At 73.2% G+C, this 56,615-nt stretch carries 48 protein-coding genes and 1 pseudogene (1 of these 49 only partly in view); 28 read left to right on the forward strand and 21 right to left on the reverse strand.

What is annotated here, in order from left to right; all coding sequences use genetic code 11:
• Positions 1–68: 68 nt before the first annotated feature.
• Positions 69–980 (reverse strand): hypothetical protein, encoded by a 912-nt coding sequence (locus GA0070216_RS14195; protein ID WP_141723096.1) that lies wholly within the window; start codon positions 978–980, stop codon positions 69–71.
• A gap of 164 nt (positions 981–1,144) precedes the next feature.
• On the opposite strand from GA0070216_RS14195, the gene GA0070216_RS14200 reads away from it, so the two are divergent.
• Positions 1,145–1,873 (forward strand): Clp protease N-terminal domain-containing protein, encoded by a 729-nt coding sequence (locus GA0070216_RS14200; RefSeq protein WP_091245448.1) that lies wholly within the window; start codon positions 1,145–1,147, stop codon positions 1,871–1,873.
• Positions 1,874–1,989: 116 nt separating this feature from the next.
• Here the strand turns inward: GA0070216_RS14200 and GA0070216_RS14205 are convergent, their stop codons facing one another.
• Both GA0070216_RS14205 and GA0070216_RS14210 read right to left on the reverse strand, forming a co-directional pair.
• Entirely contained in the window at positions 1,990–2,508 is a 519-nt protein-coding gene (locus GA0070216_RS14205) for a hypothetical protein (protein WP_091245451.1), read from the reverse strand.
• Positions 2,509–2,612: 104 nt separating this feature from the next.
• Entirely contained in the window at positions 2,613–2,807 is a 195-nt protein-coding gene (locus GA0070216_RS14210; protein WP_245722500.1) for a DNA repair protein, read from the reverse strand.
• Positions 2,808–3,010: 203 nt separating this feature from the next.
• On the opposite strand from GA0070216_RS14210, the gene GA0070216_RS14215 reads away from it, so the two are divergent.
• Together GA0070216_RS14215 and GA0070216_RS14220 are read left to right on the forward strand one after the other, a co-directional pair.
• Entirely contained in the window at positions 3,011–3,673 is a 663-nt protein-coding gene (locus tag GA0070216_RS14215; protein WP_091245454.1) for a GNAT family N-acetyltransferase, read from the forward strand.
• Between the two features lie 374 nt (positions 3,674–4,047).
• Positions 4,048–4,410: an STAS domain-containing protein gene (locus GA0070216_RS14220; RefSeq protein ID WP_091245457.1), complete on the forward strand. Its 363-nt coding sequence runs from the start codon at positions 4,048–4,050 to the stop codon at positions 4,408–4,410.
• A 30-nt stretch (positions 4,411–4,440) separates the two neighbouring features.
• Here the strand turns inward: GA0070216_RS14220 and GA0070216_RS14225 are convergent, their stop codons facing one another.
• Positions 4,441–5,907: a glycoside hydrolase family 3 N-terminal domain-containing protein gene (locus GA0070216_RS14225; RefSeq protein WP_091245460.1), complete on the reverse strand. Its 1,467-nt coding sequence runs from the start codon at positions 5,905–5,907 to the stop codon at positions 4,441–4,443.
• A 219-nt stretch (positions 5,908–6,126) separates the two neighbouring features.
• On the opposite strand from GA0070216_RS14225, the gene GA0070216_RS14230 reads away from it, so the two are divergent.
• Complete coding sequence (locus GA0070216_RS14230) at positions 6,127–7,302, forward strand: ROK family transcriptional regulator (RefSeq protein ID WP_091245463.1); 1,176 nt, start codon at positions 6,127–6,129, stop codon at positions 7,300–7,302.
• Between the two features lie 208 nt (positions 7,303–7,510).
• On the opposite strand, the gene GA0070216_RS14235 is transcribed toward GA0070216_RS14230, so the two are convergent.
• The 4 genes from GA0070216_RS14235 to GA0070216_RS14250 all read right to left on the reverse strand — a co-directional run bounded on the left by GA0070216_RS14235 (position 7,511) and on the right by GA0070216_RS14250 (position 14,737).
• Positions 7,511–10,234 carry a hypothetical protein gene (locus GA0070216_RS14235; RefSeq protein ID WP_091245468.1) on the reverse strand — a complete coding sequence of 908 codons (2,724 nt, stop codon included), beginning with the start codon at positions 10,232–10,234 and terminating at the stop codon, positions 7,511–7,513.
• 109 nt (positions 10,235–10,343) lie between these two features.
• Positions 10,344–11,933, reverse strand: a complete 1,590-nt coding sequence (locus GA0070216_RS14240; RefSeq protein WP_281190422.1) for a S8 family peptidase — start codon at positions 11,931–11,933, stop codon at positions 10,344–10,346.
• A gap of 762 nt (positions 11,934–12,695) precedes the next feature.
• Positions 12,696–13,709 carry an ABC transporter permease subunit gene (locus GA0070216_RS14245; protein ID WP_091245470.1) on the reverse strand — a complete coding sequence of 338 codons (1,014 nt, stop codon included), beginning with the start codon at positions 13,707–13,709 and terminating at the stop codon, positions 12,696–12,698.
• The gene (locus GA0070216_RS14250; protein WP_091245472.1) at positions 13,706–14,737 is read right to left on the reverse strand and encodes an ABC transporter ATP-binding protein; all 1,032 of its coding nucleotides are present in this window, start codon (positions 14,735–14,737) and stop codon (positions 13,706–13,708) included. Before GA0070216_RS14250 ends, GA0070216_RS14245 begins: the two co-directional genes overlap by 4 nt.
• A gap of 132 nt (positions 14,738–14,869) precedes the next feature.
• Between GA0070216_RS14250 and GA0070216_RS14255 the strand changes: the two genes are divergently transcribed.
• Both GA0070216_RS14255 and GA0070216_RS14260 read left to right on the forward strand, forming a co-directional pair.
• Entirely contained in the window at positions 14,870–15,700 is an 831-nt protein-coding gene (locus tag GA0070216_RS14255; protein WP_245722502.1) for an ABC transporter ATP-binding protein, read from the forward strand.
• Positions 15,701–15,779: 79 nt separating this feature from the next.
• Positions 15,780–16,673 (forward strand): ribokinase, encoded by an 894-nt coding sequence (locus tag GA0070216_RS14260; RefSeq protein ID WP_091246200.1) that lies wholly within the window; start codon positions 15,780–15,782, stop codon positions 16,671–16,673.
• A 165-nt stretch (positions 16,674–16,838) separates the two neighbouring features.
• Here the strand turns inward: GA0070216_RS14260 and GA0070216_RS14265 are convergent, their stop codons facing one another.
• The gene (locus GA0070216_RS14265) at positions 16,839–17,609 is read right to left on the reverse strand and encodes a hypothetical protein (RefSeq protein WP_091245479.1); all 771 of its coding nucleotides are present in this window, start codon (positions 17,607–17,609) and stop codon (positions 16,839–16,841) included.
• Positions 17,610–17,747: 138 nt separating this feature from the next.
• On the opposite strand from GA0070216_RS14265, the gene GA0070216_RS35485 reads away from it, so the two are divergent.
• A complete protein-coding gene (locus tag GA0070216_RS35485; RefSeq protein ID WP_245722503.1) occupies positions 17,748–18,611 on the forward strand; it encodes an alpha/beta hydrolase in 864 nt (287 codons plus the stop codon).
• A gap of 799 nt (positions 18,612–19,410) precedes the next feature.
• Here GA0070216_RS35485 and GA0070216_RS36105 read toward each other — a convergent pair.
• The 3 genes from GA0070216_RS36105 to GA0070216_RS14285 form a co-directional block, all read right to left on the reverse strand.
• Positions 19,411–19,782 carry a DoxX family protein gene (locus tag GA0070216_RS36105; RefSeq protein ID WP_091245482.1) on the reverse strand — a complete coding sequence of 124 codons (372 nt, stop codon included), beginning with the start codon at positions 19,780–19,782 and terminating at the stop codon, positions 19,411–19,413.
• Complete coding sequence (locus GA0070216_RS14280) at positions 19,779–20,261, reverse strand: DUF6232 family protein (RefSeq protein ID WP_091245495.1); 483 nt, start codon at positions 20,259–20,261, stop codon at positions 19,779–19,781. The genes GA0070216_RS36105 and GA0070216_RS14280 overlap by 4 nt, the downstream gene beginning before the upstream one ends.
• 121 nt (positions 20,262–20,382) lie before the next feature.
• Complete coding sequence (locus tag GA0070216_RS14285) at positions 20,383–20,970, reverse strand: DUF6232 family protein (RefSeq protein WP_245722504.1); 588 nt, start codon at positions 20,968–20,970, stop codon at positions 20,383–20,385.
• Between the two features lie 101 nt (positions 20,971–21,071).
• On the opposite strand from GA0070216_RS14285, the gene GA0070216_RS14290 reads away from it, so the two are divergent.
• The 4 genes from GA0070216_RS14290 to GA0070216_RS14305 all read left to right on the forward strand — a co-directional run bounded on the left by GA0070216_RS14290 (position 21,072) and on the right by GA0070216_RS14305 (position 25,526).
• Entirely contained in the window at positions 21,072–21,845 is a 774-nt protein-coding gene (locus GA0070216_RS14290) for an enoyl-CoA hydratase-related protein (protein WP_091245497.1), read from the forward strand.
• Between the two features lie 106 nt (positions 21,846–21,951).
• Positions 21,952–23,574 (forward strand): acetolactate synthase, encoded by a 1,623-nt coding sequence (locus tag GA0070216_RS14295; RefSeq protein WP_091245499.1) that lies wholly within the window; start codon positions 21,952–21,954, stop codon positions 23,572–23,574.
• A 150-nt stretch (positions 23,575–23,724) separates the two neighbouring features.
• Positions 23,725–24,711 (forward strand): ATP-binding cassette domain-containing protein, encoded by a 987-nt coding sequence (locus GA0070216_RS14300; protein ID WP_091245501.1) that lies wholly within the window; start codon positions 23,725–23,727, stop codon positions 24,709–24,711.
• Positions 24,708–25,526 carry an ABC transporter permease gene (locus GA0070216_RS14305; RefSeq protein ID WP_091245503.1) on the forward strand — a complete coding sequence of 273 codons (819 nt, stop codon included), beginning with the start codon at positions 24,708–24,710 and terminating at the stop codon, positions 25,524–25,526. Before GA0070216_RS14300 ends, GA0070216_RS14305 begins: the two co-directional genes overlap by 4 nt.
• A 373-nt stretch (positions 25,527–25,899) precedes the next feature.
• On the opposite strand, the pseudogene GA0070216_RS14310 reads toward GA0070216_RS14305, so the two are convergent.
• The 3 genes and pseudogenes from GA0070216_RS14310 to GA0070216_RS14320 all read right to left on the reverse strand — a co-directional run.
• Positions 25,900–26,289: pseudogene (locus GA0070216_RS14310) on the reverse strand (PLD nuclease N-terminal domain-containing protein); the annotation flags it as partial.
• A gap of 27 nt (positions 26,290–26,316) precedes the next feature.
• Entirely contained in the window at positions 26,317–26,649 is a 333-nt protein-coding gene (locus GA0070216_RS14315) for a DUF202 domain-containing protein (RefSeq protein ID WP_141723097.1), read from the reverse strand.
• A complete protein-coding gene (locus GA0070216_RS14320) occupies positions 26,646–27,068 on the reverse strand; it encodes a YidH family protein (protein ID WP_176738967.1) in 423 nt (140 codons plus the stop codon). Before GA0070216_RS14320 ends, GA0070216_RS14315 begins: the two co-directional genes overlap by 4 nt.
• Positions 27,069–27,079: 11 nt before the next feature.
• Here GA0070216_RS14320 and GA0070216_RS14325 point away from each other — a divergent pair, with 11 nt between their 5' ends.
• From GA0070216_RS14325 to GA0070216_RS14340, 4 genes are all read left to right on the forward strand, one after another.
• On the forward strand, positions 27,080–27,877 hold the full coding sequence (locus GA0070216_RS14325; protein ID WP_091245508.1) for a GNAT family N-acetyltransferase: 798 nt from the start codon (positions 27,080–27,082) through the stop codon (positions 27,875–27,877).
• Positions 27,878–27,879: 2 nt separating this feature from the next.
• On the forward strand, positions 27,880–28,296 hold the full coding sequence (locus GA0070216_RS14330; protein WP_091245510.1) for a hypothetical protein: 417 nt from the start codon (positions 27,880–27,882) through the stop codon (positions 28,294–28,296).
• A gap of 210 nt (positions 28,297–28,506) precedes the next feature.
• Positions 28,507–29,286: an electron transfer flavoprotein subunit beta/FixA family protein gene (locus tag GA0070216_RS14335; protein ID WP_091245512.1), complete on the forward strand. Its 780-nt coding sequence runs from the start codon at positions 28,507–28,509 to the stop codon at positions 29,284–29,286.
• A gap of 11 nt (positions 29,287–29,297) precedes the next feature.
• Positions 29,298–30,257, forward strand: coding sequence for an electron transfer flavoprotein subunit alpha/FixB family protein (locus GA0070216_RS14340; protein WP_091245514.1), 960 nt, complete (start codon positions 29,298–29,300; stop codon positions 30,255–30,257).
• A 260-nt stretch (positions 30,258–30,517) separates the two neighbouring features.
• Here GA0070216_RS14340 and GA0070216_RS14345 read toward each other — a convergent pair whose 3' ends face one another.
• Both GA0070216_RS14345 and GA0070216_RS14350 read right to left on the reverse strand, forming a co-directional pair.
• Positions 30,518–31,396, reverse strand: coding sequence for an anti-sigma factor (locus tag GA0070216_RS14345; RefSeq protein ID WP_091245516.1), 879 nt, complete (start codon positions 31,394–31,396; stop codon positions 30,518–30,520).
• Positions 31,350–31,955, reverse strand: a complete 606-nt coding sequence (locus GA0070216_RS14350; RefSeq protein ID WP_091245518.1) for an RNA polymerase sigma factor — start codon at positions 31,953–31,955, stop codon at positions 31,350–31,352. Before GA0070216_RS14350 ends, GA0070216_RS14345 begins: the two co-directional genes overlap by 47 nt.
• 251 nt (positions 31,956–32,206) lie before the next feature.
• On the opposite strand from GA0070216_RS14350, the gene GA0070216_RS14355 reads away from it, so the two are divergent.
• The 7 genes from GA0070216_RS14355 to GA0070216_RS14385 all read left to right on the forward strand — a co-directional run bounded on the left by GA0070216_RS14355 (position 32,207) and on the right by GA0070216_RS14385 (position 39,170).
• Positions 32,207–33,037, forward strand: a complete 831-nt coding sequence (locus GA0070216_RS14355; protein ID WP_091245520.1) for a DUF4397 domain-containing protein — start codon at positions 32,207–32,209, stop codon at positions 33,035–33,037.
• Positions 33,034–33,702 (forward strand): class F sortase, encoded by a 669-nt coding sequence (locus GA0070216_RS14360; RefSeq protein WP_091245522.1) that lies wholly within the window; start codon positions 33,034–33,036, stop codon positions 33,700–33,702. The genes GA0070216_RS14355 and GA0070216_RS14360 overlap by 4 nt, the downstream gene beginning before the upstream one ends.
• Positions 33,703–33,883: 181 nt before the next feature.
• On the forward strand, positions 33,884–35,059 hold the full coding sequence (locus tag GA0070216_RS14365) for a cysteine desulfurase family protein (RefSeq protein ID WP_091245524.1): 1,176 nt from the start codon (positions 33,884–33,886) through the stop codon (positions 35,057–35,059).
• Between the two features lie 404 nt (positions 35,060–35,463).
• A complete protein-coding gene (mnmA, locus tag GA0070216_RS14370; RefSeq protein WP_218108208.1) occupies positions 35,464–36,537 on the forward strand; it encodes a tRNA 2-thiouridine(34) synthase MnmA in 1,074 nt (357 codons plus the stop codon).
• A 57-nt stretch (positions 36,538–36,594) separates the two neighbouring features.
• Complete coding sequence (locus tag GA0070216_RS14375; RefSeq protein WP_091245528.1) at positions 36,595–37,602, forward strand: methionine synthase; 1,008 nt, start codon at positions 36,595–36,597, stop codon at positions 37,600–37,602.
• A gap of 35 nt (positions 37,603–37,637) precedes the next feature.
• Positions 37,638–38,006, forward strand: coding sequence for a VOC family protein (locus tag GA0070216_RS14380; protein WP_176738975.1), 369 nt, complete (start codon positions 37,638–37,640; stop codon positions 38,004–38,006).
• 150 nt (positions 38,007–38,156) lie between these two features.
• On the forward strand, positions 38,157–39,170 hold the full coding sequence (locus GA0070216_RS14385; RefSeq protein ID WP_091245533.1) for an ADP-ribosylglycohydrolase family protein: 1,014 nt from the start codon (positions 38,157–38,159) through the stop codon (positions 39,168–39,170).
• A 296-nt stretch (positions 39,171–39,466) separates the two neighbouring features.
• On the opposite strand, the gene GA0070216_RS14390 is transcribed toward GA0070216_RS14385, so the two are convergent.
• Positions 39,467–39,979 carry a type II toxin-antitoxin system PemK/MazF family toxin gene (locus GA0070216_RS14390; protein ID WP_091245536.1) on the reverse strand — a complete coding sequence of 171 codons (513 nt, stop codon included), beginning with the start codon at positions 39,977–39,979 and terminating at the stop codon, positions 39,467–39,469.
• A gap of 161 nt (positions 39,980–40,140) precedes the next feature.
• On the opposite strand from GA0070216_RS14390, the gene ligA reads away from it, so the two are divergent.
• From ligA to GA0070216_RS14420, 6 genes are all read left to right on the forward strand, one after another.
• Entirely contained in the window at positions 40,141–42,297 is a 2,157-nt protein-coding gene (gene ligA, locus GA0070216_RS14395; RefSeq protein ID WP_425413155.1) for an NAD-dependent DNA ligase LigA, read from the forward strand.
• A gap of 191 nt (positions 42,298–42,488) precedes the next feature.
• Entirely contained in the window at positions 42,489–44,873 is a 2,385-nt protein-coding gene (locus tag GA0070216_RS14400; protein ID WP_091245540.1) for a putative bifunctional diguanylate cyclase/phosphodiesterase, read from the forward strand.
• Between the two features lie 146 nt (positions 44,874–45,019).
• On the forward strand, positions 45,020–45,325 hold the full coding sequence (gatC, locus tag GA0070216_RS14405) for an Asp-tRNA(Asn)/Glu-tRNA(Gln) amidotransferase subunit GatC (protein ID WP_067307096.1): 306 nt from the start codon (positions 45,020–45,022) through the stop codon (positions 45,323–45,325).
• Between the two features lie 76 nt (positions 45,326–45,401).
• Complete coding sequence (gatA, locus tag GA0070216_RS14410) at positions 45,402–46,877, forward strand: Asp-tRNA(Asn)/Glu-tRNA(Gln) amidotransferase subunit GatA (protein ID WP_091245542.1); 1,476 nt, start codon at positions 45,402–45,404, stop codon at positions 46,875–46,877.
• A 13-nt stretch (positions 46,878–46,890) separates the two neighbouring features.
• Entirely contained in the window at positions 46,891–48,390 is a 1,500-nt protein-coding gene (gene gatB, locus GA0070216_RS14415) for an Asp-tRNA(Asn)/Glu-tRNA(Gln) amidotransferase subunit GatB (RefSeq protein ID WP_091245544.1), read from the forward strand.
• Between the two features lie 156 nt (positions 48,391–48,546).
• Positions 48,547–50,904 carry a transketolase-like TK C-terminal-containing protein gene (locus tag GA0070216_RS14420; protein WP_091245546.1) on the forward strand — a complete coding sequence of 786 codons (2,358 nt, stop codon included), beginning with the start codon at positions 48,547–48,549 and terminating at the stop codon, positions 50,902–50,904.
• 1,020 nt (positions 50,905–51,924) lie between these two features.
• Here the strand turns inward: GA0070216_RS14420 and GA0070216_RS14425 are convergent.
• The 3 genes from GA0070216_RS14425 to GA0070216_RS14435 all read right to left on the reverse strand — a co-directional run.
• Entirely contained in the window at positions 51,925–53,559 is a 1,635-nt protein-coding gene (locus GA0070216_RS14425; RefSeq protein ID WP_091245548.1) for a metallophosphoesterase, read from the reverse strand.
• A gap of 101 nt (positions 53,560–53,660) precedes the next feature.
• Positions 53,661–54,824, reverse strand: a complete 1,164-nt coding sequence (locus GA0070216_RS14430) for a PQQ-dependent sugar dehydrogenase (RefSeq protein WP_091245551.1) — start codon at positions 54,822–54,824, stop codon at positions 53,661–53,663.
• Between the two features lie 70 nt (positions 54,825–54,894).
• Positions 54,895–56,615 carry the 3' portion of a GAF domain-containing SpoIIE family protein phosphatase gene (locus GA0070216_RS14435; RefSeq protein ID WP_091245553.1) on the reverse strand. The gene runs 85 nt beyond the window's last position, so 1,721 of the gene's 1,806 nt are visible here — the last part of the coding sequence; its start codon lies beyond the right edge, outside the window; it ends in the stop codon at positions 54,895–54,897.

Genomic DNA, 56,615 nt, shown 5'->3' on the forward strand with positions numbered 1-56,615 from the left:
CGTCGGCGCAATGGTGGACCGACGGGTGCGGCGGCCCGCCCGGAGTGGACGGGCCGCCGCACCGGGGATCAGGTGATCGAGGCGAGCAGGAAGGTGGCGGAGCAGGTGACCCCGCCGTTGTTGGTGTAGTAGGCGAGGTACTGCCGCTGGACGGTGCCGTTGGAGTTCACCACCTGCTGGTAGTAGCTGCTGGTGACGCCGAACTGGCAGGTGCCGGTGGACACGGCGGGGTTGAGGCCGGGCAGGTAGACCAGCGTCGTCGGGTTGGCGTTGTTCCACACCGATCCGCTGGAGGCCGACGGCGCGAGCGTGCCGGCGGACCAGGTGGTCGAGGTGGAGGTGCTGCCCAGTAGGGCGCTGCCGGCGCAGGTGATGGTGCCGACGTTCTTGACGGTGAAGTAGAACTTCCGCTCACCGTTGGTCTGCCGGGCGTACCAGGAACTGGTCACCTCGAGCTGGCAGGGGGTGGCGCTGGTGGCACCGCTGGGAGCGACCCCGGGCAGGTAGGCGACGTTGGTCGGGTTGTTGTTCCAGACCGAGGTGACCGAACTGCCGGGGGCGAGGCCGCCGAGCGCCCAGGTGGCCCCGGAACTCAGCGAGCTGAGCATGACCTGGGTGCCGCAGGCGATGGCACCGGTGTTGCGGATCGTCCAGTTGAACCGGCGCTCGCCACTGTAGAGCTGGGTGTACCAGCTCCTGGTCACCTGGAACTGGCACGGCTGGCTGGTGCTGGCCCCGGTCGGGGAGAGCCCCACCTGGTAGACGGCGCCGGCGGGGTTGTTGTTCCACTGCCAGTTCTGGGTGGCGCCCGCGGCGAGGGTGCCCGAGTACCAGGAGGCGACGAGGGTGGTCTTGGCGGCGCGGTCAGGGGCCGACCGGCCGGCGTCGGGGGCGGCCGACGCGGCCGTGGCGCCCAGGGCGGTGGTGAGGAGCAGCGCGGTGGTGGCGAGCGCGGCGAGGCGTTTCATCGTTCCGGGCATGGGGGTACGGAACCTCCTCCGGTCACAGAGACCGATATCGATAAGTGGCAGCCTTGATGCTGCGCTAGGAGTTCGCCGGATCACCGAGAGTGTCGGGATGTACTCACTCGGGGTTTCGTCAACTTCTAGTTGACGGTGCGCGTCCGTCAACCTATGGTTGACGCATGACGGAATCCACTCCACTCCCACACCCGGTCCGCCTCGACGAGCTGATCCAGGCCATCAAGAAGGCCCGCCCGGACGCCCTCGACCAGCTCACCGACGCGGTGGTCGTCGCCGATCACCTCGGTGACCTCGCCGACCACCTGATCGGCCACTTCGTCGACCAGGCCCGCCGCTCCGGCGCCTCCTGGACGGAGATCGGCAACAGCATGGGGGTGAGCAAGCAGGCTGCCCAGAAGCGCTCCGCGACGAAGGCCGAGGCGGCGGCGACGCTGGACCCCAACGCCGGGTTCAGCCGCTTCACCCCGCGGGCCCGCAACGTGGTGATCGCCTCGCAGGAGGAGGCCCGAGGCGCCGGCAACGCGGAGATCCGGCCGGAGCATCTGGTGCTCGGCCTGCTCGCCGAACCGGACGGCCTCGCGGCCAAGGCCCTGGTCGCCGAGGGGCTGAGCCCGGCGGCCGTCCGGGAGGCGGTCACGGCGGCGCTGCCCGCGCCGACCGACCAGGTCCCCGACCTGATCCCGTACGACGCGCAGGGCAAGAAAGCCCTCGAACTCACCTTCCGGGAAGCGTTGCGGCTCGGGCACAACTACATCGGCACCGAGCACATCCTGCTGGCGCTGTTGGAGTGGGAGGACGGCACCGGCGTGCTGTCCGGGCTGGGCCTGACCAAGGACGGGGTCGAGTCTCAGATGGCCGCCGCGCTCGCCGGCTTCGCCGCCGGGAAGTAGCGCACCGACCGGCGCTGCGGTGGCCACCACCACGACGCGCGCCGAGCCCACCGGAGCGGGTGGTACTTCCGGCGGTGGCCGGGCGCGGCACCGGGGCGCGCCCGGCCACCGCCGGCTCAGTCGGCGGCGGGGAAGCCGTACCGCAGCGCGTGCTCCGGGTCGGCCGGGTCGATCTGCCGGACGCCGGCGTCGGCGAGGCGCTTGTTGACCTCGTCGAGCTGCTCGCGCACCAGCCGGGCCTCCTCCTCGGTGACCCGGCCCCGGTGCGGCTTCCCGGCGTGGTCGAGGGTGCCGTAGTCGATCTTTTCGGGGCTCTTGCGGGCCTTCGGCGGGCGGACCCGCTCGGCCGTCCGCAACAGCTGTGCCATCGGCGTGTCGGTCGCCATCGCGTCGAACTCGCTGGCGGTGAGCACCACCCGGCGAGGTTCTCCGCCGGCGTGCCGGTCGTGGATCTCGACCACCGCCACGTCGAGCGCGGCGTCGTCGATGCCCTCCACCTCGGTCACGGTGGCGTCCAACTGCACGGGCCCGGCCACCAGATCGGGGTGCTCCAGCACGACGACCCTGACCACCTCGTCGTCGGGACGCAGCACGGTGCCGCTGAAGTCGGAGACGTGGATCGTCTTCTTGCCCATGCGCTGCGCTTCTCCTGTCGCTGGCCGGAATCGACCACAGGACGCTACCCGACAGGTGTGCGAACGCCCCGGCCGGACACCCCGGCCGGTCGGTGGTCGGTTTCTCAGCGGGCGGTGAGGCCGCGTCGGATGGAGGAGCCGGCGGGGAGGGTGTCGAGTTCGCTCCAGGAGAGTCGGGCGTCGACACCGCGACCGCACCGGGCCTCCCGGTACCGCGGCTGGGCCGGGAACCGGCCGGCCGCCTCCGCCGTACCCCAGAATCGCGTGTTGTCCGGCTGGTACCGGTCATTCGGCTGCATAGGCATGACCATTACCGTCCCAAAGAAAGGTGTCCATGTATGGAAATAGATATGACGGGCGGTCGATGGACCGGGTTCCGGTGAGGCAGGTCACGGTCTGGTGCTCCGCTACCCGGGACGCGACACCGGCAACCGGGCGTCGGCCGGGACGGGGCGGCGTACCGTGGATCATGGAAGCGGCCATCAGGTGAGAGGGGCGGGCGGTGCTGGACCGGCGGTTGTACCTGCACCTGGCGACCTGGCTCGGGCAGTGGCCCGCCGGACCCGGCCGGCACGTGGTCGGCTCCTGGCGGCGGGCGCGCCCGGCCTGGGACGGCCGCCTCCGCCCGGCCGTCGCGGTCCGGGTCGACGGCAGTGAGGTGCTCTCCGTGCCGCCGCGACAGGTCGAGGCCGTCCGGGCGCTCGTCGAAGGACCACGGTCCGCGCTGTACGAGGCGCTGCCGGCGGCGGTCGGTCAGCCCGGTTGGGTGGTCCACGACGACGTCTTCCGGTGGTGTCTCGCGCCGGCGGCGCTGCCCGACGTGGGCGGCTGGACCACCCCCACCGATCCGGCCTTTCCACCCTGGCTGCACCTGTTCGACTCCGAGGTGCTCGTGGTCCGGGACGCCGACGGCGGCTACCTGGCCGGCGTCGGGATCAAGCGACACGACGCGTACGGGCACGAACTGGCGGTCGGGACGGTGCCGGCGGCGCGCGGCCGGGGGTTGGCCCGCCGGCTCGTCGCGCAGGCCGCCCGCCGGGTGCTCGACGAGGGCGCGGTGCCGACCTACCGGCACGACCCCGCGAACGCCGGTTCCGCCCGGGTCGCCGAGGCGGCCGGATTCCCGGACCGGGGCTGGTCGTCGTGCGGCGTCTACCCGCCCTGACCGGCCCGGGTGGCCCTCCGGGTGGCGCGCGGACCGTGGATCCCGGGCCGGATCCACGGTCCGCAACCTGCCCCAGGTCCCACCGTGACCGGCATCACCGGCCGACCCTCGGCGCTGGTTACGCTATGTACTTTTCTGTACACCAGGCAAGGGCGTCCGGCGCGTTGCCATTGTCCGGTACTGGACTTGAGCTGCGAAGAGAGGATTCCGGCACCTTTCGACTCCCGGTAACGCACAGTGGTCGACCGGGGTGTCGCCAATGCCCCGGCGGCGGCCCGGCCGAGCGATGTCAGGACCCACCGGTATGGTCGGGCGTCGCACCGAGGGTCGGCGCGCACGGTCAGCGGTGACCGGTTGACCAGGAGTGGACGGATATGCAGTTGCCGACGCCGGGCGAGGGGTCCGGCCGGGTGGTGCTGGCACCGGTGGGGGACCTGGACATCGCCACCGTCCCCGGGCTGGAACGCACTCTCGACGAGGCACTCGGCCGGGTCGGCCTGTTGGAGATCGTCGTCGACCTCTCCGCCGTCACCTTCCTCGACTCCACGGCGGTGGCCGCGTTGCTGCGCGGGGCGGCCGAGGCGGTCGGCCGGGGAGCCACCCTGCGTCTGATCGACCCGCAACCGGTGGTGTCCCGGGTGCTGCGGATCACTGCGGTCGGGCGGCTGCTCGGCCTTCCCGACGACCACGGAGACCGGCCCCCCGGCGTCGCCGACCCGGCCCCCTGGCGTCGCTGACCCGGCCGGGCCCGGTGCGGGCGTCGTGCTTCAGTCGGTCAGGCCGAGTGCCTCGGCCGCCGCGCGGCCGTTGGCGTGGCTCGCCCCGTAGGTCGTGACGAAGGCCCGCACCCCCTCCGGTCGCCACCGCCCCGGCCAGCCCATCTCCACCACCGTCACCGAATGCGTCGCGGCCAGCGCCCCGACCAGGGCGGGACCGCCGGGCAGTCGGTGCAGGTGCCGCCCGACCAGCACGATCGGCCGACCGGCGGCGAGCCGCCCCACCGCGGCCGGATCGGCCTCGGTGGCGATCACCCGGACCTGCGCGACATCGGACAGGTGGGGACCCAGCCCCCAGGGCACCCGGCCCTCGGCGATGGTGGCGGCGGCGTACACCTGCACCACGAGCGGCCGTCCCAGCCCGGTCAGGTCGCCCTCGACCCGGACGGCCCGGCGGGCGGCCTGGTACCCGAGACCGGCCGGGACGGGGGCGGGCGGGACGGGCAGGTCGCGCGGGAGGGCGTCCAGGGTCCAGGCGGCGAGCGCGGCGGCCCGGCCGGCGGCCTGCTCCACCCGGGCCCGGTCCAGCCGGCCGTCGCCGATCGCCCCGATGATCTCGGCCACCACCCGCTCGACCAGCGCGGCGTCGACCTTCGCGCCCACGCAGAGCAGGTCCGCCCCGGCGGCCAGCGCCCGTACGGCGGCCGACCCGACCCCACCGGCGGCGACGGCCGCGCCCTTCATCTCCAACGCGTCGGTGATCACCGCGCCGGTGAAGCCGTACTCGCCGCGCAGCAGGTCGACCAGGACGGCCCGGCTGAAGGTGGCCGGCCCGTCCCCGGTCAGCGCCGGCACCCGGATGTGCGCCGTCATGACCGCCTGCACGCCCGCGTCGACCACCGCCGCGAAGGGCGGCAGGTCACGGGCCCGCAGCAGCGCCGCGTCGGCGTCCACGGTGGGCAACTCGTGGTGGGAGTCGGCGATGGTGGCGCCGTGGCCCGGGAAGTGCTTGGCGCAGGCCGCCACCCCGACGGATTGGAGGCCCGTCACCGCCGCGGCCGAGTGCGCGGCCACCCGGGCCGGGTCGGCGCCGAACGCGCGGGTGCCGATCACCGGGTTGTCGTCGGCGGTGTTGACGTCGACCGTGGGGGCCAGATCGACGGTGACGCCGACGGCGGCCAGTTCGGCGCCGATGGCCGCGTAGATCCGGTGGGTGAGGGTGGTGTCGTCGACCGCGCCGAGCGCCGCGTTGCCCGGGTACGGGCTGCCGGTGGCGTGCGCCAGCCGGGTGACGTCGCCGCCCTCCTCGTCGATGGCGACCAGCACGTCGGGCCGGGCGGCCCGCAGCGCGGCGGTGCTCGCCGCCAACTGGGCCGGGTCGTGCACGTTGGTGCCGAACAGGGTGTGCCCGGCGAGCCCCTCGGCGACCAGGTCGACCGCCCAGTCCGGCGGCACCGGCCCCGGGTATGCGGCCAGCAGTGTGCCCAGCACCAGCCGGCGCAGCCCTGGATCCCCCATCTGACTCTCCCTCTCGTCGCCGCCCGGCACGGACGCCGGTGTGCGGACGCCTCGCCCGGACGCCCCCGGGTCTCCGGCCCCTGCACCGCCGGACGGCACGAGTGTCGTCGCAGGCGGCCGGGTCGTCCGAGTCTCCCGGCGTGGGCCGGCCGATACGCTACGGACATCCCTGATCAGCGCGATTCGTTAGCAGAGTTTACGAAAACCAGAGGACGTGGCATGAGTGCGACCCGGCTGCCCGGCACCCCCCGACTGTTGCGGGCGCTCAACGACCGTGCGGCGCTGGAGCTGCTGCTCGAACGCGGCCCGCTCACCCGCGCCCGGCTCGGTGAGCTGACCGGCCTGTCCAAGGTCACCGCCTCGCAGCTGGTCGAGCGGCTGGAGGAACGCGGGCTGGTCGCCCGGGTCGGCGAGCAGGCCGGTGGGCGGGGCCCGAACGCGCAGCTCTACGCCGTCCGGCCGGGCAGCGCGTACGTGGTCGGGGTGGACGTCGGCGCGGAACGGGTGATGGCCGCCTGCGCGGACATCACCGGCGCGGTGGTCAGCCAGGTGGAGCAGTCCACCCGGGACACCGACGACCCGGTCGGCGTGGTGCACACCGCGGTGGTGCAGGCGGCCAGCCGGGCGGGCGCACAGCTGGACAGCGTCCGGCGGGTGGTGCTCGGCACCCCGGGTCTGGTCGATCCGGCGACCGGCGACATCACCTTCGCCTTCAATCTGCCCCGCTGGCACCGGGGGCTGCTCGCCGCGCTGCGGGAGGACCTGCACACCCCGGTCGTCTTCGAGAACGACGTCAACCTGGCCGCCGTCGCCGAGGCGCAGTCCGGGGCGGCGCAGGGGGTGGCGGACTTCGTGCTGGTCTGGGTGGGTGCCGGCGTCGGGCTGGCGATCATGCTGGGTGGTCGGCTGCACCACGGCAGCAGCGGCGCGGCCGGTGAGATCGGTTACCTGCCGGTGCCGGGGGTGCCGATTCCCCGGGACGTCTCGCGCCGGGCCAAGCCGGCATTCCAGCAACTCGCCGGGGCGGACGCGGTCCGGGCGGTGGCCCGCGAGCACGGCATCGACGCGCCCGACGCGGCCGACGCGGTGCGCGCCGCCATCGCCGCCGGCACCACCGGCGGCCCGCTCCTCGACGAGTTGGCCCGCCGGCTCGCCCTCGGCGTGGCCAGCACCTGCGTGGTGCTGGACCCGCCGCTGGTGGTGCTCGCCGGTGAGGTGGGGCAGGCCGGCGGCGTGGCGTTGGCCGAGCGGGTGCAGCACGAGGTGGCCGCGATCACCCTGGTCCGACCCCGGGTGGTGCCCACCGGGCTGACCGAGGAGCCGATCCTGCGGGGGGCGCTGCGCACCGCGCTGGACGCGGTCCGGGACGAGGTGTTCGGGTCGACCGTCGGCTGACCGTGCGCCCCGCCACCCCGCCTCCATGTGAAGGAATACTCCAGCACGGCCCCCGATCTCGGCAAGATATCGCCAGGATCGGGGGCGGTCGCCGCAGTGGTCCGGCGTCGTACGGGTAGTGCTTCGTGGGTGGGGGACGAACTGGTGCGGGTTTACCGCACCGGGCGGCCCGCCCGTCACGTGACGCCTACCCGGTGCCGCCGACGCCTCAGGTGCAGGGACGCGACCCCAGGTAGGTACTGCCGTCGCCGGTGCCGCCCTCCGGGTCGAGGGCGTAGACGTGGATCTGGGTGCCCGGCGAGCATCCGGAGAGCGTGAACCGGAAGCCGTGTACGCCGGTGGTGCCGAAGTACGAGTTCACGTCCGGCCGGTTGGTCGCGGTCGGGAAGTCCCCCCGGTACGTCCCCACGCCGGCCGGCCCGCCCTGGTAGACGGCCACCGCCGAGGAGGTCGTCGGCAGGTCCACGTCGACCGCCCAGCCCTCGACGGTCGATCCGGTGAGGAGTTCGAAGTTGCCGCGTGGTGGTGAGGTCCACCGGAACACCCGGGTGTCACCCGCGTTGAACGACATGTTGGTCAGCTGCGAACAGTTGCGGCACATCTCGACATCACTGGGGTAGAGGGCGGTCTCGTAGACGCGGGGCATGGTCTGCGGGAGTCGCACGGTCTTCACTCCGGTGCTGCCGGCGTGCACCATCAGCATGTTGCCGGTCGCCTCCACGATGTCGCCCACGGGCGCGAAGTGGTGCACGCCCGCGTCCTCGCTGATCTTGCGGAGCGCGGCGAGGGGAAGCTTGGGCGCGGCGGCGTACACCGACGTCCAGCTGCCGCCCGCGACGGGGATCGTCTTGCGGGCCAGCGAGACCCCGCCCGCCTGGTAGGTGCCGAGGGTCGACGCGCCCGGGTCGGTGACGGTGAACCACGGGGTCAGTGGGTATCCGGGGCCGCCGGTCTGCCCGACGAACGAGTAGTTCTGGCCCAGGGCGGGCGTGCCGGTGCCCTTGGCGACCGTGATGCCGGTGAGCGCGGTCATCGAGGTGGTGGTGGCGGCCTGGTCGTCCTGCACGTACCCGGCGGCGTACAGCGACAACACGGTACGGCCGGGGGTCTTCAGTTTCGTGTCGATCGCCGTACGCACCGTCGAGGACACCGCGTAGGCGTTGGGCAGCACGGCGAGCTTGACCGCGCTGAGGTCGAGGTTGCCCTTGGTCAGGTCGCTGAGCAGGTAGTGCCGCACCGGGGTACCCAGCCGGGTCAGGTCGTCCACCAGGTTGGACAGCTGGTCGCTGGCGAAGGCGTAGGAGTTCTCCCCGGCGGGCGTCAGGGCCGGCTGGTAGTTGGCCGACACGTCGTCGACGAACACCGCGACCTGCGGCTGGTAGGCGTTCGCGCCGCCGAGCTGGATCTTGTCGGCGGCCCGGAACACCGACTGGAGGTTCCCCCACAGGGTCTCCGACTCGGTGGTTCGGGCCGGGTCGCCGAACCAGCCGTACCCCTGGAGATCCAGGAAGTGGATGGCCCGCCCGCCGATCGCGGCGGTCATCAGGTTGCGGCGCAGCAGGCGGATGCTGTCCCACAGGTTCGTGGCGGTCTGGAACGGGATGGGCTGGCAGTTCGACGGCGCGCAGGCCAGCAGGGTGCGGGTGTCGTCCTCGTCCAGCCACAGCTTGTTGGCCAGCCGCATGGTGTCCGGCGGTCCCTGCCCGACGAATCCGTACCCTAGGTGACGGCTGTCACCGTAGGAGTAGGGGACGCCGATGATGTCCACGTACGGGCTGTTGACAAGTGTCGCCAGGTCGTTGTGCCCGCTGATCGCCAGTTCGGTGCGTAGGCCGTAGAGGTAGCCGTAGAACACGCTGGTGAGGATGCGGTTCCCGGTGACCTGTTTGGCCTTGGCCAGCAGGCGGGTGATCGCGGCGACGGTGCGTGCCGACATGTACTGGTTGTACTTGGCGGCCCGCAACGAGTTGATGTCGGCCGGGTCCAGCACGGTGCCGCGCGACGCTCCCGAGGCCGGTGGCGACTGGCCGGGCACGGCGTTGTTGCGCTCGGTGGGCGTGGCCGATCGGCAGTTGGAGACCAGACTCGCCGGCAGACCGCTCCACGAGCAGAATCCGTTCTCGGCACTGCTGGAGTAGTCGTTCAGGTAGAACGAGTGACGCCCGCGTGGGCCGGGCTGGGTGCCCGCGTCGTTGGTCCAGGGGAGCAGCGAGCAGACGTTCACGCCGTCCGTGCCGGTGGCGCACAGGTCCTTGGAACCCCAGTCCAGCATCTGGTGGGTGGTGTCGTTGTAACCGTAGGGCCGGTAGAACCACTCGCCGCCGTTCTGGTAGGTGATCATCAGCGACATCACCCGGCCGGGGTACCGGAGGTTCATGTAGTTCAGCACCCGGGTGATCTGCTGTTCCTGGTAGGTCAGCCAGGCCTCGTCGAACGTCCACGGGTGGCCCGCCCCGTTGGTGTCGTCGCGCACGTTGCCCTGGAGGTCCTTCATCACCATGGGGTTGGCGTCCGGGGGCGCGTCCTGCAGATACATCCGGATCATCAGGTACGGCCGGGGGTTGAGCTGGTTGAGCTGGCCGGCCAACTGGTCGATGAAGTCGTTGCTGGTGTTGTTCAGGTTTACCTGGAGCATGGGCGCCACGTTCATCTCCGCCGCAGCCGTGTTCGCCGCGGCCAGTTGTGCCTGGTAGTTGAAGTAGGACCAGTTGTTCTCCCCGATCGGGATGCTCTGTGTGTTCAGCGCCATGAAGAACGGCGTGGTCGTCCGGCAGCCGCCCTGGTCGCACAGCTGGATCACCTTGCGCCCGTTGCGGTTGACGATCGTCGACTGTGGTCCGGACCAGCCGTCGGCGTGGGCGTACTCGGTCGACAGGATGGGGGTGAACGGGATCAGGACAAGCGCGATCAGAATGACGAGCAGTCGTCTCATAGGTCCTCCCGACGCTGGCGTGACGGTGAGTGGGACCGCCGTCCGACGGCGGGGCGTGGTCCCGGTACTCCAGGGCCCGCGCCCCGCCGTCGGACGGCGCAACAGCCGATCAGAGGAGCAGGTAACCCTGCAGCCCCTCACTGACCTGCCCCTCACAGTTCACTTCCAGCGAGTCGAAGTGCTCCCCACTGCCGCGCACGATGCACCGGTAGAAGCCCCGGTGGGAGGCGGCCGGCGGGCTGTCGTAGGCGTAGCCGATCAACCCGAGGGAGGTCCGCCCCTCGCAGTTGGCGGACAGGGAGGTGAACCGGTCGTTGCCCACCTGGCACTGGTAGAGGGGGTGGGTGCCGGCGACCTGCGTGGTGAGCACCTTTCCGAGGTTGCCCTCGGCCTGGTAGCCGCCGCCGGGGTGGGTGGTGGAGCTGGTGTGGTCCCGGCCCGACCAGAAGTACCGGGTGAGCGTCGCGGTGCCGGGCGAGGGCGGGGCCGAGCCGGTGTACAGCAGGCGGTTCGGTGAACCCGTACCCGGGTTGGTGATCTTGTTGGGGGTCGCGGCGGCGAAGAGGGTGGCCGCCACCTGGGCCGGGGTGAGCACGGGATTGCCGGACAGGACCAATGCGGCAGCCCCTGCGGCGTGTGGGGCGGCCATCGAGGTGCCGCTGAGCGTGGCGGTGGCGGTGTCGCTCGCGTTGGACGACGAGACGATGCCGTCCCCCGGGGCGAAGATGTCGGTGCAGGTGCCCCAGTTCGAGAACGACGCTCGGGCGTCTGCGGCGGTGCTGGCATTGACGGTGATCGCCTCGGCGACCCTGGCCGGGGTGAAGCCGCACGCGTCACTGTTGTTGTTGCCGGAGGCGAGGGTGTAGACGATGCCTTCGGCGATGGAGTTGCGCACTGCGGTCTCGAGGGTGCTGTCACTGCCGACCGCGCCGAGGCTCATGTTGGCGACGGCCGCCTCACCGGTGATGTGGTGACCGGTCACCCAGTCGACACCGGCAGCGACGCCGGCCAGGGTGCCGTTGCCGGTGCAGCTCAGCACCTTGACCGCGTACAGGGAGACCCCTTTGGCTACGCCGTACTGGGAACCGCCGATGGTGCCCGCGACGTGCGTACCGTGGCCGTTGCAGTCCGAGTCGATGCCGTCGCCGGTGGTGTTGGTGCCCCAGGCGGCCCGGCTGCCGAAGGTGGTGTGGGTGGTCCGGATGCCGGTGTCGATCACGTACACGCGTACGTTGGACGCCGCCGTCGGGTAGGAGTAGCTGGCGTCCAACGGGAGGTCGCGCTGGTCGATCCGGTCCAGGCCCCAGGACGGAGGGCTGGGCTGGGTGTCGAGCGCCCGCACGACCCGGTTCTGCTCGACGTACGCCACGTCGGCCTCGGCCGCCAGCCGGCGCGCGGTGGTGCGGGTCATGGTGCCGGCGAAACCATGGACCGCGTGCTCGTAGGTGTGCTCCACGTCGACGTCGTACTTCGCGGTCAGCCGTCCCGTCAGTGCGGCCACATTCGCACGGGCATCGACGGTGCCGTGATCGTCGAATACGACGAGGTAGCTGTCGGCAATGGCGTCCGGCCCGCCGCTACCGACTACCTGCCCTGCGGCGATTGCTGGATTTGCAATTCCCACGGCCAGAATGGTCGCCGCAGTGGCAACTGTGCTCAGGCCTGCCCGAAACCGGCGGTGTACCCGTAGCTGATCCATGACAGTGAATGATTCAACCTCCGTCACTGACTGTCAATGCGTTGACTGTCGATGTTCCGTGGAGTAATGAGTCGCTCAGGTTCATTCCCCCGAACCCGGCCTGAAGTGTGGAAAAAGGGATCTGTCCACATTGTCCCCCAGGCTCCGTTGACCTCTGGTCAGGTGAAACGAATGGTGATTCCGCTGGCCAGGTCAGCGGAATGGTCGTCTCGATGGCACCTGTTGAATTCGAGACCCTCCGATAGTGGCCCCGTCCGGTGTCAATGGCGGCCCCTGTTGCGCTATTCGACATATCTCAACCGTCGCGGTGTTGGCAGGCGCACTACCTCGGCTCCGTGGCCCGGTGGCTTCCTCGCCATGCGCTACCGGGTCGGCGGTCAATAGGATGATGGAATCGACCTGCGACTCGCCTCCCCACCCGACACCAGATTCTTGCCCGTGGAAACCGAAAAGCAGGAAATCGCCGCGGTGGCCCATTCTCGGCGGTGCTTTGTCAGGCTGTTGTGCTGTGTCGCCCGGGTGGGCATCGTGGTGGCCTCTGGTGGGGTGGTGCGCGGCGGCGGTCGGCCATGGCCGCGATCGGCGCGGTGGAGCCGCGGGTGCCCGCGACGACCGCCGAACAGGGCCCGCGCCCACCACCACCACCGACCGCCCGATGGCGACTACGGCCGGGGCACCGGGTTCCGCCAAGGCCTGACCGAACGCGACATCGGCCACATCGTCACGATCACCTTGTCCCACCGAAGCAGGTCACGGCCCAGCTCAGAGCAGGTCGCGGCGGCGGAAGGCGGCGAACGCGGCCCCGGCGACCGCCCCGGTCAGCGCCAGCAGCACCAGGAGCGCCGGAGCCCAGGTGATCGTGTAGAGACCGCCGTCGCAGACGCCGCCACCCGGCGGGCAACCGTTGCCGTCCCAGAGTTCCACCTTGCCGGACAACCAGGCACCCAGGTAGGTGGAGAGCATCAACTGGTCCGGCCGGGCCACGTCGATGATCTGCAGCACCAGCCGGCAGCCCACCTCCCAGACCACCGCGTACGCGGCGACCGCGCCGAGCGCCGCCGAGGTGTGCCGGCCCAGCGTGGCGATCCCGAAGCCCAGCACCGCCGCGAGCAGCACCAGCACCAGGCCCCGCCCGTAGATGGCACCGAGCTGCCCCCAGAACTCCCCGTCCAGCGGGCCCGGCAGGCCGGCCGTCTGCCCGATCGTCCAGAAGGTGCCCAGGTACAACGCCGACGACAGCACCGAGAGCGCGGCCACCACCCCGACCAGGGTGCCCAGCTTCGTGCCGAGCACGGTGAGCCGGCCCGGACGCCAGAGCAGCAGGTTGACCACCCCACCGGAGTTCAGGTCCGCGCCGATGTACGACGCGCCCACCAGGAAGGCGAACAGCACCAGGAACGCGATCAGGAAGTAGAGCAGCCCGCGGGCCTCGTGGGAGAAGACGAAGACCGACGAGAGGTAGTCGGTGGCCAGCGGCAACTGCGCCATCCGCGCCGGGTCCAGCTCGGCGCAGTCCGCCGGCACGTACTCGCCGTCCTTGATGATCGGGATCTCGCCCGCCTTGATCTGCAGGCAGCGGGTGTGTTCCGCCTCCATCGCGGCCACCGCCCGCGCGGCCTGCGTCTGTGCGGCGGACATCTCGCTCGTCGTCGGCCGGTGTGACCCGAGCAGGGTGGTCGCGGTGGTGACCGCGAAGGCCACCGCGAGCAGCAGCACCATCAGCTGGACGAAGCGTCGGGCGGTCAGCCGCTCCAACTCGGCACGGACCAGGTTCACGCGTCCACCCTCCGACCGTCGGTCCGGTCCAGTTCGATCAGCGGCTCCGCGGCGGAGCCGGTTTCGTCGGAAATGGCATCGTCCGGGGTGGTGCCGTCCGGCTGTCGGGGCGGGGCCGCCCCGGCGGTGAGTTCGAGGAACACACTCTCCAGGTCCGGCCGGATCGGGGTCAGCTCGCGCACCCACAGACCCTGACCGCCCAGGGTGCTGCTGATCAGCTCCGACTCCGGCACGCCACCGACCATCAGCACGTCGTCGAGGTGACCGGTGACCGTCAGCCCGGCCGCCCGCAACAGCTCCGCGCCCCGCTCCGGCTCGGCCACCCGGACCCGCCACTCGTGCGGGTCGTGCCCGGCCAGCACGTCGTCCACCCGGCCGGCGGCCACCCGACGACCCCGCGCGATGATCGTGACGTGGTCGCAGATCAGCTGGATCTCGGCCAGCAGGTGGCTCGACACCAGCACGGTCACCCCGGACTCGGCGAGCGTCCGCATCAGGTCGCGCATCTCCCGGATACCGGCCGGGTCCAGCCCGTTCGCCGGCTCGTCCAGGATCAGCAGCTCCGGATTCTTCAACAACGCCGACGCGACGGCCAGCCGCTGCTTCATGCCCAGTGAGTAGCCCTTCACCCGGTCCTCGCTGCGGTCCCGGAGGCCGACCTGGTCCAGCACCTCGTCCACCCGGGACGTCGGCACACCACCGGCCACCGCCAGCAACCGCAACGTGCGGTGCCCGGTGAAGTTGCCGAAGAACTGCGGGCTCTCCACGATCGCGCCGACCCGGCCGGCGACCCGGCCCAACTGCTCCGGGGCCGACGCGCCCAGCACCCGCAGCTCCCCGGCGTCGGCGTTGACCAGCCCCAGCAGGGCGCGCAGCGTGGTGGTCTTGCCGGAGCCGTTCGGGCCGAGGAAGCCGTGCACCTGGCCCGCCTCGACGACCATGTCGAAGCCGTCCACCGCCACCCGGCTGCCCCGCCGCAGGGTACGGAACGTCTTACGCAGGCCGGTGATCTCGATGACCGCGCTCATCCGCTCCACCCCTCGTCTCGTACGGGCATGGGTCGTCCTCCCGGTGTGGTGACCAACGACACGGTGCCCCACCCTAGAGCCGGGCCACCGCCCGTGGGGGGCAGCCCCGGAGCTGCGTGGTTGGATGGAGCGGTGACTGGTGACCCGCTCCCCGCCGCAGCCGCCCCCTCGACCGTGGACGCGGATCTGGTGGTCAGCCTGGACGGCGTCACCGTCCGGCGATCCGGCACCGCCCTGCTGCACGACGTCGACTGGCAGGTCGAGCTGGACGAACGCTGGGTGGTGCTCGGCCCCAACGGTGCCGGCAAGACCACCCTGCTCAACCTCGCCTCCGGTCGGCTGCACCCGAGCAGCGGGGTGGCCCACGTGCTTGGCGAGCGGATCGGCCGTACCGACGTCACCGAGCTGCGGACCCGGATCGGTCTGACCACCGCGGCGGTGGCCGAGCGGCTTCCCGCTGAGGAGCGGGTCAGCGACGTCGTGGTCACCGCCGCCTGGTCGGTGGTCGGCCGGTGGCGGGAGAGCTACGACCCGGCCGACGAGGCCCGTGCCCACGCCCTGCTCGGCCAGCTCGGCGTCGGCCACCTGGCGGACCGGACGTACGGCACCCTCTCCGAGGGCGAGCGCAAGCGGGTGCAGATCGCCCGCGCCCTGATGACCGATCCGGAGCTGCTGCTGCTCGACGAACCGGCCGCCGGGCTCGACCTGGGTGGGCGCGAGGACCTGGTCGGCCGGCTCGCCGAGCTGGCGTACGACCCCGATGCCCCGGCCCTGGTGCTGGTCACCCACCACGTCGAGGAGATCCCGCCGGGCTTCACCCACGCGGTGCTGCTGCGCGACGGCGCGGTGGTCGCCCAGGGGCTGCTCGCCGACACGCTGACCGGCGACAACCTCAGCAAGACCTTCGGGCTGCCGCTGGTGGTCGAACGACGTGGCGAACGCTGGACCGCCCGCGCCGCCTGACCGACCGGTGCTGCCCGGCGCGGGTGGGCGGTGCAGGCCCTAGACTCGCCGCGGAACGTGCGGTCGGCGGGAGGTCGTGGTGCGGCAGAGCCGGATCGTCGTGGTGGGCAGCGCGAACATGGACGTGGTCGGGGCGGGTCCGAGACTGCCCCGGCCCGGGGAGACCGTGCTCGGTAACGACTTCGTGATGGTGCCCGGCGGCAAGGGCGCCAACCAGGCCGTCGGCGCCGTCCGGGCCGGGGCCGCCTGCACCTTCCTCGGCGCGCTCGGCTCCGACTCGTTCGGGGTCACCCTGCGGGCCCGGATCACCGCCGCGCAGGTGGACACCACCCACCTGCGGGTGGTGTACGGGGCGTCCGGGGTGGCGCTGGTCATGGTCAACGCGGCCGGCGAGAACGCCATCCTGGTCACCCCCGGTGCGAACGCCGCCTTCACCGCCCTCACCGAGGCCGAGCTGGACGTCGTCCGCGGGGCGGACGTCCTGGTCGCCCAGTTGGAGATCCCGGTCGAGACGGTGACCGAGGCGGCGGTGGCCGCCCGTGCCGCCGGCACCCGGGTGATCCTCAACGCCGCACCGGCCCGGCAGGTGCCCGCCGAACTGCTGGCCGCGGTCGATCTGCTGGTGGTCAACGAGACCGAGGCGCAGCTGCTCACCGGCCGGGGCCGGGACGAGCCGGCGGCACTGCTGACGCTGGTGCCCAGGGCGGTGCTCACCCTCGGTGGCGAGGGCGCCTGGTACGTCGACCGGGACGGCCGTGCCGTGCACGTGCCGCCCGTCCCGGTGGAGGTGGTCGACTCGACCGCCGCCGGGGACGCGTTCACCGCCGCCCTGGCCGTGGCCTGGGGTGAGGGTCGCGAGATGGTCGACGCGGTGCGTTGGGCGGCGGCGGCCGGCGCGGCCTGTGTCCGCCGGCTCGGCGCATCCGTGGCCCTGCCCCGCCGCGCCGAGATCGACGCCCTCTACACCCCGTGACGCTGCCGGACCCGAGCCCGGTCCGGCCCTTCGCGGGAGTCGCCTCCCGTCCCGCCCCGAAGTCGCGCGGGGCCCGGCCGAGGTTGGTGTGCAGCACCACCCCGATGGCGGGCCCGCGGACCGGATCACGTGGCCTGGTCCGGGGTCGTCCCGCTGACCGGGTGCTCAGCCGGTCGGGTCGTCGCTGAGCCGCTCACCCCGGCGGCGCAGCATGCCCAGGCCGGGGATGCCGGCGACGGCGAGCTTGAGGTCGCGGGTCACGTCGAGCAGGTCGTGCAGGTCCGGGCCGACCCGGTCCAGGGTGGCCAGGATCGGCAGTACGTCCGAGGTCAGGTGTTCCTTCAGCTTGGGCAGCTCGTCGACGAGCCGGATCGCCGCGACCACCTCCTCGTGGCTCAGCTCGGCGACGAACCGGTTCGCCATCGGCGCACCCCGACGCAACGCTGGCTCGTACGCGGTCAGCAGCTCCGCCGCGACGGTGGCGGCGCCCTCCGCGGTGGCCACCGTGCCGGCGGCCCGACCCGCCACCGTCCCGGCCTCGGCGACCACCGTGCCGGCGGCCCGGGACACCTGCCCGGCCTCGGCCACCAGGCCGGCCGCCGCCCCGGAGACCCGCTCCGCCTCGGCGACCACCACGGCCGCCGCCCCGGCGACCTCGGTGGCCTGCGCGATGGCCGTGGTCGCCGCGGTGCTGATCACCGCCACCTCACGTACCGCCGTCTCGGCGTCGGTGAGCACCCGGTCGGTGCGGTCCAGGGTCTGCTCGATCCGGTCCACCACCCCGCCTATCCGGGTCAGCAGCGCCTCCACCCCGTCGAGCACGGCGAAGGCACGGGCCGGCACGGCGGCGAACGAGGCGGCCGAACCGAACGCCTGGTCGAGGGCGGCGCGGGTGAGGCCGACGACGGCGGTCGGTCGGGGCAGGGGGATGGCCATGTCACCCAGTGTGCGCCGGGTCGGCCAGTGCCGCCCGTCGGTGCGGGCCGGGCCCGGACGCGGGCGTGCTCCCGGCCGCAGGTGCGGACGTGGGCCGGCCGGGATCGTGGACGTCCCGCCGGGCGGTAGGGTGCCGCCATGTCGGTCCACCCCTCCGGCGTGACACCGGCCGGCCGTGGACTCGCGGTGCTGGCGGCCCTGGCGGTCCTCGCCGTGCTCGCCCTGCTCCTTGGCGGCTTCGGACTGGCCCGGGCGGACGCCGGCCTGACCATCCGCCAGGTGACCGTCGACGGGGTCCCGTTGACCGAGGTGCGGGCCGAGGTGCGGTCCGGGACGGGGGCCGGGCCGACGGCGGGTGGCCGACCGGGCGTGGTGATCGCCCACGGTTTCGCTGGTTCGGCCCGGCTGATGCGTCCGCTCGCCGACACGGTGGCCCGGCAGGGCGCGGTCGCGCTGCTTGTCGACTTCGCCGGGCACGGCGGTAATCCGGCGCCCCTGGCCGGGGCGGGACGCGACGACGCCGACTCCCGCGCCATCCTGGAACACGACCTGACCGTCGCCGTCGGGCACCTGCGCGGCCGGCCCGACGTCGACCCGACCCGGATCGTCCTGGTCGGACACTCGATGGGCGCGGGTGCGGTGACCCGTTACGCCGCCGGTCACCCCGACATCGCCCGGACCGTGGCGATCTCGCTGCCCGACGACGGCGACCTGCCCGACGGTCGGCCGGAGGGGCTGCTGCTGGTCGTCGGCGGCCTGGAGTTCCCGGGCTTCCGCGCCACCGCCGAGGGGCCTCCCGCCGGGGCGTCGGGCGGCGGCTGGTGGTGGTGCCGGGGGTCGAGCACATCTCGGTGCTCTTCGCCGGCCGTACCCACACCGAGGTCGCCGCCTGGGCCGGTGGTGGCGACGGCGCAGCACCGCGTCCGGCCGCCCGGCTGGTCCCGAGCGGGCTGCTGTTGCTCGGCTTCGCGCTCGGCTTCGCGCTCGGCTTCACCCCGCTGACGGCGCTGCTGACCGGGCACCGGCGGGTGTCGCCCCAGCGCCGGCCCCGGGGCGGGTCGGTCGCTCCCGCTCCCGTCGTGCTGGCGGTGGCGACGTGCGCCACCGGCCTGGGCGTGCTGCTCGGCGCGGTGACGCCGACCAGCCGGCTCCCGCTCGCGGTGGGCGGCTACCTGACCGGCTTCCTCCTGGTCACCGGCGGCCTGCTGGCCACCGCACGCCGGTGGCCGCTGCCCACCTGGCCCGCCGCGTCGACCCCCGGCGTCGTCCCGGTTCCGGCCGCCGCCCCGGTCCATGCCGCCGCCCCGGCTCCGGCCGGCGGGCCCGTCCCGGCCGGCGGGTCACCCGGCCGCCGCGCGCCGGTCCGGTCCGTGGTCGCCACCCTGCTGTTGACCGGGTACGCCGCGATCGCCGTCGCCGTGCCGATCCACCTGGGCCTCACCTGGGCCGTGCCGGTGGGGCCCCGGTGGTGGCTGCTGCCCGTGGTGGCGGTCGGCTGCCTGGTCTTCCTGGCCGGTGCGGAGCTGGTGACGGACGGGCGGAGCTGGCGGTACGCGGCGGTCGGCGCGCTCGCCGTGCTGGCGCTGACCGGGGCGGCCGTGGTGGGGCTGGCCCCCGGTTTCGTGCTGCTGGTGGTGCCGCTGTTCGCGGTGCTGATCGGCTGGCAGGCCGCCTGGGCGGCAGTGCTGCGTCGGGCCGGTGCGCCCCGGTGGTCACCGGCGCTGGTGGGCGCGGTCCTGCTGGCCTGGCCGGTCGCCACCGCGCTGCCGCTGAGCTGAACCGCAGCAGTCGGGGCGGTGGGTCACGGCCGGGCGCGGGCCACCCGCACCGCCCACCAGATCAGTGGCACCTGCAGGGGCACCCGTGCGTAGGCGACCGCCCGACGCAGCGGGGGTTGCCGCCGCCAGTCCGCCGCCATCTGCACGTTGGCCGGGAACACCGCCGTGAACAGCCCCGCCGCCGCCAGAGCGCCACGGCGTCGGGTGGCCGGGTGCGCCAGCGCCGCGGCCACCACCAGCTCGGCCACCCCGCTGGCGTACGTCCAGCGGCGGGCGGGGCCGGGCAGCGCCCGGGGCACGATCCGGTCGTACGGGCGGGGCTTCGCGAAGTGGGTGACGCCGGCCAGGGCGAGCAGACCGGCCAGCGCGACGGCCTCGCCGCGACGGGTGCTCATCGGTGGTCCCCCTGTTGCTCGACGGCGCGTTGGACGGCGCGGTAGATCTGCCCGAACCGTAGCGCGTCGGGGGTGCGCAGGAGCATCACCTCCTGCCCGAGGTGCTGCACCCACAGCTCGTTCACCCGGTTGCCGCGTTCGTAGGAGCGGTCCAGCCAGCCCAGCGGCAGCTCCAGGAAGGGCAGCAGGGCGAGCACCCCGACGGCACAGGCGGCCAGGACGAGCAGGGCCGGCTTCCACTCGCCGCGATCCTGTGCCGACCAGAGCAGTGAGACCACGCAGACCAGCGCGACCAACGGGGGTAGTGAGAGCAGCAGCACCATCACGCCGCGTCCGAGGATCCGGGACCGGACGGCCATCGTGGTGGCGCCCCGGGCGTGCCAGACGTACGCCACGTCGGCGAGCCGCACGACCTGCTCGCCGGCCCGGATCGACTCGGAGGTCACCTGCACCGTGTCGTCCCGGTAATAGAGGGTCATCACTAACCCTAACCGTTCGCAGGCGACCGGTGCCGCACTGTGTTCGCCCGATCGGGACCCGGCGGGGCCGGCCACCACGCCCGGGACGACCCGGGCGGGTGGCGGTCGGTGGTGGGGGCGGCTACGACCTGCGGCGGGGGCCCGGGCCGTCGCCGGACGGGCCGGTCGGGTGCGGCGCGCCCGTGTGGGCCGTCGGTCCGCTGTCGCGCGCCGTGCGGGACACCGGCCCGGGGTGGCGGCCGGGTCTGGGCGGTGGCGCGGCGTTCTCCATCGCCCGCTGCACCGCCCGGTAGATCCGGCCGAAGCGCGACGCGTCACCGGTGCGCAGCAGCAGCACCGGTCGGCCCTGCCAGCGGACCCACAGCTCGCGCTGCCGGCTGCCCCGGTCGTAGGACCGGTCCAGGTGGTTGAAGAGGAAGTCGGCGATCGGCCCGACGGCCAGCCCGACCAGCACCGACGCCCCCACGATGGCGATCGTGACGGTGGGGGAGCGGCGTAGCCACACGGCCACCGCGATGCCGATCACCGCGGCCACCAGCGGACCGGCCAGGGCCGCGCCGATCGCGCCCCGCCCGGCCAGCACCCGCCAGGAGCGGCTGCCCCGGCGGTGCCAGACCAGGCCGATCTCGGCCAGCGGGAAGGCCCGACCGTCGACCCGGATGGCGGTGGAGGTGACCTGCACCGACCGGTCGTCGTAGTACGTGATCATCGCTGGACTCCCGACCGAGGGTGGGCGAACACCAGACTACGTACCCCAACGACCCGGGTCGTAAGGTTGGCACGCGACTTCGACGAGGAAGTGAGGGCAGCGTGAGCGAGTTCGTGCGGCTGGAGACCAGGGACGGCATCGGCACCATCCGGCTGGAGCGGCCGCCGATGAACGCGCTCAACAAGCAGGTCCAGGAGGAGTTGCGGGCCGCCGCCACGGCGGCCGCCGCCGACCCGGCCGTCCGGGCCGTCATCGTGTACGGCGGGGAGAAGGTCTTCGCCGCCGGCGCGGACATCAAGGAGATGGCCGACATGTCCTACGTGGACATGGCGGAGCGGGCCGCCGACCTCTCCAGCGCCCTCGGCGCGCTCGCCCGGATTCCCAAGCCGGTGGTCGCCGCGATCACCGGGTACGCCCTCGGCGGCGGCTGCGAGCTGGCGCTTGCCTGTGACTGGCGGGTGGTGGCCGAGGACGCCAAGCTCGGCCAGCCGGAGATCAAGCTCGGCGTCATCCCCGGTGCCGGTGGCACCCAGCGGCTCGCCCGGCTGGTCGGCCCGGCCCGCGCCAAGGATCTGATCATGTCCGGGCGGATGGTGGACGCGGCGGAGGCGCTACGGATCGGGCTGGCCGACCGGGTCGCCCCGGCGGCCGAGGTCTACGACACCGCCGTCGCGCTGGTGCGCCCGTACCTGACCGGGCCGGTGCAGGCGCTGCGGGCGGCGAAGCTGGCGGTCGACGCCGGTCTGGACATGGACCTCACCTCCGGGCTCGCCTGGGAGAGTCAGCTCTTCGCCGCGCTCTTCGCCACCGACGACCGGCGTGAGGGCATGGCCGCCTTCGTCGAGAAGCGCAAGCCGGACTTCACCGGGCGCTGATCCCGGCTTCACCGGGCGCTGATCCCGGCCCCTGGGGCGAGAAGTGTTCACATCCTGCCTACCGGCCAGTAGCGTGTGACTCCGGTCACGGACGAGGGGAGCGGCGATGACGGAACGGGTCGAGGGTCACGGCGGAGCGCTGGCGTTGGCGGCACTGCGGGCGCACGGCGTACGGGAGATGTTCACCCTCTCCGGCGGGCACGTCTTCCCGCTCTACGACGCCGCCCACAGCACCGACTTCCCGATCTACGACGTCCGGCACGAGCAGTCCGCCGTCTTCGCCGCCGAGGCGGTGGCCAAGCTCCAGCGTCGCCCCGGCCTCGCCGTGCTCACCGCCGGCCCCGGCGTCACCAACGGCATCTCCGGCATGACCAGCGCCTTCTTCAACGCCTCACCGGTGCTGGTGCTGGGCGGGCGGGCCCCGCAGTTCCGCTGGGGCGCAGGCAGCCTCCAGGAGATGGACCACCTGCCACTGGTCGCCCCGGTCACCAAGCACGCCGAGACGGTGTTCAGCGCCGACGACATCCCCCGCGCGGTCTCCGCCGCGCTGACCACCGCGCTCACCCCGCACCGGGGCCCGGTCTTCCTCGACTTCCCGCTGGAGGCGATCTTCTCCGTCGGCGACGCCGAACTGGCCGCCCCGGCCGCGATCGCCCCGGTCGAACCCGACCCGGACGAGGTGACGAAGGCGGCCCGGCTGATCGCCGCCGCCACCCGTCCGGTGATCATCGCGGGTTCCGACGTGTACGCCGGCAACGCCGTCGCCGCGCTCCGCGAGGCCGCCGAGGCGTTGCAGGTGCCGGTCTTCACCAACGGCATGGGGCGTGGCGCGCTGCCGCCCGAGCACCCGCTCGCCTTCGCCAAGGCCCGGCGGACCGCGCTGAACGACGCCGACGTGGTGGTGGTCGTCGGCACCCCACTGGACTTCCGGCTCAGCTTCGGCGACTTCGGCGACGCGGCGGTCGTGCACGTCGTCGACGCCCCCACCCAGCGGGCCGGGCACGTCCAGCCGGCCGCCAGCCCCGCCGGTGACCTGCGGCTGATCCTGTCCGCCTTCGCCGACCACACCGGCGACCGGGCCGACCACGCCGACTGGATCGCCCGGCTGCGGACCGCCGAGGACGCGGCGAAGGCACGCGACGCCGGGGAGATGGCCGCCGAGACCGACCCGATCCGCCCGGCCCGGGTCTACGGCGAACTGCGCCGGGCCCTCGCCCCGGACGCGATCACCATCGGCGACGGCGGCGACTTCGTCTCGTACGCCGGCCGTTACCTGGAGCCGTCGCAGCCCGGCACCTGGCTCGACCCCGGCCCGTACGGCTGCCTGGGCACCGGCCTGGGCTATGCGATGGGGGCCCGGGTCAGCCACCCCGACCGGCAGATCTGCGTGCTGATGGGCGACGGCGCGGCCGGCTTCTCGCTGATGGACGTCGAGTCGCTGGTCCGGCAGCGGCTGCCGGTGGTGATCGTGGTCGGCAACAACGGCATCTGGGGTCTGGAGAAGCACCCGATGCGGGCCATGTACGGCTACGACGTGGCCGCCGACCTCCAGCCCGAGCTGCGCTACGACAAGGTGGTCGAGGCGCTCGGCGGGGCCGGGGAGACGGTGGCGAAGGCCGGCGACCTCGGCCCGGCCCTGGGTCGGGCGTTCGACGCCGGGGTGCCGTACCTGGTCAACGTGCTCACCGACCCGGCCGACGCGTACCCACGCTCGTCGAACCTGGCCTGACTGTCCACGCGGCGCGCGACCGTCGTCGGACCCGGCGGCGGTCGGGCGCCGCCGTGCGCGGATAAATCGGCGGAATGTCAGCGGCGACACACGTAACGTCAGACCCCTCGCTCATCGTTGGACGATCCAGCGATAACGACGGGAGTTCTGATGACATTCGCCATCCGCGCCGAGGGGCTGGTGCGCCGGTTCGGCGCCACCACCGCCCTGGCCGGGGTCGACCTTGAGGTGCCCACCGGGACCGTGTTCGGGCTGCTCGGCCCCAACGGCGCCGGCAAGACCACCGCGGTCCGGGTGCTCGCCACCCTGCTCACCCCCGACGAGGGGCACGCCACCGTCGGCGGGTACGACGTCCGCCGCGACGCCCACCAGGTCCGCCAGTTGATCGGCCTCACCGGCCAGTACGCCTCGGTCGACGAGAACCTGACCGGCACCGAGAACCTGCTGCTCATCGGCCGCCTGCTGGGCCTGTCCCGGCGCGATGCCCGGGCCCGGGCCGCCGAACTGCTGGCCGGGTTCCAGCTCACCGACGCCGCCGGCCGGGCCGCGAAGACCTACTCCGGCGGCATGCGCCGGCGGCTCGACCTGGCGGCCAGCCTGGTCGGTCGGCCGCAGGTGCTCTTCCTCGACGAGCCGACCACCGGTCTCGACCCGCGCAGCCGCAACGACCTGTGGGACATCGTCCGGGGTCTGGTCGCCGAGGGGGTGACCGTGCTGCTGACCACGCAGTACCTGGAGGAGGCCGACCAGTTGGCCGACGAGATCGCCGTGGTCGACCACGGTCGGGTGATCGCCCAGGGCACCCCGGAGGAGCTGAAGTCCAAGACCGGCGGCCAGGTGCTGACCGTCCGGCCGGTCGAGGCCGCCCACCTGCCCGTCGTGCTGGCCGTGGTCCGCGAGGTGACCGGGGCCACCCCGGAGGTCAACCAGACCACGGTCGCCGCGCCGGTCACCGGTCCGGGCGCGCTGCCCGCCGTGGTCCGCCGGCTCGACGACGCCGAGGTGCAGGTCGCCGAGTTGGCCCTGCGCGGGTCCAGCCTCGACGAGGTGTTCCTCTCCCTCACCGGCCACCGGGCCGAGGACGACCCGGCCGACCTCGCCGACACCGCCGACACCCTGGAAGGGAGCCCGGCATGACCGCCGCGACCGTCGCCGCCCCGTCGGCCCGACCCGCACCGACCCGCCGGCTCAGCCCGGCCGCCGGCCTGCGGCACACCGGCACGCTGGCCTGGCGCAGCCTGGTGCAGATCAAACACAACCCGATGGAACTGCTCGACCTGAGCATCCAACCGGTGATGTTCGTGCTGCTCTTCACGTACGTCTTCGGCGGGGCGATCTCCGGCAGCCCGGGGGAGTACCTCACCTTCGCGCTGCCCGGCATCATCGTGCAGAACGCCTTCTTCGCCACCATGACCACCGGCTTCGGGCTCAACCAGGATCTCACCAAGGGCGTCTTCGACCGGTTGCGGTCGCTGCCCGTCGCCCGCTGGTCCCCGCTCGCCGGCCGGATCGTCGCCGACACGGTCAAGCAGGCATGGTCGTTGACCCTGCTGCTCGGCGTCGGGATGATCCTCGGCTTCCGGCTCGGTAACGGCCTGTTCGGCCTGCTCGCCGCGTTCGCCCTGCTGCTGGTCTTCTCGCTGGCCGCCGCCTGGATGTCGGTCCTGGTCGGGGTGCTGGTCAGCGAGCCGGACAAGGTGCAGATCTTCGGCTTCACGGTGATCTTCCCGCTCAGCTTCACCAGCAACGCCTTCGTGCCGACCGAGACCATGCCGTCCTGGCTCCAGCACTGGGTCGAGGTGAACCCGGTGACCATCCTGGCGAACGCGCTGCGGGGCCTGCTGGTCGGCGGGCCGGTCGCCGGGCCGGTGCTCCAGTCGCTGCTCTGGGCGGTCGTCATCGCCGCCATCTTTGCCCCGCTCGCCGTGCGGGGCCTGCGCCGTCGGCTGTGACCCTGCGGCGGCGGCCGGAGGCCAACAGGCGGTGCCCCCGCAGCGGCGGCCGGAGGGTCACAGGCGGTGCCCCCGGGGCGGTGGCCGGAGGCCATGAGGCGGTGATCCCGGGGCAGCCTCGACCGGACCATCGGCGGTGAACCGGGCGGCGTCCGGACGCCGCCGTGCCGGGTGTCCGGCCGGACCCAGGGTCGGGCGGGACACCCGTGGTCGGAGGTGGCCCGGCGTGGACCGGGTCACCCCGACGGGATCAGATCTCGGGTCGGTCGCCCTCGCGGGGCCGCTCACCGTCGTGGGGCGAGGCGTCCTCCCGGGGCGACGGGCGGTCGGCGGGCGGTGTGTGGCCACGCGACGGCGCGCCGTCGCGGGATGACGCGCCGGTGTGGGGCTGGTCGCCGTCGTAGCGGCGCAGGTCGTCCTCCCGACGGCGCAGGTCCTCCTCCCAACGTTGGAAGAGGGCGTTGTCGTCCCGGCGGGCCCGTTCGTCGATCGACTTCAGGAACTCGGGGTTGTCGTCGGGTGCGACGGGCCGCCGGGAGCCGGGGCCGGACGGCCAACCACCGCGCCGGTCTCCCTCCGGGGCGGGGCGACCGGCGAGGAACCAGGCGATCGAGCCGACCAGCGGGAAGACCAGGATGATCAGGACCCAGGCGAACCGGGGCAGCCCCCGGATCGCCCCGTCCTCAGCGGAGAGGCAACTGATCAGCGCGCAGGCGGCGAGCACCACCTGGAGCAGGAACAACAGCACATAGAGCCGGGCCATGCCCCCATCATGGCGCAGCCGCGCGCGTCACCACACCCCACGCAGCACCAGCGACACGCACAGCAGCGCCAGACCGACCGTGCCGAGGGCGACCAGCGGAACGGCCCGGGTGTCGATCCGGGCCTGCCGGCGACCGGTGGCCCGCCCCCAGCCCACCACCAGCGTCGCCCACCAGGTCAGCACGGTCACCCCGGCGAGCAGCGCGCCGGCGGTGTCGCCGGTCAGCGCCAACCGGACCGCCAGCACGGTCACCACCGTGTACGCCAGCCCCATGCGCCGCCAGGCCAGTCGGGTGCGTTCGGGTTGCAGGCCGGGATCGCCGCCACCGGGGGCGTCCCCGCGCGGCGGGACGCCGCTCACCGGACGCTCATGCCCTTCGCCAGGACGGCCACCACCAGCAGCAGCGCGCCCACCGCCACGATCAGGGCGAGGACGGCCGGGAAGCGGGAGGCCGGCAGGCGTTCGCCGAGCCGGATGGCCCGTTCGGTGCGGGACCAGTGGTCCACCGCCCGGATGGCGACGGTCGCGCCGAGCAGCAGCAGCGCCACGGCGATCGCCTCCCGCAGGTGGCGCAGCGGTAGCGGCGGGAGGAACTGGGCGGCGGCCAGCCCACCGGCGATCAGCGCCAGCCCGGTGCGCAGCCAGGCCAGGAAGGTCCGCTCGTTGGCCAGCGAGAAGCGGTAGTCGGGGGTGGTGCCCACGGAGTTGAGGTCCGACGGGTCGAACCACCGTCTGATCGCCTGCCACACGACGCCGATTATCCGCTTTGTCGCCGACATAGCCTGGAGCGATGACCGATCTTGATGCCAACATCCTGCGCGACAGCTACGACCGGCAGATCCGACCGGAGATCCCCGACCCGGTCCCGGCCGGGGTGACCGTCGAACGCGACGGGCCGCTGGTGCGGGTGCTGGGCCTGGACCACGGCGGCTTCCTCACCTACCGCACCCTGGACGGGCTGGTCGGGGACGAGTTGGACGCGCTGATCGCCCGGCAGGTCGCGCTGTTCCGGCAGCGCGGCGAGTCGGTGGAGTGGAAGCACAACAGCCACGACGAGCCCGCCGACCTGCCGGACCGGCTGCGCGCCGCCGGCTTCGTGCCGGAGGACCGCGAGACCGTCCTGATCGGGTCGGTCGCGCCGCTGGCGGGCGCCGTGCCGGTGCTCCCCGAGGGGGTACGGCTGCGGGAGGTCACCGGTCGGGTCGACCTGGAGCGGATCGCCGCGATGGAGGAGGAGGTCTGGCGCAGCGACCGTTCCCACCTGGTCACCGGCCTGGCCCGGGAGATCGAGGCGGACCCGCAGTCGATCACCGTGGTGGTGGCCGAGGCGGGGGAGACGGTGGTCAGCGCCGGTTGGGTGCGCTACCTCAACGACACCGGCTTCGCCAGCCTCTGGGGTGGTTCGACGCTCGCCCAGTGGCGACGCCGGGGCATCTACCGGGCGCTGGTGGCCTACCGGGCCCGGCTCGCCGACCAGCGGGGCAAGGCACTGTTGCAGGTGGACGCCTCGGAGGACAGCCGGCCGATCCTGGAGCGACTCGGCTTCGTCCCGGTCACCACGACCACCCCCTACGTCTACACTCCGTGATGATGGAGCAGCGGCTGACGGACGACGAGCAGCAGGTTCTCAAGACGGGCGCCTTCGGGGCGGTCTTCCTGGTGTCGAACGCCGATCCGGGCGTGTTCGCGATGATCCGGGAGAGCTTCGCCGCGTCCGGAGCGTTCGCCGAGGCCAGTGGCCTGGTCAAGGAGGCGCTCACCGCCGGCTCGCTGCCCCGGTTGCCCCGGGATTCGACGCTGGAGATCGAGTCGGTGGTGTTGCCGGCGTTGGGGCGCGCGGTGGACATCCTGCGGGCGAAGTCGCCGGCCGACCTGTCGGCGTACCGCGAGCTGGTGTTGGCCGCCGCGGAGCAGGTGGCCCGCGCGCACCGTGGGGTGACGCCGGCCGAGGCGGACACCATCGCGCGGATCAGGACCGCCCTGGCCGGGCCCGTCGAGCCGGCCTGATCCGGTCGCGCTGGCTCGGACGCGCTTGCCGTCCCGGTGAGCTGTGTCACCGCGGGTGACCCGAAGGGTTAACCTACTGGCAGGTAACATTGCGTTCGTGGGCAACTGCACAGCAGCCCGCGGTTGACCGAGTGTCAACGACGCGCAAAGCTCCGCCCTTAACCGGGCGAGCAGATCGCACACCACCAACAGGAGGGTTGTCGAATCGCGATGAACATCGTCGTACTCGTCAAGCAGGTGCCTGATTCGGGCGCGGACCGCAACCTGCGTGCTGACGACAACACCGTCGACCGCGGTTCGGCGAACAACGTCATCAACGAGATGGACGAGTACGCCATCGAGGAGGCGCTGAAGATCAAGGAAGCGCACGGTGGCGAGGTCACCATCCTGACCATGGGACCGGACCGGGCCACCGAGTCGATCCGCAAGGCGCTCTCCATGGGCCCGGACTCCGCCGTGCACGTCCTCGACGACGCCCTGCACGGGTCCTGCGCGGTGGCCACCTCGAAGGTGCTCGCCGCCGCCCTCGGGCAGTTGGGCGCCGACCTGGTGATCTGCGGCGCCGAGTCGACCGACGGTCGGGTCCAGGTCATGCCGCACATGCTCGCCGAGCGGTTGGGGGTCGCCGCGTTGACCGGTGCCCGCAAGCTCACCGTCGACGGCGGCACGCTGACCGTGGAGCGGCAGACCGAGGAGGGCTACGAGGTGGTCACCGCCTCGACCCCGGCCGTGGTCTCCGTCTGGGACACCATCAACGAGCCGCGCTACCCATCCTTCAAGGGCATCATGGCCGCCAAGAAGAAGCCGGTCCGGACGTTGTCCCTGGCCGACCTGGGTGTCGCGCCGACCGAGGTGGGTTTCGAGGGCGCGACCAGCGCCGTCGTCGAGCACACCAGGCGTCCGCCGCGCTCCGGCGGCGCCAAGATCACCGACGAGGGCGAGGGCGGCGTCAAGCTGGTCGAGTTCCTCGCCACCGAGAAGTTCGTCTGAGGGGTCTGAACATGGCTGAGGTACTCGTCGTCGTCGAAGCCACCAGGGAGTTCGGCGTCAAGAAGGTCACCCTGGAAATGCTCACCCTGGCCCGCGAACTGGGCACCCCGAGCGCCGTGGTGCTCGGTGGCGCCGGTGCCGCCGAGGCACTGAGCGCCAAACTCGGTGAGTACGGCGCGGAGAAGATCTACGCCGCCGAGAGCGAGGAGATCGACGGTCACCTGGTGGCTCCCAAGGCGACCGTGCTGGCCGAACTGGTCAACCGGGTGCAGCCGGCCGCCGTCCTGCTGGCGTCGGCCCAGGAGGGCAAGGAGATCGCCGCCCGGCTGGCCGTCAAGCTGGACAACGGCATCCTGACCGACGTGGTGAGCCTGGACGCCGACGGCACCGCCACCCAGGTCGCCTTCGCCGGCTCCACCATCGTCAAGTCCAAGGTCACCAAGGGTCTGCCGCTGGTCACCGTACGGCCCAACTCGGTCACCCCGACCCCGGCGGCGGCCACTCCGGCCGTCGAGCAGCTCACCGTGGCGGTCACCGACACCGACAAGCTGGCCCGGGTCGTCGAGCGGGTGGCCGAGCAGAAGGGCTCCCGCCCCGAGCTGACCGAGGCCGGCATCGTCGTCTCCGGTGGTCGTGGTGTCGGCAACGCCGACAACTTCAAGCTGGTCGAGGAGTTGGCCGACCTGCTCGGCGGCGCGGTCGGCGCGTCCCGGGCGGCCGTCGACTCCGGTTACTACCCGCACCAGTTCCAGGTCGGGCAGACCGGCAAGACCGTCTCCCCGCAGCTCTATGTCGCGCTGGGCATCTCCGGCGCGATCCAGCACCGGGCCGGCATGCAGACGTCGAAGACGATCGTCGCCGTGAACAAGGACGGCGAGGCCCCGATCTTCGAGCTGGCCGACTACGGCGTGGTGGGCGACCTGTTCAAGATCGTGCCGCAGGCCGCCGAGGAGATCCGCAAGCGCAAGTGACCCGACCCGGGTCCGCACCGAGCCGCCGTCCGGTCCGCCGGGCGGCGGCTCCGTCGTGGTGAGGGCGCTGTGGTCGGCGGGCGGGTGGCGGCGCGGTCGTCGGTGCGGCGGTGTCGTCGGAGGGCGGTGGCTGCGGTGCCCGCCGACCCCGACCCGACCGTCGGCATTCCGGAGCGCCCCGAGGGCGGGGTGCGGACCCGGGTTCCGGCTGCGGTGAGGGGAGCTGATCGGCGGGCCGGGGAGCTGAACCGGCCCACCGATCAGCCCGTCAAGGTGCCCCTCAGCAGGCTGTCGCCGGAGTGGGCGGGCTGGTTGTCGTACTGCTCGGCGGAGACGTCGACCACCGAATACTCCTGGAGATCCACATTCGGGGGCAGGGGCAGCAGGGCGTCACCCGAGCTGCCGCGCAGCACACCCACCGAGAACATCTCCATGGTCGTCGGATTGATCAGCCAGACCTCGTAGTACCCCGGAACGTCCGGGAGATTCGCGACGTGCAGATGTAGTCGCCCGTCGGCGAAGACCCGGGCGGCACCGTTGGCGTCCTTCGGCGTGCTGCCGTACGCGGCCAACGGCGCGCTGGCCAGCACCTCCTGCCGGGGCGCGGGTTCCCGGTCGCCGAGGACGGCGACGGTGCCGAGCACCGCGACCGCCGCGGCCGCGGTCGCCGTGACGACCGTGGTCGCCCAGCGGGGCCACCGTCGGCCCCGTCGGGACCGGGCCGCCGGTCGCCCGGCGGCCCGCTCCGCGTCCGGGTACGGCGACTGCCGGCGCCGGGCGTCCGGCCGGTCACCGGTCACCGGCGACGGGTGCCGGCGGGGGACGTCGGGTCGGGCCTCGGTCGTGGACTGCGCCGGCCCTGGCCGTGCCTCCGGCAGATCCTGGCGGTGGGCCTCGGCCAGGGCCGGCACCTCCGCGACGGTGTCGAGTTCGGCCAGGATGCCCGCCCACAGGTGGGCCGGCGGGTCGGGCAGGGCGTACAGGCCCTGGGTGTCCGCGCCCAGCCCGGCGACGTGCCGAAGGGTGTCCAGCTCGCCCCGACAGGTCACGCAGCCGCCGAGGTGGTCGGTCTCACCGTGGTCCGCCTCGCTCTCACCGAGCGCCAGAAAGACCAGCCGGTCGTGGTCCAGGTGCTGCACCGTCCACCTCCCATCTGCGTTTCAAGCTCGCCATGCCCCGTCTGATGTGGCTCTTGACCGTGCCCAGCGGCACTCCGGTCACCGTCGCGATCTGTTGGTGTGTCAGGTCGTCGTAGAAGGCCAGTTCCAACATCCGCCGCTGGTCGTCCGGGAGCCGGGCCAGCTCGTCGGCGACCACCAGCCGGTCGACCACGGCGTCCGGGTCGACGCCGGTGGCGACCGGCTCGGGCAGTTGCCGGACCGTCTCCACCACCCGCATCTCCCGGGCCGAGGCGCGCAGCCGGTCGATCACCTTGCGTCGGCCGATGCCGAGCAGCCAACCGATCAGTGAGCCCTTGGTCGGATCGAAGGTGTCCCGCCCCAGCCAGGCGGCGACGAACGTCGCCTGGGTCACGTCCTCCGCGTCGCTGCGGTTGGCCAACGTGCTGGTGGCCAGGTGGAGCACCGCCCGGCCGAACCGGTCGTACGCCTCCCGCAGCGCGGTCTCGTCACCCGCCCGGAAGCGCGCGGCCAGCTCGTCGGGGGGTGGGGGTTCGGGTTCCTGTCCTGCTGTTCCCACCGCTGTCACCGGGCGGGTCGCCTTCCCTGGGGCATGCCCGACTGTAGCTCCCACAGCCGTCGCCCCACTCTCCCGGTCCGTGTCCGCCTCCACTCGTCTCACCTGCTCTTCGTCGCCGGGGTCGGGCCCGGATGCACCCCGGACGAAGAAAAAGAAAGTGGTGTGCGGCTGCATCCGGCGGTGCGACGGGCGGCGTAACCCGTTCTGCAAGCCAGACCTGACGAACCAGTACCAATCACCAGGAGGCAGACATGCAGCTCGCTATCTTCCGTCGGGTCGCCGCAGGCGGCGCGGTGGCCGCCCTGGCCTTCGCGGGCGTCGGCGCCGCGACCACGGGCCCGGCGTACGCCGCCTCGTCCAAGGTCTCCGTCGTGCACGGCATCCCGGACACCCCGGTCGACGTCTACGTCAACGGCAAGAAGACCCTCGACAACTTCAAGCCCGGCGACGTGGCCGGCCCGCTGACCCTGCCCGAGGGCGAGTACGACATCGCCCTGACCAAGCCGGGCGAGCCGGTCGGCAGCGCGATCCTCAAGGTCGACAACGCCGAGGTGCCCGGCGGCGCCGACATCAGCCTCGCCGCACACCTCGGCGCGGACGGCAAGCCGCAGATCACCCCGTTCGTCAACGACACCGCCAAGCTGGCCGCCGGCAAGGCCCGGCTGATCGTCCGGCACACCGCCGCCGCCCCGGCGGTCGACGTGCGGGCGGGTGGCAAGCCGGTCTTCGAGGACCTCACCAACCCGAAGGAGGCCAAGGCGGACGTCGACGCGGGCACGGTCAAGGCCGACGTGGTGCTGGCCGGCACCGACACCGTGGCGATCGGCCCGGCGGACCTCAACCTCAAGGAGGGCACCGCCACCATCGTCTACGCGATCGGTTCCGCCGAGGCCAAGAACCTCGACCTGGTCGCCCAGACCATCACCGGCCTGCACTCCGCGCCGGGCGGGGTGCCCAGCGGCACCGGCGGGCAGGCCGGCACCGGCGTCGACACCTGGTGGTACGTGCTGGCGGGTGCCGGCGTACTGCTGCTGGTCGGCGGCGGGGCGCGGGTGGCCACCACCCGGACCGGTCGCAGGTGACGGTGCGCCACCGCGGGGCGCTGGCGGCGATGGCCGCCGGCGTCGCCGCGCTCACCATCGCCACCCTGGTGGCGTGCGGATCGCAGCCGGCCGAGGACGTCGGCGGGGACGAGGCGGCGGCGCTGGCCACCGGCACGCCGACCCCGACGGCCGGAGCCGGCACCGGCGGTCCGTCGGTGCCGGTGACCGCCGGTGACCTGCCGACCGGCGAGCGGACCGTCCCGCCGGTGAAGCTGCGCATCCCGGCGATCGACGTGACCGCCACGGTCAACCCGGTGGGCGTCGACACCCGGACCGACGAGTTCGACGTCCCGCCGAGCGTGGACCAGATCGGCTGGTACCGCTACGGACCCGGGTTGGAGACCGACGCCGGCTCGGTGGTGATCGCCGGCCACGTCGACAGCTCCGAACAGGGCAAGGGGGCGTTCTTCCGGCTCCGCGAACTCGACCGGGGCGACACCCTCACCGCCACCGGCGCGGACGGGAAGCCGCGGCCCTACCGGGTCGTCGCCCGCGAGGAGTACGTCAAGACGAAGATCCCGCTGGACCGGTACTTCGCCCGGGACGGCAAACCGCGCCTCACGTTGATCACCTGCGGTGGCCCGTTCGACCCGAAGACCCGGCACTACCGGGACAACATCGTCGTCACCGCCGTACCGGCCTGATGCGCTGCCCTGCCGGCCTGGATGCCCTACGGAGCAGCGCGATGCGCGGCTGTGCCGGCCCGGCGTTCGGCCGGACCGGAACCGAGCCGGTCCCGGTCCGGCCGGGCCGGGCTGATCCACGCTTCGGTACGGGTGATCCGGTAGCCGACGCGCCGTGCCCCGGCCGTTACGCTGAACGGTGATGGCATACCTGGATCACGCGGCGACCACCCCGATGCTCGACGAGGCGTTGGCGGCGTACGTCGCCACCGCCCGCGAGGTCGGCAACGCGTCGTCGTTGCACGCGACGGGCCGGCGTGCCCGGCGTCGGGTGGAGGAGTCCCGCGAGCGGGTGGCTGCGGTGCTGGGCGCCCGCCCCTCCGAGGTCATCTTCACCGGCGGCGGTACGGAGAGCGACAACCTCGCCGTGAAGGGCATCTTCTGGGCCCGGCGAGCGGCCCGGTCCGACCGGGTCCGGGTGGTCTCCAGCGCGGTCGAGCACCACGCCGTGCTCGACGCGGTCGACTGGCTCGCCGACCACGAGGCCGCCGAGGTCGCCTGGTTGCCGACGGACGACGCCGGCAAACTCGACCCGGAGCGGCTGCGCGCCGAGTTGGCCGAGCACGCCGAGCGGGTCGCCGTGGTGACCGCGATGTGGGCCAACAACGAGGTCGGCACCGTACAGCCGGTGGCCGCGCTGGCCGCCGTGGCCGCCGAGCACGGGGTGCCGTTGCACACCGACGCCGTCCAGGCGGTCGGCCAGGTGCCGGTCGACTTCGCGGCCAGCGGGGTCTCCGCGCTCACCGTGACCGGACACAAGCTCGGCGGGCCGACCGGGGTCGGCGCGCTGCTGCTCGCCCGGGACGTCGCCGCCACCCCGCTGCTGCACGGCGGCGGTCAGGAGCGGGACGTCCGCTCCGGCACCCTGGACACCGCCGGCATCGTCGCCTTCGCCGTCGCCGTCGAGACCGCGGTCAAGGGCCAGCAGGAGTACGCGGCCCGGGTGGCCGCGCTCCGCGACGACCTGGTCCGGCGGGTCCGGGAGGCGGTGCCCGAGGTGGTGTTCAACGGCGACCCCGTCGACCGGCTGCCCGGCAACGCGCACTTCTCCTTCCCCGGATGCGAGGGGGACGCCCTGCTGCTCCTGCTCGACGCCCAGGGCATCGCCTGCTCCACCGGCTCGGCCTGCTCGGCGGGGGTGGCCCAGCCCAGCCACGTACTGCTGGCGATGGGTGCCGACCACGACCGGGCCCGCTCCTCGTTGCGCTTCACCCTCGGCCACACCAGCACCTCCGCCGACGTCGACGCCCTCATCGCCGCCCTCCCCACCGCCGTCGACCGAGCCCGCCGAGCCGCCGCCCTCCGCACCCCCCGCTAGCCTCCGCCCGTTACCCCCCCGCCTCCGTCCCCCTCTGTCCCGTCCCCCGCCTCCGTCCCGCCCCGTCCCGTCCCGCCCTGCCCCGGTGATCAAGAGAATTGCGTCAGAGTCCGGCCGCCGGTTGACGCAAACCTCTTGATCACCCGCCCTCATCGGGCTGCCCTCGCCAGGCACCCACCCTGCCCGGCCGCACAAGCCCCCCAGCCCACCCCGTGGCCGGTGGCGGTGGTGGTGGTGTTCGGTGATCAAGAGGTTTAGGTCAGGAATGGGCGCTGGGATGACGCAAACCTCTTGATCACCGGGGCAGGGCAGGGTGGGGCGGGGGGAGGGGGAGGGGGACCGGGAGGGGGAGGGAGGGCGGTGGGGTGGGTGGGTAGGGTTGGTGGGGAGAGGGGCGTGGGCTGGTGAGGGTTCTGGCGGCGATGTCGGGTGGGGTGGACTCCGCTGTCGCGGCGGCGCGGGCGGTGGCGGCCGGACACGACGTGACCGGGGTGCACCTGGCGCTGGCCCGTAACCCGCAGACCTTCCGGACCGGAGCCCGGGGGTGCTGCACACTGGAGGACTCCCGGGACGCGCGGCGGGCCGCCGACGTGATCGGCATTCCCTTCTACGTGTGGGACATGGCCGAGCGGTTCCACGCCGACGTGGTGGACGACTTCGTCGCCGAGTACGCGGCCGGGCGTACCCCGAATCCGTGTCTGCGGTGCAATGAGAAGATCAAGTTCGCGGCGGTGCTGGACCGGGCCGTGGCGCTGGGCTTCGACGCCGTGGTCACCGGTCACCACGCCCGGCTCGGCCCCGACGGTCTGTTGCGCCGCAGCGTCGACCTCGCCAAGGACCAGTCGTACGTGCTGGCGGTGCTGACCCGCGCGCAGCTCGACCGGTCGGTGTTCCCGCTCGGCGACGCCACCAAGGCGGAGGTCCGCGCCGAGGCGGCCCGGCGTGACCTGGCGGTGGCCGAGAAGCCCGACTCGCACGACATCTGCTTCATCGCCGACGGCGACACCCGGGGCTTTCTCGCCGGGCGGCTCGGCGAGGCCCCCGGCGAGGTGGTCGACGCGTTGACCGGCGCGGTGGTCGGCAGCCACACCGGCGCGTACGCCTACACGGTGGGCCAGCGGCGGGGCCTGCACCTGGACCGGCCGGCCCCGGACGGGCGACCGCGTTACGTGCTCTCCATCACCCCCAAGACCAACACGGTCACCGTCGGCCCCGCCGAGGCGCTGGAGGTTTCCCTGGTCCGCGCCACCCGTCCGGTCTGGACCGGCGGGGAGCGGCCGACCGCGCCGATCGAGTGCGAGGTGCAGTTGCGGGCGCACGGCGACGTCGTGCCGGCCACCGTGACCGTGGACGGCGACACGCTCGTCGCCGAGCTGCGCCGTCCGGTGCGCGGGGTGGCCGCCGGGCAGGCCATCGTGGCGTACCGGCCGGACCCGGCCGGGGACGTGGTGCTCGGCTCCGCCACCATCACCGGCTGAACCCGGCCCCGACCCCGGCGGCCGGGTGGGTCGCCCGGGGCCGGTTACCCTTCGGCGGTGACTCGACAGCAGCTCTGGCCCTGGCCGGCGGGCGCGGCGACCGGCATCGGTTCGCTGCCCGGCACCGACATCGCCGAGGCGCAACGGATCGTCGTGGGTGAACTGCCCGCCCTGCCCCACCTGCCCGAGTTGCCCGCCCGAGGGCCCGGCGCCGACCTGATCGGGCGGACCGGCGGGCTGCTCGTCGAGTTGCCGGTGGAGCTGTACGCCGCCCGCTGGCGGATCGCCCCCCGCCCCGGTCGGGACCTGCGCCGGGCCCGGGACCTGCTGGAACGTGACCTCGATCAGCTCGCCGAGCAGGCCGAGACGTACGCCGGGCCGGTGAAGGTGCAGGCGGCGGGGCCGTTCACCCTGGCCACGGCGGTGGAGCTGCCGATCGGTGGTCGGCTGCTGCGCGATCCGGGCGCGGTGCGGGAGCTGACCGCGTCGCTGGCCGAGGGGCTGCGGCTGCACGTCGAGGCGGTGGCCCGCCGGCTGCCCCGGGCGTCGGTGCTGCTCCAACTCGACGAGCCGTCGCTGCCGGCGGCGCTCGCCGGGCGGGTCCGCACCGAGAGCGGTCTGGGCACCTACCGACCGGTCGACACCACCGTCGCCCGTTCCCTGCTGAGCGAGGTCATCACCGCGGTCGGGGTGCCGACGGTGGTGCACTGCTGCGCGTCGGACGTGCCGCTGGAGCTGCTCCGTACCGCCGGGGCGGTCGGCGTGGCCCTGGACCTCGCCCTGCTCACCGACCTGGACCCGCTGGGCGAGGCGATCGACGCCGGTCTCGGCCTGCTGGCCGGGGTGGCACCGACGCAGCCGCCGTCGGCCGGCCGCGCGCCGACCTCGGCCCAGCTCGCCGATCGGGTACGCGGACTCTGGGACCGCCTCGGCTTTCCGCGCCGCCAACTCGCCGAACAGGTGGTGGTCACCCCGGCCTGCGGCCTCGCCGGCGCCAGCCCGGAGTACGCCCGTGCGGTGCTCACCGCCTGTCGGGACGCCGGGCGGCGGCTGCACGAGGAGTGAGTTTCACGTCGTACCCTGCGGGCAGGATGACGGTCATGATGGGAAAACTGCGTTCCGTGGCCATCGACTGTCCCGACCCGCGGGCCCTGGCCGGCTTCTATGCCGAGCTGCTCGGCCTGCCCCTGGTCGAGGAGGATTCCGACGGCAACGAGTGGGTGGTGCTCGGCGGTCCGGTCGGGCAGCAGCCGCGGCTCGCCTTTCAACAGGCGCCCGACCTGCTTCCTCCGGCCTGGCCCGATCCCGCCCGTCCGCAGCAGTTCCACCTCGATGTCACGGTCGACGACATCGAGGTGGCCGAGAAGGCGGCGCTCGCCCTGGGGGCCCGTCGGCTGCCCGGTGAGGGGGAGGGCTTCCGGGTGTACGCCGACCCGGTGGGCCACCCGTTCTGTCTCTGTTGGGACTGACGCCGCTGCCTGCCGGGCCGTCGGCTGACGCGCCGCCGTCGGCCCGGCCGTCCTCGGACGTCGGGGTGGCGGACGTGTCGCGACGGGTGCCGCCGCGACGCCGCTGCCCGGCCGGCGACGTCCGGCGTGCCGGGGTGGCCGGGGCGGGGCATGATCGGGGTTGTGATCGACTCCTCGCTGCGCCGCGCCTCCGGTTCGCTGTTCGGGCTCGCCTACGGCGATGCGCTCGGCAAGCCGACCGAGTTCCTCTCCGTGCCGGAGATCCACCGCCGGTACGGCCCGGACGGGCCACGGGAACTGGTCGGCGATCCGGTGCTGGTCACCGACGACACCCAGATGGCGCTCGCGGTGGCGTGGGCCCTGCACGGCGCGCCCGGGTACACCCCGGAGGCGGTCGAGCCACTGCTCCGGCGGCGCTTCCTGGACTGGGCCGCCAGCCCGGAGAACAACCGGGCACCGGGGATGACCTGCCTGCGGGCCTGCGGCGAGCTGGGTCGGGGACTGCCGTGGCAGCAGGCGACGGTGATCGACTCGAAGGGGTGCGGCGCCAACATGCGGGTCACCCCGGTCGGGCTGCTCGACGTCGACCTGGACACTCTCGCCGGTCTGTCCCAGCTCCAGGCCGGCCTCACCCACGGTCACCCGACCGGCCTGGCCGCCAGCGAGCTGACCGCGTACGCGGTGCGGGTGCTGCGGGACGGCGCGGCGCTGGCGGAGTTGCCCGGCCTGCTGACCGACCGGGCCCGGACCCAGCGCCGCACCTACCGGGCCGACTGGCTGGGCGACCTGTGGCGGCGTTCCGGAGCGGACTCCCCGGCGGAGTTCATCGCCCAGGGGTGGGACGAGTGCCGGTCGGCGCTGGACCGGCTCGACGCCGCGCTGCGCCTGCCGGACGACGGCGGTGACCCGTGCCGGCACACCGGGGAGGGCTGGATCGCCGAGGAGGCCCTCGCCACCGCGCTGCTCTGCGTCCTGCGGCACCCCGACGACCCGGTGGCGGCGATCGGCCGGGGCGCGACCACCGCGGGTGACTCCGACTCGATCGCCGCGCTGGCCGGCGCGTTCCTCGGCACGACCCACGGGCTGTCCGGCTGGCCAGCCGACTGGTCCCCCCGCATCGAGTACGCCGATCAGCTCGCCACCCTCGGCGCGGCCTGGGACTGACCCGCCCGGAGGGTTGCCGTACCACCGGCCGGGTCGCGCCGTCGCGCGGGCCGTACCGCCGGCGGGCCGTACCCCCTGCGGGCCGTACCCCCTGCGGGTTGCACCACCGGCGGTTCGTGCCGTCGCGCGGTCCGCCGACCCGCGACCGACCCGGTCGTGCTCCGCCGTGCGGCGGAGTCGGGTGCGGTGGTGCGCGGGCGCGGTGCGGCGTGGCAGTGTCGGGCCTGAAGGGCGGGTCAGGGCGGGGTGCGGTGCGGGTCAGGCCGGGGTGCGGTCAGGGCGGGGTGCGGTACGGGTCAGGCCGGGCTGCGGCGTCCGTGCAGCCGTTGTACCCGACGCCACAACGCCGGGTCGCAGCTGCCGGCCCGGCGGGTGAAGGCGTCGGCCGGGACGTGCAGCGGCTCGGCCAGGTCGAGCCAGCTGTCGTGCTCGGCGTCCGGGTCCCAGTCCCGGGTCGGGATCGACACGTGGTCGTCCCGGTCGCCCTTGTCCTGGCTGGTGATCTTCAGTACCTCACCGCCCCGGTCGTCGGCGCGTAACACCAGGCAGGGCCGTACCTTCGAGCCGGTGCCGTCGTGGAACGGCACGTCCGCCCACCAGATGTCACCCGGCCGCGGCGTGCCGGTGGGGGTGCGGGGGCGGGGTGGCGCGGTCGGACGGGCCCGGTCCCGGGGCGGGGTGCCCCGCTCCGGCCGGGTGCGTTGGCCGCCGCTCGACGGGCGTCCGCCCCGCTGCCGCCACTCGTTCCAGGCCCAGCCGGCGACGACCGCCAGGACGATCAGCAGACCCCACAGCACCCACTCCGGCATCGGTACCCGCCTTCCTCCGGGCGGCCACCGTGCCGCCGACGTGCGGCGATCGTCGCACGGTCGGGGGTCGCCCGCCCGTCGGGCGCGGTGGGGGAGGCCGCAGAGTGTCCGACCGGCCCGTTACCGTGCTCCAGTAGCGTGATCACGGGGAGGTTCGCACGATGTCCGGAGGCGACAGGGTGTCGGAAGAAGAGATTCCCCAGCAGGTCAGCGCGGCGCAGGAGGCGGCGGCCGGCGGTGAGCCGACCCCCGAGGCGCGGGAGCGGCACGCCACGTTGAGCCAGGAGCTGACCGAACACCAGTACCGCTACTACGTCCTCGACGCGCCGACCATCACCGACGCCGACTTCGACCGGCAGTTGCGCGAGCTGGAGGCGTTGGAGGCGGAGTACCCGGCCCTGCGTACCCCCGACTCACCGACGCAGCGGGTCGGCGGCACCTTCTCCACCGACTTCACCCCGGTCACCCACGCCGAGCGGATGCTCTCGCTGGACAACGCCTTCGCCGACGACGAGCTGGCCGCCTGGGCCGAGCGGGTCGAGCGGGACGCCGGTGGCCCGGTGCCCTACCTGTGCGAGCTGAAGGTCGACGGCCTGGCGATCAACCTGACCTACGAGAAGGGTCGGCTGGTCCGGGCCGCCACCCGGGGCGACGGGCGCACCGGCGAGGACGTCACCGCCAACGTCCGCAGCATCCGCAGCGTGCCGGCCCGGCTCACCCCGTCCGACGAGTTCCCCGACGTCCCGGAGCTGCTGGAGGTCCGGGGCGAGATCTACTTCCCGGTCGCCGGCTTCGCCGACCTCAACGCCAGCCTGGTCGAGCAGGGCAGGGCCCCGTTCGCCAACCCGCGCAACGCGGCCGCCGGCAGCCTGCGCCAGAAGGACCCCCGGATCACCGCGTCCCGGCCGCTGCGGCTGGTGGTGCACGGCACCGGCGCCCGCACCGGTTTCCGGCCGGCCACCCAGTCCGAGTCGTACGCGGCGCTGAAGGCGTGGGGGCTGCCGACCAGCGACCGCTGGCGGGTGGTCCCCGACCTGTCCGGGGTGGCGGGATACATCGCCCACTACGCCGCGCACCGGCACGACGTCGAGCACGAGATCGACGGGGTGGTCGTCAAGATCGACCCGGTCCCCATCCAGGGCCGGCTCGGCTCGACCAGCCGGGCACCCCGCTGGGCGATCGCCTTCAAGTATCCCCCGGAGGAGGTCAACACCACCCTGCTCGACATCGAGGTCGGGGTCGGGCGGACGGGCCGGATCACCCCGTACGCGGTGCTGACGCCGGTGCACGTGGCCGGCTCGACGGTCGCCCAGGCCACCCTGCACAACGCCCGTGAGGTCGAACGCAAGGGGGTGCTGATCGGCGACACGGTGGTGCTGCGCAAGGCCGGTGACGTGATCCCTGAGGTGCTCGGCCCGGTGATCGAGCTGCGTCCCGCCGACGCCCGCCCGTTCGTCATGCCCACCCACTGCCCGTCGTGTGGCACGCCGCTCGCCCCGGCCAAGGAGAGCGACGTCGACATCCGCTGCCCCAACACCCGCAGCTGCCCGGCGCAGCTGCGGGAACGGGTCTTCCACCTCGCCGGGCGGGGCGGGTTCGACATCGAGGTGCTCGGCTACAAGGGTGCCGCCGCACTGCTCGACGCCGAGATCATCGGCGACGAGGGTGACCTGTTCTCCCTCGACGCCGCGCAGCTCGCCCGCTCGCCGTTCTTCGTCAACAAGGACGGCAGCCTCGGCACCAACGCGACCAAGCTGCTCGACAACCTCGCCGTGGCCCGGGAACGCGACCTGTGGCGGGTGCTGGTGGCGCTCTCCATCCGGCACGTCGGGCCCACCGCCGCGCAGGCCCTGGCCCGGCACTTCCGCGCGATGGAGGCGATCGAGGCGGCTGCCGAGGAGGAACTGTCCTCGGTCGACGGTGTCGGCCCGACCATCGCCGCGAGCATCAAGGAGTGGTTCGCCGTCGACTGGCACCGCGACGTGGTCCGCAAGTGGGCCGAGGCCGGGGTCCGGATGGCCGAGGAGGCGGTCGACGAGGGGCCGCGCCCGCTGGAGGGGATCACCGTGGTGGTGACCGGCACGTTGACCGGATTCAGCCGGGACCAGGCGGCCGAGGCGATCCAGAGCCGGGGCGGGAAGGTCACCGGCTCGGTCTCCAAGAAGACCGGTTTCGTGGTGGTCGGCGACAACCCCGGCTCCAAGGCCGACAAGGCGGCCGGGCTGAAGGTGCCGGTGCTCGACGAGGACGGCTTCCGGGTGCTGCTCGACGCCGGCCCGGAGGCGGCCCGCGAGGTGGCCCGGGTCGACGAGAGCTGACCGCCCGCCCCACCCGGCGCGGGCCCCGCCTGTCCCGCTCCACCCATAGGTGAATCTTGGGGTCGTATACCAACTTAGTCACGACTACGACCGATTCGTGGCTGTCGTACGGGTCCACCGGCACCCAGGGCGTTTCATGGTGGCAGGTGTGCGGCAGACGTACACCCTGATGGGCGTGCCCGGGAGGTGCGATGGAGACCGCCGATCCCCGCAACTCGTTCCCGGGTGGGCGGGAGGCACCGTTCCTGGGTCTCGTCGCCGGGGTGATCGGCCTGGCCGTCCTGGCCTCCGTCGCGCCGCTGGTCGACCTCCTCGACCGGCCCGACCGGTTGCCGGCCGCGTTCTGGACGATGGCGGTGCTCGCGGTCGGCTGCGACGCCCGGCCCTTCGTGCCCTCGGGACGCCGGCAGACCTCCGCGGTCTTCCCGTCCACCTGCTTCACCTTCGCCATCCTGCTCGGCTGGGGTCTCGGCCCGGCGGTGCTCGTGCAGGCCGTCGCGGTCGCCGTCTCCGGCGTACGACTGGGACACGCCCCCTGGCGGACCACCTTCAACGCGGCCCAGTACGCCTGCGCGCTCGCCGCCGCGTACCTGGTGCTCCGGCTCGGGCCGGGCGGCCTGTTCGACGACGACCGGTGGGGCTGGACCGACATCCTCACGGTCGGCGGCGCGACCGTCACCTGGTTCGTGGTCAACTACGGGCTGGTCAGCACCGCGCTGCGGCTGCGCTTCGGCGGTCGGTGGTGGCCGGCGGCCCGGCAGGGGCTGCCGTTCGAACTGCTCTCCACCGGTTCGCTGCTGCTGCTCGCCCCAATCCTGGTCACCGCCGCGCGGGCCAATGCCGCGCTGATCCCGCTGGTGCTGGTGCCGCTGTTCGCGGTCTACCGGATGGCCCGCCTCTCCGACGAACAGGTCCAACTCGCGGCCCTCGACCCGCTCACCGGCCTGCCCAACCGCAAGGCGCTGCTCGCCGAGGTGGCCGAGCAGGTGCACCGGCACGCCGAGCGGGTCGCCCGGGGGGAACCCGGCGCGCAGGTGGCGCTCCTGCTGATCGACCTGGACCGGTTCAAGAACGTCAACGACGCGCTCGGCCACGCGGTCGGTGACCGGCTGCTGGTCGAGGTGGGTGCCCGGCTCGCCGAGGTGATCGGGGACCGGGACCTGCTGGCCCGGCTCGGCGGGGACGAGTTCGCGATCGTGGCCGGTGGGCTCGACGGGGTCGACGAGGCCCGGGAGTTGGCGGACCGGGTGGTCGCCGCGCTGGCCGAACCGGTGTCGCTGGACGGGCTGCCGCTGGACGTCGGCGGCTCGATCGGCATCGCGCTCTTCCCCGACCACGGCGAGGACTACGCCACCCTGATGCGCCACGCCGACGTCGCCATGTACGACGCGAAGCACCGCAACGACACCGTCGCCGTGTACGCGGCCGAGTCCGACCACAACTCCGCCGAGCGGTTGGGGCTCCTGGCCGACCTGCGGCGCGTACTGGAGGCCGGGCCGGCGGGCGGGCGGACCGTGCGGGGCGGTGACGGTGCGACCCTGCCGCCCCGGCTGGCCCCCGACGACGGACCTGCCAGCGCCCCGGGTCCCCGGGGCGGGGTCGAGCTGGGTGTCCCGGGCCGGTGGTGGCTGCCGCGCCGACGGCTGCGGCCGGGGCCGGCGCACCCCGACGAGCTGCTGAACCGGATTCTCACCGGTGCCGACCCGGTCCGCCGCCGTGCGGCGGCCCCGCAGCACCGGCCCTCCGTGCTGACCTCGGTGACGCAGGACGCCGCGCCGCCGGCCAGCTCGGCGGAGGTCGGCGAGATCACCATGTACTACCAACCGCAGGTCGCCATCGCCACCGGGGAGGTGGTCGGGGTGGAGGCGCTGCTGCGCTGGCGGCACCCGCGCCGGGGGATGGTCGACCCGGAGGAGCTGATCCGGGTCGCCGAGCAGAGCGCCGTGATGCGCCTGCTCACCTACTGGGTGATCGACGACGTGGTGGCGCAGCTCGCGAAGTGGGCGGCGGCCGGGATCACCCTGCGGGCGGCGCTCAACGTCAGCGTCCGCGACCTGCACACCGGGGAGATCGTGGACCGGATCGCCGAGCGGCTGACCGGTTGCGGGGTACGCCCGGAACGGCTGCAACTGGAGATCACCGAGGGGGCGCTGATGGCCGACCCCCGGCGGGTGCTCGCCACCATCACCCGGCTGCACCAGCTCGGGGTGGCCATCTCGCTGGACGACTTCGGCACCGGCTACTCGTCGTTGCAGCACCTGCGCCGGCTGCCGCTGTCCGAGGTGAAGGTGGACCGGTCGTTCGTGCTGGGGATGGCCGAGGACGCCGACGACGCGGCGATCGTCCGGTCGACGATCGAGCTGGCCGGCGCGCTCGGGCTGCGGGTGGTGGCCGAGGGGGTCGAGGACGAACGGACCTGGCGGCTCCTGCACGCGGCCGGTTGCGACGCCGCGCAGGGCTGGTTCTACGCCCGCCCGATGCCCGCCGACGAGCTGGCCGCCTGGCTGGCCCGCTACCGCCCGCTCAGCCCGGTGCCCAGCCCGGACGCCGAGATTCCCCGCCGGCACGCCCGCTGACCGACCCGGTCCTACCGGGATGAGGGGAGTCGGAGGCGTCGGGGTGAGCGCAGGACAATAGACTCGCTCCGGTCACCGCGCGTCATCCCGTCGACGGCGCGGCCGGCACACCCAGACGCAGCAGCACAGTCACGAAGGGGGCACCGATGGCCGCCATCTCCCGCGAGGAGGTCGCGCACCTCGCGCGACTGTCGCGGCTCGCCGTCACCGAGGAGGAGCTGGACACCTTCGCCGGTCAACTGGACGTGATCCTCCAGTCGGTCGCGCAGGTCGGCGAGGTCACGGCGGCGGACATCCCGCCGACCTCCCACTCGGTGCCGTTGACCAACGTGCTCCGCGAGGACGTGGTGGTGCCCGGACTGACCCCGCAGGAGGCGCTGTCGGGTGCCCCCGACGTCGCCGAGCAGCGGTTCCGCGTCCCGCGGATCCTGGACGAGGATGTGGCGTCGTGAGCGGGCGTGACAGGCGAACCATCGAGCCCAGTGCGCCGGGTGCCCGGGGCGCCGGTGAGCGGAGCGAGGCGACGGCATGACCGACCTGACCAGAATGACCGCGACCGACCTGGCCGGGCTGGTGGCCGCCGGGGAGACCTCCGCCGTCGAGGTGACCCGGGCCCACCTGGACCGGATCGCCGCCGTCGACGACCGGGTGCACGCGTTCCTGCACGTCGACACCGAGGGGGCGCTGGCCGCCGCCCGCGCGGTCGACGAGCGCCGGGCCGCCGGTGAGGAGTTGGGTCCGCTGGCCGGGGTGCCGGTGGCGGTGAAGGACGTGCTCACCACCAAGGGCGTGCCGACCACCGTCGGCTCGAAGATCCTCGAAGGCTGGCGTCCGCCGTACGACGCGACGATCGTGCAGCGGCTGCGCGCGGCCGGCACGGTGATGCTCGGCAAGACCAACATGGACGAGTTCGCGATGGGCTCCTCCACCGAGTACTCGGCGTACGGCCCGACCCACAACCCGTGGGACACCGACCGGATCCCGGGCGGCTCGGGCGGGGGCAGCGCTGCCGCACTGGCCGCGTACGAGGCTCCGCTTGCCATCGGCTCCGACACGGGTGGCTCGATCCGCCAGCCGGGCGCGGTCACCGGCACCGTCGGCGCGAAGCCCACCTACGGCGGCACCTCCCGGTACGGCCTGGTCGCCTTCTCCTCCTCGCTGGACACCCCCGGCCCGTGCGCCCGGACCGTGCTCGACGCGGCCCTGCTGCACCAGGTCATCGGCGGGCACGACCCGCGCGACTCCACCTCCATTCCGCAGCCGGTGCCGGACGTGGTGGCCGCCGCGAGGCAGGGTGCGACAGGTGACCTGACCGGGGTGAAGCTCGGCATCGTCAAGGAGTTCACCGGTGAGGGTGCGGAGCCGGGCGTGATGGCCGCGTTCCGCGACGCGGTGGACACGCTGGCCAAGCTGGGTGCCGAGATCGTCGAGGTGTCCTGCCCGCACTTCCGGTACGCGCTGCCGGCGTACTACCTGATCGCGCCGAGCGAGTGCTCCTCCAACCTGGCCCGGTTCGACGGGGTCCGGTTCGGGCTGCGGGTCGGCGACGACGGCAACCGGTCGCTGGAGGAGGTCATGTCGCTGACCCGGGAGGCCGGCTTCGGCGCCGAGGTCAAGCGGCGGATCATGGTCGGCACGTACGCGCTGTCGTCGGGCTACTACGACGCCTACTACGGGCAGGCGCAGAAGGTCCGTACCCTGATCACCCGCGACTTCACCACGGCGTTTGAGCAGGTCGACGCGCTGATCTCGCCTACCACGCCGTTCGTGGCGTTCCCGATCGGGGCGCGCACCGCCGACCCGTACCAGATGTACCTGGCGGACCTGTTCACCATCCCGACCAACCTCTACGGCGGGCCGGGCATCTCGGTGCCGTGCGGCCTGTCCGAGGGGCTGCCCGTCGGTCTGCAGGTGATGGCCCCGACGATGGCCGACGACCGGATGTACCGGGTCGCCGCTGCGCTGGAGTCCGTGGTCGGCACGTTCACCCCACCGGCACTGTGAGGCTGGAGTTCAGATGACGACGACACTGCCCGCGTACGACGAGGTCGTTGCGCGTTACGAGCCGGTGATCGGCCTGGAGACCCACGTCGAGCTGGGCACGAACACCAAGATGTTCTGCGGCTGCCCGACCGACTTCGGCGGCGAGCCGAACACCCGGGTCTGCCCGGTCTGCCTGGGTCTGCCCGGGTCGCTGCCGGTGGCCAACAAGGCGGCCATCGAGGCGACCATCCGGATCGGGCTGGCGCTGAACTGCTCCATCGCCGATTGGTGCCGGTTCGCCCGGAAGAACTACTTCTATCCGGACATGCCGAAGGACTTCCAGATCAGCCAGTACGACGAGCCGCTGTGCGCCGACGGCTACCTGGACGTCGAGGTCGGCGGCGAGCTGGTGCGGATCGGCATCGAGCGGGTGCACCTCGAGGAGGACACCGGCAAGACGCTGCACGTCGGTGGGGCCACCGGCCGGATCCACGGCGCGACCGAGTCGCTGGTCGACTACAACCGGGCCGGCATCCCGCTGGTGGAGATCGTTACCAGGCCCGTTCCCGGCACCGGTGCGCTCGCCCCCGAGGTGGCCAAGGCGTACGTGACGGAGCTACGGGACGTGCTGCGCTCGCTGGGCGTCTCCGACGTACGGATGGAGGAGGGGTCGCTGCGCTGCGACGTCAATACCTCCCTCAACCTGCCGGGCGAGGAGTGGGGCACCCGTACCGAGACCAAGAACGTCAACTCGTTGCGGTCGGTGGAGCGGGCGGTCCGCTCGGAGATCCTGCGGCAGGCGTCGGTGCTCGACGCGGGCGGCCGGATCACCCAGGAGACCCGGCACTTCCACGAGGACACCGGGGACACCACGCCGGGCCGGTCCAAGGAGACCGCCACCGACTACCGCTACTTCCCGGAGCCGGACCTGGTGCCGCTCGCCCCGGACACCGCCTGGGTGGCCGAGCTGAAGGCGGCCCTGCCGGAGCTGCCCCGGCTGCACCGTCGCCGCCTCCAGGAGCAGTGGGGCCTGTCCGACCTCGACATGCAGTCGGTGCTCAACGCCGGTGCGGTCGAGCTGATCGAGGCGACCGTGGCCGCCGGCACCACCCCGGCGGCGGCCCGTAAGTGGTGGCTGGGTGAGCTGTCCCGTCGGGCCAACGAGACCGGCGTGGAGCTGGCCGACATCGGGGCCACCCCGGCGCAGGTCGCCGAGCTCCAGGGCCTGGTCGACGCGGGCAAGCTCAACGACAAGCTGGCGCGTACGGTGCTGGAGGGCGTGGTCGACGGCGAGGGTTCGCCCACCGAGATCATGACCAACCGGGGCCTGGAGGTGGTCTCCGACACCGGTGCGCTCACCGCCGCCGTGGACGAGGCGATCGCCGCCAACCCGGGCATCGCCGACAAGATCCGCAGCGGCAAGGTGGCGGCGGCCGGCGCGCTGGTCGGCGCGGTGATGAAGGCCACCCGTGGCCAGGCGGACGCCAAGACCCTGCGTGACCTGATCCTGGAGCGCCTCGGCGTCCAGGGCTGACCGGTGCGGCCGGGCCCGACGGGGTCCCTGGCTGCCAGCCGGCGAGGGCCGTCGTCGTGACCCGACGGCGGCCCGCACCGCACCCCCGGAGTACGCGCGCGACCCGCGCGGCCCCCCGCCCGAGGGCGTCAACGGCGACGCCCGGATGGAGTTCCCGTGAACGAGCACGACCTCGATGTCCTCGACGAGATCCAGCGACGGGTGCTGTGGCTCGCCACCCGGATCGTGGACGCGGCCAACCACGACCGGGACACCGGCGACGGGGTGAAGGTCGGCGGGCACCAGGCGTCCAGCGCCTCCCTGGTCACCGCGATGACCGCGCTCTGGTTCGCCCACCTGGACGCCGAGGACCGGGTGGCGGTCAAGCCGCACGCCTCCCCGGTGTTCCACGCGATCCAGTACCTGCTGGGCAACCTGGACCGGTCGTACCTGCCGAGGTTGCGGGCGCGGGGCGGGTTGCAGTCGTACCCGTCGCGGACCAAGGACCCGGACGAGGTGGACTTCTCCACCGGGTCGGTCGGGCTGGGCGCGGCGGCACCGCTGTTCGCCGCGGTGACCCGCCGCTACGTCGACGCCCACTTCGGTGCCCGGCCGCACTCCCGGTTCGTCGCGTTGATCGGCGACGCTGAGCTGGACGAGGGGAACATCTGGGAGGCGGTCGCCGACCCGGCCACCACCGGCCTGGGCAACGTGATGTGGCTGGTCGACTTCAACCGGCAGTCGCTGGACCGGGTGGTGCCCGGCATCCGGATCGACCAGTGGCGCGGGCAGTTCGAGGCCGCCGGCTGGCACGTCGTCGAGGTCAAATACGGCCGTCGGTTGGCGCAGGCGTACGCCCGGCCGGGCGGTGCGGCGCTGCGCGACTGGATCGACCGGATGCCGAACGAGCAGTACCAGTCGTTGTTCGGGCTGGCCGGGCCGGCGCTGCGTCAGCAGTTCCTGGACGGGGCGCCGACCGGCATCGCCGAGTTCATCGCCGACCTCACCGACGAGGAGTTGGCCCCGCTCGTCACCGACCTGGGCGGGCACGACCTGCAGGCCATGCTCGACGCGTACGCCCAGTGCGACGCGGTCACCGACCGGCCCAGCGTCGTCTTCGCGTACACCGTCAAGGGGTGGGGGTTGCCGCTCGCCGGCAACCCGCGCAACCATTCGGCGCTGCTCTCCACCGATCAGATCGAGGTGCTGCGGACGGCGCACGGCCTGACCACCGCGACCGAGTGGGACCGGCTCGACCCGGCGAGCCCGGCCGGCATCCGGGCCGGCGCGCGCCGCGAGGCGCTGGCCCGGATGCCCCGCCAACGGTCGCTGGGGGTCACCGTCCCGGAGACCACCGGGGTACGCACCCACAAGCCGATCTCCACCCAGGAGGCCTTCGGGCGGGTGCTGGTGGAGCTGGCCCGGGACCCGCAGGTGGCGCCCTACCTGGTCACCACCGCGCCGGACGTGGCCACCTCCACCAACCTGGCCGGGTTCATCAACAAGACCGGGGTGTTCGCCCCGACCGAGCGGCGGTCCTGGTCGCAGGACCGGATGCTGCGCTGGACGGAGAGCCCCGCCGGGCAGCACATCGAACTGGGCATCTCCGAGATGAACCTGTTCCTGCTGCTGGGGCAGCTCGGCCTGTCGTGGGACCTGTCCGGGCAGCCGCTGCTACCGGTCGGCACCGTCTACGACCCGTTCGTGCTGCGTGGGCTGGACGCGTTCCTCTACGGCACCTACTCGGGTTCCCGGTTCGTGGTCGCCGGCACCCCGTCGGGCGTCACGCTGGCCCCGGAGGGTGGTGCCCACCAGTCGACCATCACCGCCTCCGTCGGCCTGGAACTGCCCGGCGTCACCTTCTGCGAACCGGCGTACGCGACCAGCCTCGACTGGTTGCTCTGCGACGCGTTCGGCCAGATCGCGCAGGGTGCCGCGCCGGCTGCCACCGCCGCGCCGGCCGAGGACGGGGCGTACTACTTCCGGTTGAGCACCCGCCCGCTGGACCAGACGCCGTTCGAGGCGGCCCGGGTCCGGCTCAGCGACGCGGTGCTGCGCCGGCAGGTGGTCGCCGGGGCGTACCGGCTGGTGGACGCGCACCAGGCGTACCCGCACCTGGTGGACGCGCCGGTGGTGACCCTGGCCGCCTCGGGGGCGGTGCTGCCCGAGGTGCTCGCCGCCGCCGCCGAGCTGGCCGACGAGGGCATCGCCGCGCACGTGGTCGACGTGACCAGCCTCGACCGGCTCTACCGGGCCTGGCAGCGCACCCTGCGCCAGGGCGTGCGCACGGCGACCGTGCCGAGCGTCCCGGGCGCGCTGCGGGCCGCCTTCGGGGACCGTACCCCGCTGGTGACCGTGCACGACGCCGCCTCACACGCGATGGCCTGGCTCGGCTCGGCGCTCGGGGTGCCGGCGGTGCCGCTCGGGGTGGACGAGTTCGGCCAGTCCGGCAGCGTCCGCGAGCTGTACGAACTGCACGACCTGCTGCCCGGCAGCATCGTCAATGCCGCCCTGGCCGCCCTGTCCCTGCGCTGACCCACCTGCCACCCGCGCGCCCGGCTCTCCGCCCCCTCGCCCCTGCTCCTGCTGCCCCCGGCCCGGCGTCGTCACGTAGCTTCTGCCCCACGTGGGCCTCGGGTTGCGATGCATCCCCGGTCCCGCCTCGGGGTTCCCCGGTCTCGCCTCGGGTTTCCTGGGGTTCCCCGGTCCCGCCTCGGATTTCCTGGGCTCCTCGGCCCCGCCTCGGTTTCATGGCGTCCCGGCCCCGCCCCAGGTTTCGTCGTGTCCCTCATTCTGGACCGGATTGGTGGCATCTGCGGCCGAGGGCCGGGGAAGGTCGTCGACCCTGCCCAGGTTCTCCGCAGCCTCGGTGCGGGTCCGGTAAACGGCTTACGATGCGAGGGCGCGAACTATTTGGCCCTCTCTGCCACCCACCCGGAAGCCGAATGCTGCCCCGCTTCGATAACCCTCCGTGCGCGCGCGTGCCGCATCGCGGCAGATAACCCTCCGTGTGTGATTGCTGACCCCCACTGTCATCGGTTCGCATCCTTTGCTCTGCTGCCCTCGAAGCGACAGGGCGTTGAGCAGCGCGAATGCGAAACGATCAGCTGAGGGCGGGGATCGGTGGCATTGCCGTATGTAACTGTCGCTGTCAGGGCAGCAGAGCAAAGTCTCCGAGTGGGGGTATGTGGTGGTGGCCTGGGGGTCACTTTGGGTGATGTCCGGTGGCTTCCGAACGGGTGGCGCGCTCGACCGCGCGCCGACACCGACCGGCTCGGCGGTGTCGGAGTGGCACTGTCGTTCTGGAGGCGGGTTCCGGTGGTGCGGCAGGGGCAGCGGCAGGGGTCGGCGACAGCCTGCGGGCACTCGCACCAGGGCCTGGCCACCCGCCCTGCCTGGCCCGCCCTGCCTGACCCGTCCCGCCTGGCCCGTCCCGCCCGGCCCGGTTCACCTGGGCCGTCCCGCCCGGCCTGGTCTTGCCGGGCCAGGCCCAGCGGTCAGGTCCGCTCGGTCCGGACAGGCCCAGGGGAGTCGGATGGTGGGGAGAGCGGTGGGTCAGCGGGTCGGGCTGGGGGACGGCGACGTGGGGGTCGGAGCGGTACCGGAGGGGGACGGGGACTCCGAGGCGCCCCGGGTCGGGGTCGGGGTGACAGGGACGTCGGCGCCCTTCGCCGGATCACGGATCACGTGGCGTTCCAGGTTCACCTGGGCCTGCCCGGTGCCGCCGACCGTGATGTCGTCGTACGCCTGGAGCAGCCTCTGCTGGTCGAAGTAGAGCACCGACATCGACAGCGGGGTCGGCTTCTCACCCTCCAGCCCGCGTAGCCCCGCGCCGCCGGTGGAGCCCTCCACCATCAGCTGGGTCGGCTGCTGGCCGTCCACCTGCGGAAGCTTGGACATCTGGCGGGCATGGGTGTGCCCGGCCAGCACCAGTGGGCAGGTGCCGGAGAGCGGCCCGGCCGACGCCGGGTCGTGCACCAGCGCGATGTTCACCGGCCGCGGCGAGCTGCGGATCGTGGCGGCGAGCGTCTCCCCGGCCCCGATGACCTGGTTGGCGACCTGCGCGGTGAGGCCGCTGCCGGCCGGTGAGGTCTCCTTGTCCGGGGTGAACCGGGGGTCCCCGATGCCGGCGACGGTCAGCCCGGCGACGGTGGTGGTCGAGTTGTTCAGCACCACCGCGTTCGGCTGCCGGGCCACGGCCGCCGCCGTCCTGGGCGAGTCGTGGTTGCCCCGGATGTAGACGTACGGCTTCTTGAGCAGGCCGATCGAGCCGACATAGGACGCCTCGGGTTCGCTGCCCCAGTCGGTCATGTCACCGGTGTCGATCACCACGTCGATGCCGAACTGCTCGACCACGGTGCGGATCAGCTGCCAGCCGGTCGGGTTGAGGTGCATGTCGGAGACGTGCAGCACCCGGGTGGTGCCCGGCGCCGGCTCGTACACCGGCAGCGCCGAGACCGTGGTGTAGAGCTGGCTGACGTTGCCCACCAGTCGTTGCAACTGCTCGGCGTAGCGGCTGTAGTCGTTGGCGATCCGCCGCGCGTCACCGACGATCGCCGGCGCGTTGACCAGCAGCCCCTCGTACCGCGGCTCCTCGATGGCCTGCGGGCGCAGGGTGCCCGCCGCCAGCCCGAGACTGCCGACGGTGACCACCAGAGCCACCCCGCCGGCCCAGGCGGTACGCCGGGTGTCCCGGAAGACCAACGCCGCCAGGATCAGGGTGACCAGCACCGCCGCGCCGAGGGTACGCAGCCCGAGGCGCAGCACCCCGTTGCGGACGTCCGTCACCGCCGACTGGCTGGCCCGGCTGATGCCGGCCGGGTCGTCGATCAACGCCTCGGTCTTGCGCTGATCGAGGGCCCCCAGGCCGACCGTCAGGTGGGTCGGACCCTGGTGGCTGTCGAGCTGGAGCGCGCCCAGCGGGGGAATGTCGACGGTGGTGCCGCCCCGAACGGCCGGTGCGAGGGTCAGGTCGGCGCGGAACGGGCCGATGTCGGTGCTGACCCGACCGCCGGCGAACACCCCAAGGGCCGTTCCGGTCAGGGCGACCAGCAGCACCGCCAGTACCACGCCGACCCGCCGCGCCCGCCCCGACCGGTCGGTGGGCCACCGGGGCCGCCAGCGCCGCTCACGCCGGGAGGGGGTGTCGGTGTCCCCGGGCCCGCGCTGCTCGTTCTCCTGACCGTCCATGCTGAGATTCTGACCTGCCCAGTGAAGGATCTTGGCAAACCCGGCGGACGGGCGGCCGATCCGCCCGGTACCTGCCCCGCTGTCCGACCGTCGGCGTGTCGTCAGCTCCGGCCGGCGCCGCCGTCGGCGAAGACCAGCCGCAACAGCCGGTCGTCCTCCGGCACCGGCTGGCCCCGCCCGTCGTGGTTGGAGGTGGAGACCCAGAGCGAACCGTCCGGGGCGGCGGCGACCGCCCGCAGCCGGCCGTACTTCTCGGTCAACAGCTCCCGGGGTGCGCCGAGCACGGTGCCGCTGTCGGTCAACTCCACCAACCAGAGCCGCTCCCCGCGCAGGCAGGCGGTGGCCAACAGCCGGCCCGTCGCGGCCAGCCCCGAGCAGGACGCCTCGTCGGTGCCCCACTGCACGATCGGGTCGACGAACCTGTTGTTCCCGGCCTGCCCCTCCACCGTCGGCCAGCCGTAGTTCGCGCCCTTGTCGATCCGGTTGATCTCGTCCCAGGTGTTCTGTCCGAACTCGGTGGCGTACATCCGCTTTCCGGCGTCCCAGGCCATGCCCTGCACGTTGCGGTGCCCCAGTGACCAGACCGGCGAGTTGGGGAACGGGTTGCCCGCCGCCGGCTTGCCGTCGGGGGTGATCCGCAGGATCTTGCCGGCCAGGCTGGCCCGGTCCTGGGCGGCGGCGCGGTCACCGGCGTCGCCGGTGCTGACGTAGAGCTGCCCGTCCGGGCCGAAGGCGAGCCCGCCACCGTTGTGGTTGCCGGCCTTGGGGATGCCGGTCAGGATCGGCGTGGGGGTGCCGCCCAGCGTCAACCGGGCCACCCGGTTGTCCTGCTCGGTGGTGTAGTAGACGAAGACCGACCGGTCCTGCGCGTACGCCGGGGAGACGGCGACACCGAGCAGCCCCGCCTCGCCGGACGCGGCCACCCCCGGCACGGTCTGCGCCGGGGTGACGGTCAACCCCTGCGGCCCGGACTCCGGCCCGACCTTGAGGAGCCTGCCGCTGTCCCGTTCGGTGACCAGCGCCGCCCCGTCCGGCAGGAAGGCCATCCCCCACGGCACCCGCAACCCCTTCGCCAGCACCGTGGCCACCACCTGCTGCTCGGGGTTGCCCGTCGACGCCGACGGGGTCGGCAGGTTGGGTGGCTCACCGGCCGGGTCGGGCTCCGGCGGGCCGAGACTGCACCCGGTCAGCAGCAGTGCGACACCGGACGTCGCCAGGGCCGCGCGGACCCGGGCGGTGCGGGGGTACGGGAGACGGGCGCTCACCCGGCCCAGCCTAGCCCGCGAATCCGGGCCCGCCGGGTCACCGGGGACGGGCCACCGGTCGGCGGACGCCTCAGCGGGCCCGCAGGGCCAGCAGCGCCACGTCGTCCTCGCGCCGCTGCTCGGAGCCGAGCAGCAGGTCACACAGGTCGGCGGCGGGGCGGGCCCCGGCGGCGGTGACCCGCTCGCACAACTGCGCCATGCCCTCGTCGATCGGCTGGTCCCGCCGCTCCACCAGCCCGTCGGTGTAGAGCAGCAGGGTGTCCCCGGGGGCGAGGAGCACCTGCGCCCCGGTGCGCGGGACCGGGCGGGTCAACCCCAGCAGTGGTTCCCGCCGGCTTTCGAGCAGCCGTGCCGTGCCGTCGGCGGTGATCAGCAGCGGCGCGGGATGGCCGGCGTTGCACCAGGTGACCGCCACCCCGCCCGGTGCCGGCCGCAGCCGGGCCAGCACCGCCGTGGCGGCGGTCGGGATGCGTAGCCCCGAGATGGTGGCGTCCAACCGCCGCATCAGCTCGTCGACCGGATCACTGCGCGCGTACGCGTTGCCCCGTACCAGGTTGCGCAGCTGACCCATGGTCGCGGCGGCCTCGATGTCGTGGCCGGCGACGTCACCGATCGCCGCGATCAGGTCGCCGTCGGGCTGCACGAAGGCGTCGTACCAGTCACCGCCCACCTCCACCCGGTCGGCGGCCGGCTGGTAACGGGCCACCAGCTCGACCCACGGGCTCTGCGGCAACTGCGGGAGCATGCTGTGTTGCAGCACCTCGGCGACGTGCCGCTGCTCGCCGTAGATCCAGCCGTTGCCGACCGCCTGCCCGGCGCGGCGGCCGATCTCCAGCGCGGTGGCCAGGTCGTCGTCGTCGAAGGCCCGCCGGTCGGGCCCGTTGACCAGCGTGACCGCGCCCATCACCGCGCCCCGGCCGGGGGCCGGCACCGGCACGGTCAGGTGTGAGGCGAAGCCCAGCCGTTCGGCGAGGGTCACCAGCTCCGGCGCGTCGCTGGCCCGCCGGACGTCGTCCAGGTCGGCGACGCCGCGCAGCACCGGCTGACCGGTCCGCAGCACCGTCCGGGTGATCGAGGCCGGGCCGAGCCGGCGCAGCGCCAGCTCGCCGAACCGGGCGGCCTCGGCGGCGCGGGCCGGATCGCGGTGCACGGCGGTGACCCACCGGGGTTCGCTGCCCTGGTCGATCAGGGTCACCATGGCCCAGTCCGCCAGCAGCGGCACCACCGCGTCGGCCAGCCGCCCCACGGCCGTCTCCACGTCGAGCGTGCCGGCCAGGGTCTCGCTCAGCGAGGCGAGCAGGTTGAGCCGGTCGTGCGCGTGTTCGACCAGGCGGCGGGCCTCCTGGGCGGCGTCCAGCGCGATCCGCAGCCGCAGCTCGGAGGAGCAGGCCGCCGCCAGGTCGGCCAGCGTCCGCAGCTGTGCCTTCGTCCAGGCCCGGGGTTTGCGGTCGATCGCGCACAGCGAGCCGAGCACCCGGCCGTCCAGGTCGGTCAGCGGCATCCCGGCGTACGCGACGACACCCAGCTCCGGCACGGCCAGGTTCTCCCGGACCCGGGGGTAGAGCCGGGCGTCCGGCAGCACCAGCGGGATCTCGGTGTCGATCACGTGCTGGCAGAACGAGTGGCTCAGCGGGGTCTGCCGGCGGGCGGCCCACGGGTCGGGCAGCCCGACCGCGCCGGGGAAGAACTGGCGGGTCTCGGTGACCAGGGAGACCAGCGCCACCGGCACGTCGAGCAGGTCGCCGACCAGCCGGGCGAACCGGTCGAACGCCTCGTCCGGCGCGGCGTCCA

Source organism: Micromonospora matsumotoense, assembly GCF_900091525.1.
Lineage (GTDB): Bacteria > Actinomycetota > Actinomycetes > Mycobacteriales > Micromonosporaceae > Micromonospora > Micromonospora matsumotoensis.

Coding starts and splice junctions, on each gene's coding strand:
- GA0070216_RS14285 (WP_245722504.1), bottom strand. CDS start 20,970: ATGATCACGTACTACGACGACCGGTCGGTGCAGGTCACCTCCACCGCC.
- GA0070216_RS14325 (WP_091245508.1), top strand. CDS start 27,080: ATGACCGATCTTGATGCCAACATCCTGCGCGACAGCTACGACCGGCAG.
- GA0070216_RS14305 (WP_091245503.1), top strand. CDS start 24,708: ATGACCGCCGCGACCGTCGCCGCCCCGTCGGCCCGACCCGCACCGACC.
- GA0070216_RS35485 (WP_245722503.1), top strand. CDS start 17,748: ATGTCGGTCCACCCCTCCGGCGTGACACCGGCCGGCCGTGGACTCGCG.
- GA0070216_RS14320 (WP_176738967.1), bottom strand. CDS start 27,068: ATGTCGGCGACAAAGCGGATAATCGGCGTCGTGTGGCAGGCGATCAGA.
- GA0070216_RS36105 (WP_091245482.1), bottom strand. CDS start 19,782: ATGAGCACCCGTCGCGGCGAGGCCGTCGCGCTGGCCGGTCTGCTCGCC.
- ligA (WP_425413155.1), top strand. CDS start 40,141: ATGTCCGGAGGCGACAGGGTGTCGGAAGAAGAGATTCCCCAGCAGGTC.
- GA0070216_RS14295 (WP_091245499.1), top strand. CDS start 21,952: ATGACGGAACGGGTCGAGGGTCACGGCGGAGCGCTGGCGTTGGCGGCA.
- GA0070216_RS14265 (WP_091245479.1), bottom strand. CDS start 17,609: ATGGCCATCCCCCTGCCCCGACCGACCGCCGTCGTCGGCCTCACCCGC.
- GA0070216_RS14210 (WP_245722500.1), bottom strand. CDS start 2,807: ATGCAGCCGAATGACCGGTACCAGCCGGACAACACGCGATTCTGGGGT.
- GA0070216_RS14330 (WP_091245510.1), top strand. CDS start 27,880: ATGGAGCAGCGGCTGACGGACGACGAGCAGCAGGTTCTCAAGACGGGC.
- GA0070216_RS14240 (WP_281190422.1), bottom strand. CDS start 11,933: ATGGATCAGCTACGGGTACACCGCCGGTTTCGGGCAGGCCTGAGCACA.
- GA0070216_RS14390 (WP_091245536.1), bottom strand. CDS start 39,979: ATGCCGGAGTGGGTGCTGTGGGGTCTGCTGATCGTCCTGGCGGTCGTC.
- gatB (WP_091245544.1), top strand. CDS start 46,891: ATGACGACGACACTGCCCGCGTACGACGAGGTCGTTGCGCGTTACGAG.
- GA0070216_RS14385 (WP_091245533.1), top strand. CDS start 38,157: ATGATCGGGGTTGTGATCGACTCCTCGCTGCGCCGCGCCTCCGGTTCG.
- GA0070216_RS14380 (WP_176738975.1), top strand. CDS start 37,638: ATGATGGGAAAACTGCGTTCCGTGGCCATCGACTGTCCCGACCCGCGG.
- GA0070216_RS14300 (WP_091245501.1), top strand. CDS start 23,725: ATGACATTCGCCATCCGCGCCGAGGGGCTGGTGCGCCGGTTCGGCGCC.
- GA0070216_RS14195 (WP_141723096.1), bottom strand. CDS start 980: ATGCCCGGAACGATGAAACGCCTCGCCGCGCTCGCCACCACCGCGCTG.
- GA0070216_RS14340 (WP_091245514.1), top strand. CDS start 29,298: ATGGCTGAGGTACTCGTCGTCGTCGAAGCCACCAGGGAGTTCGGCGTC.
- gatA (WP_091245542.1), top strand. CDS start 45,402: ATGACCGACCTGACCAGAATGACCGCGACCGACCTGGCCGGGCTGGTG.
- GA0070216_RS14425 (WP_091245548.1), bottom strand. CDS start 53,559: ATGGACGGTCAGGAGAACGAGCAGCGCGGGCCCGGGGACACCGACACC.
- GA0070216_RS14205 (WP_091245451.1), bottom strand. CDS start 2,508: ATGGGCAAGAAGACGATCCACGTCTCCGACTTCAGCGGCACCGTGCTG.
- GA0070216_RS14200 (WP_091245448.1), top strand. CDS start 1,145: ATGACGGAATCCACTCCACTCCCACACCCGGTCCGCCTCGACGAGCTG.
- GA0070216_RS14220 (WP_091245457.1), top strand. CDS start 4,048: ATGCAGTTGCCGACGCCGGGCGAGGGGTCCGGCCGGGTGGTGCTGGCA.
- GA0070216_RS14230 (WP_091245463.1), top strand. CDS start 6,127: ATGAGTGCGACCCGGCTGCCCGGCACCCCCCGACTGTTGCGGGCGCTC.
- GA0070216_RS14235 (WP_091245468.1), bottom strand. CDS start 10,234: ATGAGACGACTGCTCGTCATTCTGATCGCGCTTGTCCTGATCCCGTTC.
- GA0070216_RS14250 (WP_091245472.1), bottom strand. CDS start 14,737: ATGAGCGCGGTCATCGAGATCACCGGCCTGCGTAAGACGTTCCGTACC.
- GA0070216_RS14365 (WP_091245524.1), top strand. CDS start 33,884: ATGGCATACCTGGATCACGCGGCGACCACCCCGATGCTCGACGAGGCG.
- GA0070216_RS14225 (WP_091245460.1), bottom strand. CDS start 5,907: ATGGGGGATCCAGGGCTGCGCCGGCTGGTGCTGGGCACACTGCTGGCC.
- GA0070216_RS14335 (WP_091245512.1), top strand. CDS start 28,507: ATGAACATCGTCGTACTCGTCAAGCAGGTGCCTGATTCGGGCGCGGAC.
- GA0070216_RS14400 (WP_091245540.1), top strand. CDS start 42,489: ATGGAGACCGCCGATCCCCGCAACTCGTTCCCGGGTGGGCGGGAGGCA.
- GA0070216_RS14280 (WP_091245495.1), bottom strand. CDS start 20,261: ATGACCCTCTATTACCGGGACGACACGGTGCAGGTGACCTCCGAGTCG.
- gatC (WP_067307096.1), top strand. CDS start 45,020: ATGGCCGCCATCTCCCGCGAGGAGGTCGCGCACCTCGCGCGACTGTCG.
- GA0070216_RS14355 (WP_091245520.1), top strand. CDS start 32,207: ATGCAGCTCGCTATCTTCCGTCGGGTCGCCGCAGGCGGCGCGGTGGCC.